This window comes from Flavihumibacter solisilvae, assembly GCF_000814475.1.
GTDB classification, from domain to species: Bacteria; Bacteroidota; Bacteroidia; order Chitinophagales; family Chitinophagaceae; genus Flavihumibacter; species Flavihumibacter solisilvae.
Genome location: NZ_JSVC01000009.1, coordinates 230,687 through 288,357, shown reverse-complemented (window position 1 = coordinate 288,357; position 57,671 = coordinate 230,687). Strand labels below are relative to the sequence as shown.

The window sequence follows — 57,671 nt, the reverse complement described above, 5'->3', positions numbered from 1 at the left end:
TTGACCTGATCAATTATCGGCTTATCGTAGTAAGTCCCGATATTCCTAATTCCATCAACTCAAAACTCTCGTATGCCTACCATATTAGACAAATTGAAATCGCATTCCACCACAGATTTCCTTCCCCTCGAAGGAACAGATTATGTTGAATTCTACGTCGGCAATGCAAAACAGGCCGCATATTTTTATAAATCAGCATTTGGTTTCCAGAGTCTTGCTTACGCAGGACCGGAAACGGGCATGAAGGATATGGCAAGCTACGCAGTGCGCCAGAACAAGCTGACCTTCGTCTTCACCACGCCGCTCCGGAAAGGCAACCCGATCGCAGATCATGTGTATAAACACGGTGATGGTGTGAAGGTGCTGGCATTGCGGGTCGATGACGCGCGCTATGCTTGGGAGCAGACAACCCAGCGCGGTGCACAGAGTTTCATGGAGCCAAAAGCCCTCACCGACGAATCGGGCGAGGTAGTGATGAGCGGAATCCACACCTATGGCGATACCGTGCATCTTTTCATTGAAAGAAAAAATTACTCAGGGGCTTTCATGCCCGGTTACCGCAAGTGGGAGAGTAAATTCAATCCGCCTGATACCGGCCTGCAGTATGTCGATCACTGCGTGGGAAATGTGGGCTGGCACCAGATGGATCGCTGGGTGAGTTTCTATGAGAATGTACTTGGCTTCAAGAACATCCTGAGCTTCGACGACAAGGATATTTCAACAGAATATTCTGCGCTGATGAGCAAGGTGATGAGCAATGGAAACGGGTTCGTAAAATTCCCGATCAATGAACCCGCCGAAGGCAAGAAGAAAAGCCAGGTGGAAGAATATCTGGAATTCTACGAAGGCGAAGGATGCCAGCACGTTGCCCTCGCAACAAATAATATACTGGAAACCGTGACAGCCCTGCAGGACAGGGGAGTGGAGTTCCTGAAAGTGCCTTCATCTTATTACGATGACCTGCTCGACCGCGTAGGCAAAATCGACGAAGATGTGGAACCGCTTAAGGATCTGGGTATCCTGGTCGATCGTGATGAAGAAGGTTACCTGCTGCAGATCTTCACCAAACCGGTTGAAGACAGGCCCACACTTTTCTTCGAGATCATCCAGCGGAAAGGCGCAAAAAGTTTCGGCAAGGGAAACTTTAAGGCCCTGTTCGAGGCGATTGAGCGTGAACAACAATTACGTGGAAACCTGTAGGTTAGTCACATCGGGGGATATTTAATTGAGCAAAACCGGAGAGTTTGTACTATTTTAGTGCAGTCCCGTTTGTACTATGAAAAGATTTTGTTTCACCTTAAGTCTGTTGACATCGATATTTATTGGGCAGGCCCAGACGGCTTTCCAGCCCGTATTCACTGACTACCAGCGGAACCCGTCGCGTATCAACGACATTCTTCGCAGGAATGAGGACACACTGATGAAACAGTTCAGGGAAAAGGGACTGCAATGGCCGGCGCGCTACCTGTATATCCGATCATTTAAATATGACAGCCAACTTGAGGTTTGGGTGAAGAACGAAAAGAACGAAGCCTACAAACTTTTCAAGACGTATAAGGTCTGCGCAATGGCAGGAACCCTAGGTCCCAAACGGATGGAGGGCGACTACCAGGTGCCGGAAGGATTTTACTACATCAATGAATTCAATCCCCGTAGTGTATATCACCTTTCTCTCGGCCTCAATTACCCGAATGCCTCTGACAGGTACCTGAGTGATGCCATTCAGCCTGGAGGAGATATCTACATTCACGGAAGTTGTGTGACCACGGGTTGTATTCCCATCACCGATTCCCAGATCGAAGAACTGTATGCACTTGCATCGGGTGCAAAGGCGAAAGGACAGGATTTCATTCCGGTTCATATTTTCCCGGTACGGTTTGATGTAAAACGCAGCACGGAATACCTCAACAAGTATGTGCGTGACTTTGCTGACTATGGTCATCTTGCCAACAGCCTGCGCGATGTGTTCTTCTATTTTGAAAAGAATAAAAAGCTGCCGGTGATCATGGTGAATGGCAGGGGAAGTTATGTACTCGATGAAGAGGTGAAGAAATCTCATCCCGGAGCTGAAAAAAAGCAGAACAGTGCTCCTGCTGTGGTAAAAAAACAGCGGACCCTTGTTGCTTTCAACGAAAGGGAAATTCCGAATACGGTTCATAAACTTCCTGAGTATCCTGGTGGTGCAGATGCCTTCAAGGCTTACCTGAAAGAGCTTAACCAGCAATTGTCACCTTACCTGAATGAAGAGCAGCATACCGCATATGTACTGGTTGAATTCATCGTAACGAGCACCGGCAAGGTCCTGAACCCGCGCATCCTCAAAGGTGGTAATGACCAGCTCAACGAGCACCTGCTCGACGCCCTTGAACTGATGCCCGACTGGATCCCCGCTGTCCGCGAAGAACAACAGGTGCCGATGAAGCTCAAGCAAACAATTGTAATTGAGAATAGACCTGCGGCTTAGGCTGGTTTGCGTAGCAAGACCTGTACTGTATCGCTGGTTTGTTGCTTCAGAACAATTTCACTACCCGCAACCAGTTTATCGAGCAACTCGGGCTTGTAATGCCTCACCGTAAGAAGGCTAAGTCCCTTCTCCACATTCACATCAAAAATCCCGGAGGCTTCGAGGGCAAGCTGCTGGATCTTTTCGGGCTTGTCGTCCATACAGCAGAGAAAAGAGATCGCACCATTCTGCGTGAGGTTGGGCTTGATAGAAAGGTGTTCGAAGAGATGATAAAGTTGGCCGACCGGGCGTTCACCAACAAAGGAGAAATCCTTCGACATCAGCTGCATCATTACCTGGTTGTTCTTCACCACGATGATGGGCGGCAGTTCATGCACCGGCTCATTGTGGATCACCGTACCGGGAAGTGATGCATCGAGGAAACACTTCACGTATAATGGAATGCCTTTGTTTTGCAGTGGCTTGATGGTCTTGGGGTGGATCACCTGCGCGCCGTAGTAAGCCATCTCAATTACTTCAGCATAATTGAGTGTAGAGATCAGCTGTGCATCGGGAAATTGTTTCGGATCGGCATTCATCACACCTTCCACATCCTTCCAGATGGTCTGGTCGTCGGCATCTGTCATGTTTGCAAATACCGCAGCGGTATAATCACTTCCTTCCCTGCCAAGCGTGGTGCTTTCATTTTCGTCTGTCGCACCAATAAAGCCCTGGGTAATGACAATATTGTTTTTGTCGAACAACGGTAGTATAACTGACTTTACCCGTTGCCGGGTGAATTGCCAGTCGATATTTGCGTCACGGAAATTATCGTCGGTGCGCAGTACGTCGCGTACATCTATCCAGCTGTTCGCTATTCCCGATTCATTCAGGAACGCGCTTACGATCGCAGTGCTCAGCAATTCGCCTGTGCACACGATCTGGTCGTAATAATAATCGTAGTCGCGAACGGGTTTGTCGTGCAGCAACCACTCCACTTCGGTAAAGAAATTGATCAGTGATTGTTCACAGGCAAGGTAATGTGTAACGAGAAGGTACTTGGCTGTGGTGAGGTGTTGTTGCTTTACCTGGCTGAATAGATTCAGCGCTTCATCTTTGTTGCCTGCAAAAAAACTTTCGGCCACTTTTTCGAGGGCGTTGGTTGTTTTGCCCATTGCTGAAATGACTACCAGCAACTGTTCATCTTTATGATGCCGCAGGATGTTTGCAACCTGGTTTATCCTTTCCACGCTGTTGACGCTTGCGCCGCCAAATTTGAAAACCCTCATGTGAACCACTTTTTTATTGTGGGCAAATATACATTGCCATTGTTGATGGAAGATTCGTTTCTTTGTTGGTCTTCAAAACGATTGCTATGAGTATGGTTAACAGGAAAGTCCTGACCCTGGATGAATTCACCATCCAACAGCTACGCATGTTCCCACAGGCCACAGGTGAATTGAGCAGCCTGCTCCGCGACATTGGCCTCGCTTCCAAAAGAATCAATGTAGAAGTAAATAAAGCCGGTTTGGTTGATATCCTTGGTGATCACGGAAGCGTGAATATCCAGGGCGAAGAAGTGAAAAAGCTCGACATCTTTGCCAACAACCAGATGATGGGAGTATTGCGCCACGGTATCAGTTGCGCAGGCATTGGCAGTGAAGAGCTGGATGATATCGTGATCTTCGATGATGAAGTCAGTAACCAGTCGAAGTATGTGGTGTTGTTCGATCCGCTCGACGGAAGTGGAAACATCGATGTGAATGTATCAATTGGTACCATCTTTTCTGTTTACCGCCGCGTTAGTGAACTCGGCAAGCCATGCACCCGTGAAGATTTCCTTCAACCGGGCATTCAGCAGGTTGCTGCCGGTTATGTGATCTATGGTAGCAGTACCATGCTGGTATATGCCACCCGCCGGGGAGTGAACGGCTTTACACTCGATCCTTCAATCGGCGAATTCTGCTTAAGCCATCCTGATATCAGGTGCCCGGAATTTGGTAAGATCTATTCCGTGAACCATGGGAATTTTTTCCAGTATTCCGAAGGGGTAAAAAAATACATCAATGTCTGCCAGCAGAAAACAACAGAAACCGGCGGACCCTATACCCAGCGTTATATCGGCAGCATGGTAAGCGATGTGCACCGCAACCTCATCAAGGGTGGCATCTTCATGTATCCCGGCACAACGGGCAAGCCTAAGGGAAAACTGCGGCTGCTGTACGAATGCAATCCATTTGCTTTCATCCTGGAAGTTGCAGGCGGCAAAGCCACTGACGGTACCAGGCGCATCCTGGACATCAAGCCCGAAGAACTGCATGAGCGGACGCCATTCTTTGTAGGAAGCAAGGGCATGATGGAAGAATTGGAAGGCTTCCTTGCGAAGTAGGTTTTAGTGGTGCTGGCGGACGAAGATCTTATATCCGAATCCCCATTCTACCCAGTCTGATTGGGCACCATTAAAGGTTTTCAGCCCGATCTGCGCATTGAAGCGTTTGCTGATATCGAAGCGCAGGGCGGGCCTCACGAAAGTTGTTCCCTTTAATTCACGGCCAATGGAACTGAGGTGCACGCCCACCTGCAGTCGGATGCTCAGCCGCCAGAACATAAAATCGTATCCCGCATGAGCACCCGGAAAGAAATTTTCCATTTCGGTTTTATTCGCCGTGTATTCAACGGTGTCCCGTGCACTGGGATCAACAAACGCGTCGAAGCCGACAGTAAGTCCATGTTTGGTATTGAACTTATGCTGGTATTCAAGAACTGTTGATGAAGTAAGGTACCGGTGATCAGTACCTGCATCCCGGATATTCTGGACGGTACCAAAAGCCTGGTACAGGGTAATATTATTTTCTGAGAGCCGGCGTGGTCCTGGCCATTGCGGAGTCACTGGCCTTACCTCGAGAATAGTTGAGGGATGCCTCGACTTATCGACAACCTTCTGCGAAGTATTGAAATTATAAGCAGCACCAACACTAAGGCCGATCATGTTAAGTCCCATGTTTGGGGTATTGATCCTTCCATTGCTGAAGTGGGTAAGGTCTAATCCGTAAAGCAGGTCAATTTCCCTGTTAACCTGGTACCGCCCGCCGGCATGCAGACAAAAATAAACAGCCAGTTTTGCGCCGATTGCGTCGTTGATGCTGTTATTATCCGGGTCATATGGTTTCAGGTTGTACGTGAGTCCCAATGCCGGCTCTAAAAGGAAATTATTTCGCCTGCCCTGGTTCAGGGGGAAGCTGATAAACCCGAACAAAGCATTCGGATTCCCAAAAATCTCAGGGTCGCCGATATATCCGGTGTACCAGCCAATCCCATATGTCGGGTAGCCGTGTTCCTTTTGCCAATCCTGGCTTCCTTTCGATTGCCAGCCATACCGCAGTTCAATTGCGGCATAACCATTTTCCAGCATTTCCGATAATTGTTCACCCGTATAAAGGTGTCCGCCGGCGTGTAGCTTAAACCCAAAACTCCTGAATTTATCCGGCACAGTCTTCACCTGCGCGACCAGGTCGCTATATATGATCATTCCCAATGCAAGGCAAAATAGCTTCAGGCTCAAGGCGAATTCTTAAAGCCCAAAATTGCAACAGGGACTTATTAAAAACGAACCTGTTTAACGGTAAAAGGTACTCTGGCCATTATATCTCATTTAAATCCCATGTGTGTTCCCTGGCATTTCTCTTTGGCCTAAATCTTGCAAATTTGCCAAAAATTCAACTCATGAAACTAGTGATTGCGGTACTGTTGATCTCTATCGCCGTGTTTTCCTGCAAAAGCAAGCCGCCGGCTACCGCAAAACCTGCTGTGAAGGAGAAAACATCCTCCATGTCTACACTGGAGTCGGGAATCCTGGCCGAGGTGAACAAATACCGGAAATCTAAGGGCCTGGGCCCGCTTGCAGCCAACAGTGTAATTGAAACCGAAGCAGCCATGCACAGCCAGGCAATGGCCAGCAAACGCATTGCTTTCGGGCACGACGGTTACAACACCAGGATCTCGCGGATCAGCAACAGGCTCGGTGGTGTTTCTGCCTCAGCCGAAAATGTGGCTTATGGTAATATGACCGCCAAAGAAGTGGTACAGAGCTGGCTGAAAAGCGCCCCCCACCGGAAAAATATTGAAGGTCGCTATAACCTTACCGGTATCGGTGTTTCCCGCGATAACAGGGGAGTCGTGTTTTATACCCAGCTCTTTGCGCTGAAATCCTGATCACCTGCCTTATCTTGTGTTCCTATGGCAGGCAGACCAATCATTACAGTCAGGAATCTTGTAAAACGTTATGGGAATTTTGAAGCGGTGAAGGGGCTCAACTTCGATGTGTATGAAGGTGAGATCTTCGGCCTGCTTGGTCCAAACGGCGCCGGTAAATCAACTACTCTTGAGATCATTGAAACGCTCCGCGATAAAACGCAGGGGGAAGTTATTGTTGATGGATATAACCTTGATAAAGATCCCGGTGAGATCAAGAAGATCATTGGTGTGCAGTTGCAGGCAGCAGGTTACTATCCAGGTCTTAAACTTACTGAACTGATTGATTTATTCGCGGGACTGTATAACCGAAAAACAGACCCGCTTGCATTGCTTGATATGGTAAACCTGCGCGATAAAGCGAAGGCAAAATACAAGGAACTGAGCGGTGGACAAAAACAACGGTTTTCAGTGGCCACCACGCTGATCAATGATCCCAGGATCATTTTCCTGGATGAGCCTACTACCGGACTCGATCCGCAGGCCCGCCGTAATTTATGGGACCTGATCACCGACATCCGGAAAAAAGGAACTACCGTAATTCTTACGACTCACTATATGGACGAAGCAGAAGTGCTCTGCGATCGGGTGGCCATTCTCGATAGTGGCAGCATCATTGCTCTCGACCATCCCGACAAACTGATTGACCAGCTCGTGGCCACCGGATTTGAAAGGCCTCGTGAAGTAAAGAAAGCCAACCTCGAAGATGTATTCATCCAGCTGACGGGACATAAGCTTCGTGACGGTGTATAAGCTCAGCGGAAACAATTAAATTGCAGCCATCAATTCTTCATCAACCAAAAACCGGGGAAATGAGCACAGTAGAAAGAGACCTTCGCTATCCGATCGGGAAATACGAACCAAAGGAATTTTCAGAACTGCAATTGAAGTCATGGCTGAATGACATCCGCTTTCTTCCGCAGCTTCTCGAGAATTCTATCCTCAACCTGGATGAGCAGCAGTTGCTGACTCCTTACCGCGATGGCGGCTGGACTGTGAAACAGCTTGTCCATCACGTTGCGGACAGTCACAGCAACGCGCTGATCCGTTTCAAACTTGGCCTCACAGAAGATAACCCGACCATTAAACCGTATGATGAAAAGGCCTGGGCAGAACTGAACGATGTTCATGAACTGCCGATCAATATTTCACTTACAATGCTTCATACCATTCATGCGCGCATGCACAGCTGTATCAAAAACCTGTCGGCAGCAGAGTGGCAAAGAACCCTCGTACATCCTGAACATAACATGCAGATGACCCTGTATTATCTGCTCGGCATGTATTCATGGCATGGGCGACATCATACCGCACACATCACTGCCCTCAGAGAAAGAATGGGCTGGTAATTACAACAAATTATGCACTGGAAAACGCTGTCATCGGAATACATCAGCAACCACATTTATTTTACTGCAAGGCGGGATCGCTGCCAGCGGGACGACGGGGCCATCATTGATCCGTATTTTGTCGTGGAGTTGCCTACTTCGGCAACAGCACTGGCATTGACCGCCGACAACAAAGTACTGATGGTAAGGCAGTACCGGCATCCAATTGGTGAAGTGATCCTGGAAACCCCGGGTGGATTCATTGATCCGGGTGAGGACTTCGCCACAGGAATGAAACGCGAGCTTAAGGAAGAAACGGGATATGCATTTGAGAACATTGAATTTGTGGGAAGGGTTGCCGCAAATCCCGGGGTACTGAATAACTATACGGAACTGTACCTGGCTACCGGCGGCATAAAACAGGACAGCCAGCAGCTGGATCACAACGAAGAAATTGAAGTGGTAGAGATCTCACTGGATGAACTTACAGCCATGCTCATGCGACAGGAAATAAAGCAGTCACTGCATGTGAACTGTATTTTCTTCGCCCTGATTAAAATGGGAAAACTGCAGTTTACGGGTTGACTTCTCCCACAACGAATACACTTCCGCAAACGAGCACCAGGTCTTTGTCGTCTGCCGCATCTTTCGCAGCCCGGAAAGCACTGTTTACGTCAGGGTAGGTATTTCCTTTGAGCCCGGCCGCATTTCCAATTGCGGCAAGCTGTTCGGCTGCCATAGCACGCGGAATATTTGCTGCAGTAAAGTAGTAAGTAGCATGTGCCGGAAGCTGGCTGATCGCCCGGGAAACGTCTTTGTCCTTTACCATTCCCACTACGATATGCAGCCGGGTATAGGCCATCAGTTCCAGTTGTTCCCTGATCGCTTTGATGCCGTCTTCATTGTGGCCCACATCAAGGATCACCAGCGGATCTTTCCCTACCTGTTCCCACCTGCCGTGAAGGCCGGTCAGTTTTTTCGTATGGGCGAGACCATTATGGATTGCGCTTTCGGGAATGCTCCAGCCTTTTTGCTGTAATACCCTTATTGCCTGGATTACGGTGAGTACATTTTTCAGCTGGTAAACCCCAGGCAGGTCGAGCAGGTAGTGATGCCCGTCTACCCGGCAATCTTCTTTTATCGTCACGGAAAGTTTAACTCCGCCATTTTCCCATTGCACAACCTGCTGCTGCTGGTCTGCCAGGTAGATGGCCGCATTTTTATCGCGTGCCACCTGTTCAAACACCGGCTGGGTTTCAGGCAGCATTTCGCCTATCACAACCGGGATCCCTTCTTTTATTATGCCCGCTTTTTCAAATGCGATCTTTTCAAGGCTGTCGCCAAGTATATTCATATGATCCCAGCCGATATTCGTGATCACCGCGATTTCCGGCGTCACTATATTGGTGCTGTCGAGCCGGCCGCCCAGTCCAACTTCCACAATGGCGACATCCACTTTCTCCGCTGCAAACCACGTGAATGCCATTGAAACGGTAAGCTCAAAAAAAGATGGTTCAACTGCGGCGATCGGCTCCTGCATCCTTTCGGTGAAATCAACCACATAATTCTCAGGAATCATTTCGCCATTGATGCGAATCCGTTCGCGGAAATCTTTCAGGTGTGGGGAAGTATAGAGCCCGGTCTTATAACCTGCCTGTTGCAGTATGGCTGCAAGCATGTGGCTGGTTGAACCCTTGCCATTTGTTCCGGCAACATGAATGGATCTGAACTTCGTGTGCGGGTTATCGTTAACCGCTTCAAGCTCGCGGATATTATGCAGGTCTTTCTTATATGCATCTGCACCCAGTTTGCTGAACATGGGCAAACGTCCGAATAGGAAGTCGATGGTCTCCTGGTAATTCATCACTGCAAAACTAAATGAAGCTGTAGTAATTACAGGAAATTATCAGCTCTTAAGCCTGAAGTTGAAAATGATAGTCCCTATCTGCTCTTCGCTGCCCGCGGTAAACTTAAGCTGCATGGCTTTACGGACTGCAATTGCTTTCAGGTTGCTGTTGGAAGTTGTGGAACCGCGGGGCTGGTACACAGCGGAGATCACTTTACCACCTTCATCGATCCGGATATCAAGCGCGACCTTGGCGTTCTCATTGAAGTCATCTTCAAATGAAGGTACGCTGGCGATCTTGCGACCGGTTAGTCCACGCGAAATACTCACGCCTGACTTGCCGCTTCCACCAGAACCTTCATAGTTGGTTGAATTCGGATCACCACCGGGTTTGCCCTGGTCACCGGAACCACCGGCTATTCCCTGGTTTCCGCCCTTTTTATATGTGTCCGCTTCATTGCCACCTGTACCTGTTCCTGAAACACCTTTAAAAACAGCCTTAGGCTTTGGCGGTGCGGGAACAGGATTGGTAACCGGGGTGGTTGGCTTCTTTACCGCAGGCTTTTGGGTTACTTCCTTCTCAGGAATTTTCGTAGCCTCGGGCTTTTTCACATCTGGTTTTTTCACTACCGGTGCGTCTTCTTCAGTATCATCTGTATCCACGTCACGAACATCTTCGGCAGCAACGGCTGCTACTTTCGGTGGAGTATATTGAGGCTGTTTGGCAGGTGCCGGGCTTTCGGGTGACATGGGCTGGTCGTCACCAAACCCTTCATCGCTGTTACCCAGGTTCACTTCTATGCCTTCTTCGTATGGAGGCGGTGGCACTACGGGGAGCGTCCAACGGATAAAAAACAGGACCAGCAATAATGTTCCTATTACGGCTGCTGTGTAGCCACCGGCACGGAGGTTCTTCTGTGTTTCAAATTCAGCGGTCATCAATTGTGTATTGGCTCCTTAAAAATAGTATTGTTAGTTTAAACGCGAAAAATTTGCTCTGAAGTTTGGGAAGCTGTTAGGAAATTTCCCATTCGCTTATTCACCTATTCACCTTCAGCGTGCTGATATTGGCAATCACCAGGCCCGTGATAACCAAAATGCCACTGATGATGTGGATATAGGTGATCTTCTCCTGCAGGATCAGCAGGGCTTCGAGACTGCTGAAAATCGGGATAAGATTGCCAAACAGGGCAGTGCGTGCGGCACCCAACCGGGCAATGGCAGCGTTCCAGCATAAAAATGAAATTACGGAAGTGCCGAGACCGAGGTAGAGGATCACTCCTAAGAGATAACCATCCCATACTACCGGCGGTGCGGCGGCAGATTCAACGAGGTAAGCGGGCAGCAGCAATAGTGTGCCCATCCAGAAAACTGTAAGCAGGAAACTACTGGCCCCAATGGTTGGTGGCTTTTTCCTGACGAGGATATTATAAACGGCAAAGGCGAAAGCACCAAGTAAAACCCAGGCGTCTCCTTTACCGAACTGAAGTGTGATCAGTCGCTGCAGGCTTCCCTGCGAGAGAAGGTAAAGTATACCGGCAATGCACAGGGTAAGTCCTGCCACGCGCATTGCGGTAACCTTTTCTCCCAGGAAAATCCGCGCAAGCAGGATGGAGATAATGGGCGAGGAAGTAGTCCCGATCAATGCCAGGTTAATTGCCGGTGAGTAGTGCCCGGCAACATACACAAACGTATTGAAGAGAGTTACTCCTGTGAGTGCCGTATAAAAAAAATACGGCATGTTTTTTTTGATCTCCGGGAAGTCTTTCCGCAACTGCTTCCAGCCGATCGGGATCATGATCAGCGATGCCGTAAGCCAACGGAAGAATGCAAGGGCAACAGGCGGGATCTCGTGGATCACTTTCCTGGCGATAATGAAATTACCGCTCCAGATAATGGTTGCCAGTACTGCCAATGCAGCACCGGTCAACAGGCTTTTATTTATTCTTTGATCAGTGGGCAAAGTCCAGTTCAAAATTTCCTTTTATTCTTTCCATCGGTGGATTGTAATAACCGAATTTAAGATGCGGAAATTCCTCCCTGATCAATTCCATCAACTGCTTCACGCCCATACATTCGCCAGTATCGGTCACACCGATTTTCCCGAGATACCAGTCGGGATCGATATTGAAATTACGCCACTGGATCATGCACAGGTCCGTTTCCCTGATCAGCTTCCTCAGTGCTTCATATTCTTCAACACTGTCGGTCATCCCCGGGAAAACGAAATAGTTGATGGAGGTCCACCCACCATAACTGCGCATTATTTTCAGGCTTTCAATGATATCCTCGAAGTCGTAGTTATTAGGTCTGTAATAAGGCATGTATACTTCCCGGCGTGCCGAGTTCGTACTCACGCGGATACTGTTCAGTCCCGCTTCACAAAGCGCTTTCACAGCATCGGGTTTTGACCCGTTCGTATTCACATTGATGCTTCCCTTGTCAGTATGTTTCCTGATCTCGAGAATGGCATCGCGCATGGTTTCCCAAACAAGCAATGGCTCACCTTCACATCCCTGGCCGAAGCTGACGATCGGGTAGGGCGCTGATTCCAGGTGCGGTACCGTGTATTCAACGATCTCTTCCGGCGATGGCCTGAAGGTCAGCCTGTCCTGTGTCGAAACGATCGGCTCTTCATCCGGCTGCAGGGATATGCATCCCACGCAGTTCGCATTACATGCGGGTGATGCGGGGATCGGGCATTCCCATCGTCCCATAAAGTAGTTACGGGCAGCAGGACAATGATAAGTATTGCAACAATTATCTGCGAGGTGTTTCACAAGCCGGTTATGCGGGAATGATTCCAGCATTTTTGAAACGCCTGTCTCAATGATGCGGTCGTCATAACCAACGCATTCCTGCCTGATGTCCGATTCGATCCGGACAGCGGGGACAACGAATTTGCCCTCGACCCAGCCGGCAGCGGTATAACAGAACAAGGGGAGCGTAGGAGCATCCGGGGCAGTTTCATAAGCCGCCAGGAACAGCCCGGTGTGGGCAGGCGGGATAAATGCTGCCACAGCCCAGCCCTTTTCGCAGAGCCGCATTTCACCGGTCTTTACGTCGATCCCGATGCCGCGGCGGCCTGGTAACTCGTAAAGGTTTCCGCCCTTCGGCAGTTCGATCCAGTCTTCCTCCGGAACGGGGTAAACATCCCAGCCGCTACGCCCGGTGGCGAACAGGGTATTGTCTTCAAATATGTTTCCTTTCCCATCTGAATAAAGGAGAAAAGGGCTCTGAGTAAAATTCAAAATGAAATATTAAAAAGTAAAAAACTGCGAGAGCAAAGATACTACGATTGTGCGAGGGTGGGGGTCAGGCGCTGACAGATTTAAGTTTTTCTGCGCAATACCGGTTGAATTCGTCCTCGTCTGCATCCCCTTCTTCATCAATGGTTTCGCGCTGGAAAAGGCGGTTGTCATTAAAATCGAGGGTCAGGAGGTTATCGCGCAGCACGATATTATCGAAATCTTCCCAGGCGTATTGTTTCCGCGGAAAGCTGTTGAAAACGATCCTGTCGCTGCTGAAGCCGATCTCCAGGTTTTTCTTGGCCTGGCGTTCAACCAGTCCCAGGATCAGAAACGGGATGCTCAGCCAGGGATAAAAAGGCATGCTGGCCCAGACCAATGCAGTTATGAATAACAGATAATTATAATGCACAGGCTTTTTCAACTTTACCGAACGATAAAGGTTAGCTACCAGCAGCAGGGCGATCAGGGCTACGCCGATAATGTGAACCAGCCGCTTTTCTGTGGACCTGATGTATTCAAGCAGGAACATCAGCATGGAGGCGCCGCACAACAGCACACTGAACCTGTCCACCTGCCTGGCGATCCGGTTCTGCAGGGTTACCACGTATTCATACACCATGTCAGAGATTATTCGCTGTTAACAGGCTACAAAGTTTGAAAAGCACCCGCGCACCTACGTTCGCGTTCCAGTCAGTACTTCCCACACCTACTTCGTTAAGGTCGAAGGCGATGATCTTCCGGCCGCTTTCATGAACTTTTTTGAAGAGGTAGTAAACCTGCTCCACTTCAAATCCGCCAGGCACTGGAGTACCAGTATCACCACAGAGTTTTGGATCCAGCCCGTCGATGTCAAAACTGATATAGACCTTCTGCGGTAATTGAGCGATGATATCATCAACGATATTTCTCCAGGTATCGCCTTCGTATTGCCTTTCGCGGATCTGCTGGTCGAAGAAGGTCACAACCCGGTCATTATTTGCACGGATGTATTCGACCTCTTCATCGCAGTAGTCGCGGATTCCCACCTGCACCAGCTTTTCAACGCCGGGAAGTTCTTCCAGCACATTGTACATGATACTGGCATGTGAGTATTTGAAATCTTCATAGGCTTTCCGTAAATCGCAGTGTGCGTCGATCTGCAGGATACCGAAAGAGCCATGCTTTTCAGTCAGGGCTTTGATGAAACCAAAGGGTGTGCTATGGTCGCCGCCAAGCAGGGCAACCAGTTTGCCCTTGTCGAGCAGCTCACGGGTTTGCGTATGCACCCAGTTGTTGAGGAAAAGACTGCCTTCATTGATCTCTTTCAGGGAGCGGCACATGAAATTGTTCTTTTCAACCTGCTCTCCCGAGGAGATATAGTCGATGTACAATTCCGCTTCCTTGCGGAGGTAATCACTTTTTAACAAAATCTTTTTATCTACCTCCCGCATGTAAAAGCCGCTGCGCCAGAGGTTATGGTAGTCGGAATCATAAAGGTCAACCTGGCGGCTGGCTTTCAGGATATTTTCTGCTGCCCGGGCGGTTCCGGCGCTATAGCTTACTGTTACTTCCCAGGGCACGGGAACGATTACCAGCCGGGCTTCCGATTCAGTTGTGGGTAAACCGAAAAGATTGTAGTTCGGGTTACCCAGGCTGTTTGCATCATATTGGGAAAGATCCATAGTTTCTGATTTGAAAACGGGCGCAAGTTAGGTTAGCCATCCTTAGATGCAAAATAAATACAAACCGTTGTCAGGTTAAAATCGTAGCCCCGCCGGAAACATTTGAAAGGGGGATAGTAAATTGGCCTAACTTTGCGGCGGTAGACCCCAGCATTATGAAAAAGACCCACATTATCATCCTCATTTTCATCGCACTGGCGATTGCAGTCCTGATCAGTTTCATGGGCGATCTAACGACCTATGATACAGTTGCTTCAGCACGCCAGAAAGAAGGAAAGTTTGTGCACCTGATCGCCAAACTGGACAAGTCGCAACCCGTAAATTACGACCCGATCAAGAACCCCAACTATATGCAGTTTACTGCAGTCGATACGCTCGGACATTCGACACTGGTCATTTATCACAATGCAAAACCTACCGATTTTGAAAAGAGCGAAAGACTGGTGCTGAAAGGCAGCATGAAAGATGGAAAGTTCGAATGCAAGGAAATGCTGATGAAATGCCCATCCAAATACAAGGATGACGTGAATGCTAACAGGAACAATCTGAGTGCTAATTAATTTAACCCACCCATGAACTATATCGGTGAACATTTGTTGCCCGGGCAACTGGGACATTTTTTTATAGTGCTTGCCTTCGTATCCTCCCTCGTTGCAACCTTCGCATTCAGCAAGGCTGCCAACAGTGTTGATCCGGCTGATGAAAAAAGATGGAAACGACTCGCCCGAATTTCATTTGGCATCGACTTCCTGTCTGTGTTCTTCGTTTTCGGTACACTCTATTACATTATTTCTGCCCACTATTTTGAATACTTCTATGCGTGGAACCACAGTAACCGTTCCCTCGATACCAGCTACCTGCTGAGTTGTATCTGGGAAGGACAGGAGGGTAGCTTCCTGTTGTGGACCATGTGGCATGGCGTGATCGGGATGCTGATCATGGCCCGCGGAAGCAAATGGGAAGCGCCGGTAATGGCGGTGATCTCCTTTGCCCAGATCTGCCTCGCAACCATGATCATCGGCCTCTATTTCGGTGACGTGTTTATAGGCAGTAACCCCTTCCTGCTGGTTCGTGAAAAGTTCGCCGACGCCCCGGTTTTTGCACGCCCTGATTACCTGAGCCTGGCCCAGATGCAGGACGGGCAGGGACTGAACCAACTTCTCCAGAATTACTGGATGGTGATTCACCCGCCAATATTGTTTCTTGGTTTCGCTTCTACGATCGTGCCTTTTGCTTTTGCGATTGCAGGGCTCTGGAAAAAGGATTTTGGTGGCTGGACAAGGCAGGCGCTTCCCTGGAGCCTGTTCTCTGCCGGCATCCTCGGCCTCGGGATCATGATGGGTGCCGCCTGGGCATACGAATCCCTGACCTTCGGTGGCTACTGGGCCTGGGACCCGGTTGAGAACGCCTCGCTTGTCCCGTGGCTGGTTCTTGTTGCCGGCATCCACACACAGCTGATCTTCAACGCAACCGGTCATTCGCTCCGGGCTACCTACGTATTTTTCATTCTTGGTTTTTCACTGGTACTATATTCTACCTTCCTTACCAGAAGTGGGGTGCTGGGCGACAGCTCCGTACACGCGTTCACCGACCTGGGCATGAATACGCAGTTGCTGATCTTCATGCTGATCTTCGTTCTGCCGGCATTCGCGCTTTATGCGTCCCGCTTTAAATTCATTCCGCATATCAAGAAGGAAGAGGAAACCTCATCGCGCGAGTTCTGGATGTTTATCGGCGCGCTGGTCCTGTTCCTCAGTGCTGCAGTGATTACCTGGCAGACTTCCTTCAACCCGATTTATAACAAGATCACCGGGCAGTCGACCGCAGCACCGGAAGATGTGGAGTTTTCTTTCAACAAGATCCAGGTCTTTGTGGCAATAGTAATTGCCCTGCTTACTGCGGTTACCCAATACCTCAAGTATAAAAAATCAACAAAGGAACAGTGGATCAAAAAGATCCTGGTTCCAACAGTTATCACTGCCGCAATAACCGTTACATTCTTCGTGGTAAGCGGACTGGAATACGATAAAAAAGGCCCGGGCTTCCAGGCTGCCATTTACCTGGCATTCTTTGCGAGTGTGTATGCCGTTGTAGCAAACGCTGCCTATATCTGGGCCGGGCTGCAGGGCAAGCTGAAGGCTGCAGGTGCCTCAATCGCTCACGTTGGTTTCGGCTTATCGCTGGTGGGAATTCTCATCTCGGCATCCAACAGGAAAGTGCTCTCCCATAATACCACGGGCATCAACTTGAAGTTCGATGAAAGGTCAAAAGAAAAGCCGCTGGAGAACCTGACGCTGATCAAGGGACTGGCAACCGATATGGGCGCGTACTGGGCAACTTACCAGAACAGCGATTCCACCAGCAAAAGTGGAACCATCAGCTACTATCGCGTTGATATGATGAAGAAGGACAGCAGTGAAAGTTTTACACTCTATCCCAACCTCATCCGCAATACGAAAGGGCAGGAAGGATTTTCCAATAACCCCGATTCGCGTCACTACTGGAACCGTGATATTTTCAGCTATATTACTTACGCTGATAATATGGACAATCGCGAGGATACCACGCAGTTTGTGAACCATAGCCTGAAGGTGAATGATACCGTGTACTATTCAAACGGATTCTTTATCCTTAATAAAGTGGTGCCTAACCCATCGAACGATAAATACCAGTTCAGTCCGACCGATACAGCCCTGATGGCAGATATCACCGTCTTTTCAAAAGAAGGAACCCAATATGCTGCCCGTCCTGTATTTTATGTGAAGGACAATGAAGCCAGGTATATGCTGGATACGGTTTTTGCGCAGAACATTGCCCTCGGGTTCAGCCGGGTGCTTGAGAACCAGCAGATAGAACTGCAGGTGAAGGAAAGCAGCAGGATGGTGCCTTTTATTTCATTGAAAGTGTATGAATTCCCGCACATCAATATACTCTGGATCGGAATTATCCTGATGACCGTTGGCTTCGGCATGAGTGTGGTTTACCGGAGCAGGCAGGGCAGGCTGAAAGCTATTAATAAACAGAAACAGGCCGCATAAAATTTAGGAATCCACTAACAGCTTTTTGGGTTACAAACATGTCTTAAGATGCATTAAGTACTGGGAGCTGACACATGCAAGAAAAGAACATATCATTTTTCCGGCTGATTTTCATTGTCGGGCTGCTGATTGCAGGCGCGACCGCCATGGCGCAGACTCCTGCGCCGGTGATCCCAAAGGCTCCCCAGGATCCCAGGTTCGGACCTTATGATACCATTCTTGTTCCCATCCATGTATTTCGTGGCGATACCCTGCCTTCAGGCACCCTGGATTACTTTTTCGTAAGTGCGCCAATGTCCCCGGCAATGCGCAAGCGGTACGAAAAATGGACCCGGCTTCGCAACGCGGTTTATGTTACCTATCCATACGCACGGAAAGCCGGTGTCATCATTAATGATATTAATTCAAGGGTCGTCTCCATGTCGTCGAAGGACCGCAAGAAATATATCAATAGTCGCGAGAAGGACCTGAAAAAAGAATTCACGGAACCGCTCACCAAACTTTCCGTTTACCAGGGTCGCGTGCTCATGAAGCTGATCAACCGGCAAACCGGCAACAACTGCTACGAGCTGGTAAAAGAATATAAGGGAGGAATCTCCGCCAGGTTCTGGCAGACTGTCGCCTTCTTCTTTGGCAGCAGCCTCAAACAACCCTACGATGCGGCTAACGAAGACCGGGAGATAGAACTTATTGTCAAGGAAGTTGAGAAAATGTATCGATAGGGAAATGAATGTGGGTCGTACTGGTATATTATTTGCACCAGCAGTTCTACTTTTTAATTTTCCATTTTGAGTCGACCAGCTGTACTGCTTTGCTTATTAATTTTCGCTACCGGTGTTTCGGGACAGAGTATTTATACAACGCTTCATTTAAATGAGGAGCGCGACCTTCATTCGGGCTCAGCTTACAAGATCATCAAAAAGACAGTTCATTATGGTTCACCTGGAAAGCAGGCGACAAAGGAGGTAACGGAGTATGATAGGCATGGACTGCCGTCTGCAACCTGGTTCTACAATGTGCCGGGAAAAGTTTCTTCCATTTACCGGTTTAGTTATGATACGGTGAAGCGGGTGCTGCTTGAAACGCGCATCGCAGAATACGAACCGAAGTTTCCCGTCAAAAAAGTAAGAACAGAATACCATTACGACAATTCCCGCAGCCCCGTGCTGATCTGCTATTACGATTCTTCGAATGTGCCCTTGTCGGAAGTAAGGCTTTCGAATAACAACCTTGGTTTGCCTGAAGAACTTCGTTTATTCGAACCCGTTGGAAGTATGATGGGATTGGAAAAAGCTACCTATCTCCCGGAAGAAAATAAAGCTGTGGTATTCGTTCATAATGCAGCGGGAACTATGATGTCAAAGGACACCCTGAAGATCAGTTTCCGGGATGCCCACCGGTTTCACGACCCCGCATTCCGGTATAACAGTAAAGGCGATATCATTTATGCAGCCGCAACCTGGCCCGACGGCTCACTGCACGAAAAAGAGTTTCATTACACCTACGATAAGAACGGGAACTGGACGGAACAGAAGATCTATGATGCAACCTATTCGGCAGCCGGCAAAAAGAACAAACGCTTACGCAGTATTTCCCGACGGGAGATTTATTACCGCAGTCCATCGCCGCGCTGATTTTACTTCTTCATCGACTGCATCCGTGCCACGATAGATGTGGTAGAAAAACCTTCCACGATCTGGTTGATCACCACGCGTCCACCGTTCTCCATTACCTCCCGGTGACCCACTACCTGCTCAACCCGGTAGTCGCCACCTTTCACAATTACGTCGGGAAGAATTGCCGTGATGACCTGGAATGGCGTATCCTCATCAAAGATGATTACGGCATCAACCATGATCAGCGATGCCAGTACCAGTGCCCTGCTGTTCTGGTCATTGATGGGGCGTTCGGGACCCTTGCCCAGCCGCCTCACCGAAGCATCGGAATTGACGCCAACGATCAGGATATCACCTTCTTCGGCAGCCTGCGACAATGAATAGATATGACCCTGGTGAAGAATGTCGAAAACTCCGTTGGTGAAAGAGATTTTCTTACCCAGGAATTTCCAGACTTCCACTGCATGGATAAGTTCGTTCAACTTATAGATCTTCTTCGGGATGATAGCAGGATTTCTCATCTTGTCGCATTTGGTACGAAGGTCGGATAAAACAATTATGCCATGTGCGGCGACTCTTTCTTTTTCCTGTTCAGGAGGGGAAACAGGAAAAATGCTGCGCCACCTGCGACGATAACCAGGAAGAATTGGGCGAGCCAGAGGATCCAGCCGAAAGCTTTCGCGATGATCTCATTCAGCCCGTAAAGCATCATAGTTTCCTGCACTAAAATCGGGTAGGCACCTACACCGCCCTGGGTAACGATCATGCCTACACTGCCCAGGCTCAGCACCGAGAAAGCTGGCAGCCAACCATAAAAACTTGTTTCTGTCAGGGCAAGAAATCCGAGCCTTATGCTGGCCAGGTAAAGAAACCAGATCAATGCAGTGTGAAAGAAGAACCAACCTTTGTTCTTTACGTATCTCACACTGGTAAGTCCTTCCCAGATTCCCTTCCCGATTACGCGGAGTTTATTAATGAACCCGATGTGGCTGAATTTCTGCAGGGCGTACCAGCTGCCTGTTCCGATCACCAGCACAATTGCTGCAAAGATCAGCAGTCGGTTATAGTTGAACTCACCGGTACCGCCGGTAAACAGTTTGTTCAGCATCTCCATCGCAAATTCGCCGATGATATCGATCTGGGAAACGATCGTGATCGCAAATACAATGATGAGGCAGATGAGGTCGAAGGCGCGTTCCGCAACAATGGTTCCGATCAGTTTGTCGGCAGGAACCTTTTCATACCGGGCCAGCAGGGTACACTTCAGCACTTCACCCAGCCTGGGCACCAGCAGGTTGGCCAGGTAGCCGATAAGAACAGCGAGGTAAGTATTGGTAAGTGATGGTTTGTAACCAAGGGGCTCCATCAGGATCTTCCACCTTACTGCCCTGCTGAAATGACTGACGAGGAGCGCAAGGGTAACGGGAACCATGGGCCAATAGTCGGCGCCTTTCAGCGCAGCCTTCATTTGTTCCCACTGATCCGATTCGATTTTTCCCAGGCTCCACCAAACCAAAAAGATCCCCAACCCGAGGAAAAACAAATATTGCAACAGGCTGGCGATCCTTTTATTCATAGACTAGCTTATAAAGTGTTTCCTTCCTTTGGAAATACTACCCATGGCTGAAAGGACTTTGCTTGTTCAAAATCCATCCGGGCATAAGAAATAATGATAACGATATCCCCGGCAGCGCCAAGGCGGGCGGCCGGTCCATTTAAACAGCAAACGCCGGACCCGCGTTTTCCTTTGATCAGGTAGGTTTCAATACGTGAACCGGTGTTGACATTCACCACCTGGATCTTTTCATATTCAATCATGTTCGCCGCTTCCATCAGGTTCTCGTCGAGGGTAAGACTTCCAATGTAATGCAGGTTGGCTTCCGTGATCACGGCACGGTGTACCTTTGACTTTAAGATTTCAATATCCATAAGATTGAATTGATCTTTTTTTAGAACGGTTCGCAAGGTAGGACTTTCTACCATAAATACTAAGGGATTAACATATTATCGATCAGCCTCACTTCATTCAGGTACACGGCTGCCAGTGTAACCAGCGGACGACTGCCATCCCATTCATCCGGCAACTCCAGGCTGTCGGCATCGGCAACGGCTACATAGTCTACCTTAAAACCATTTTCCTTCAGCGCTTGTTCGGCTGCCGAAACAATTGGTTCAAGCGGACCCGGCTGTACCGTTTTCCGGATCCTGTCCAGCACACCGGACACGATCACTGCTTTCTGCCTTTCTTCCGCATTCAGCCTGCGGTTCCTGCTGCTCATGGCCAGTCCGTCCGTTTCCCGCAGGGTTATGCATGTATGTAAGTTTACTTTAATACCCGTAAGCTGGATCAGTTTTTTGACAACCATACATTGCTGGTAATCTTTCTGACCCATGTAAAGGTTATCCGGCTTTACCAGTTGCATGAGCCGGTCCATCACCTGGCATACGCCCTGGAAATGACCCGGCCGGTATTTTCCTTCCAGCACTGTCTCCAGGTACCCGAGGTCGTAGGAGGGAAGCTGTCCCGTACCGTTAGGATAGATCTCCGTTACTGAAGGCAGGAACAACACGTGTACACCCGCTTTCTCCAGCAATTCAATATCTGCCTCTATAGTGATGGGGTATTTTTCAAAGTCTTTCGGGTCATTGAACTGTGTCGGGTTGACGAAAATACTACATACGACGATGGCATTTTCTTTCTTTGCTCCTTCAATAAGCGAGAGATGCCCTTCGTGAAGGGCGCCCATAGTAGGCACGAATCCTACCCGGGAACTGTTAGTGGTTTCCTCGTCAAGGTATGTCCTTAGTAGTGAGGCACGTTTGATAACGATCATTAAATGCGTGTTTTAGCAGGCTTTACTGCGGTAAATCCGGTTTTTCGCGGAAATAATACTACCTTTGCACACCTATTGACTGAAAATTCAGGCTCATTTTCACCAATTGTAACCGATAAAATGTCAACAAAGAAAAGAATTTTATTCATTGCGAACGAAATGTCGCCCTACCTGGAACTGACAGAGTTCTCTGAAATTGTAAACAGGCTGGCGATCAAATCGAATGACAATGGTTTTGAAGTGCGTTGCATTATGCCTCGTTTTGGGACTATCAATGAACGCCGTCACCGTTTACATGAAGTGGTTCGGTTATCCGGGATCAATGTGTCAGTAGACAATGATGATTTCCCGTTGCAGATCAAAGTGGCATCATTACCTAATGCAAGGCTCCAGGTTTATTTCCTCGACAATGAAGACCTCTTCAAAAGGAAATTTGTTTTCCATGACGACAAGGAAGAATGGTTTGATGACAACAGCCTGCGCACCATTTTCTTTTGCAAGGGCGCACTGGAAACAGTAAAGAAATTTGGCTGGCCTCCTGACATCATTCATTGCAGCGGATGGATGACAAGCCTGATTCCCCTTTACCTGAAGACTGCCTATAAGAAGGAACCTGTCTTTGGTCATAGTAAGGTTGTTTACACTATCGGCCAGAATACCTTCAAGGAAAAGCTTGGTACCGATTTCCTGAAGCAGGCAATCATCCATGCAAACATCAAGGAGAAAGACCTGGAACCATTCAAGGATATTAATAATACCGCAATGTTCCGCGGCGGCGCTACCTATGCCGATGCAGTTACATTCGGCGCGGATAAGGTTGACAAGAAACTGGCAGAGGAGTTCGCAAAAGTGAAAGGGAAAAAAGTGCTGGCTTTTAATGCAGAGTCTGATTTAACAGACTATTTACAACTGTATGCCGACCTTGCCAAGTAGTTTTTCGGCTCATAACATTTTAGACTAATTAACCGGTTTGTTTGTGAAGAAACTTCTTTATAGCCTTTCCATTGCTATTATCCTTTACATTTCTTCCTGTACCAAAATCAGAACTACCGAGATCGGTAATGAACTGATCCCGTCTGTTGATAACGTTACCGTTTTTGACACTACCCTGGAAGTAACTTCAGAATTTTATTCCCTTCCCGACAGCACGCGGATGACGTATAACGTTGACCATGTGCTTGGTCTAATGGAAGATCCCACCTTCGGCAAAACTACCGGTGAGATCTATGTGCGGATGAATCCACAGTCAAAAGGCTATCCTTTCGGGAAACTGCCTGACAGTATTGTAGGGCTGGACTCCGTTATTCTCGCACTGCGTTATTCCGCTGTGTATGGCGATACCAATTCTGTTCAGTCGCTCAAAGTTTTTGAAGTTGATCCCGGAACTGAATTCAGGGACTCCTCGCTCGGTTATCTCATCAGTCACCAGCCCTTTGCTGCCAACACCCTGATCGGGGAAAAGAATAATATCTTATTCACTACACTTAATGACAGCCTCACCTACATCAGGGTAAAGGATACGGTGAAAACGGTAAATGAACTCCGGGTGCCCATTTCAAACAGTTATGGCCTGAAGCTCATGAATATGGATACGGCACGGTACCGGAATGATACCACGTACCGCGAGAACGTGACCGGTTTCGCTATCCGGATGGATGCTTCCTCACCCGTAAGGCGTGCACTGTCGTATTTCAACCTGGCAGACGCCGGCACAAAGCTTACTTTCCATTACCGCAGGATCTTTAACGGCAAGGTGGATACAGTGGTAACTGACTTTGTTTTCCGTACCTATGCCAACGCGAACCTGGTTAGCCGCGATCCGACTGGTACACCTTATGGCAACCAGCTGGTTAATGGTACAACGAACCAGGAGCAACTGTACCTGCAGACCTCACCGGGTTCTTATGCCCTGCTGAAGATCCCCGGACTGTCAGGACTCGCGAACGGACTGATATATAAGGCTGTACTGACGACTGACCGCCTTGAAGGAACTGATGATAAATTGTTTACTGAACCGTCGCTGCTGTTTCTTGATGCGGTCGACAGTGCAGCAAACAAATACCTCACCATCCCGAATTCATTTCCGTTCAACCAGAATGCTGCGCCATTATATTATACCCCCGCGCAGTTCGGCGGTTTCCTGGCAAACGGCAGATACGAGTTCGATCTTTCCCGCTACGTGCAGGGAATCGTGACTAGAAAAGAGAAAAATTATGCGCTCAGGCTGTATGCACCATACAGAACTACACCATACCTGTCTTATTCAACAAGTACGGCAGTGCCAATGACCATCAACAGCCCGCTGACAAAAGGACGCGTGATTGTAGCAGGCGGAGCCAACCCTGTTAAAAAGCTGCGGTTGTATATTATTTATTCTAAAATTTAACCGGCAGGCATATATTTGCCCCGAATTTTAAAATCAGAACTTCATGCCTTATTTGTTTACATCAGAAAGTGTTTCTGAAGGACATCCGGATAAAGTGGCCGACCAGATTTCAGACGCGCTGATTGATAACTTTCTTGCTTTCGATCCCAATTCAAAAGTTGCCTGTGAAACATTGGTTACTACCGGCCAGGTGGTACTCGCAGGTGAAGTGAAATCAAAGGCTTACCTCGACGTTCAGGAAATTGCCCGCGGAGTGATCAGGAAGATTGGTTACACCAAGAGTGAATATATGTTTGAAGCAAATTCATGTGGTGTGTTTTCTGCCATCCATGAACAGAGCGCTGACATTAACCAGGGCGTGGATAAGAAGAAGAAAGAAGACCAGGGTGCTGGTGACCAGGGAATGATGTTTGGTTACGCTACCAACGAAACGGAAGATTATATGCCTTTGGCACTGGATCTCGCCCATAAGCTGCTGCAGGAACTTGCTGCACTCAGAAGGGAGAACAAGCAGATCAAGTACCTGCGTCCTGATGCCAAGAGCCAGGTAACGCTCGAGTATGACGATAATAACAATCCTGTTCGTATAGACGCGATCGTTATCTCTACCCAGCACGATGATTTTGACACAGAACCAAAAATGCTGGCGAAGATCAAGAAGGACGTTATCGAGATCCTGATCCCGCGCATCAAGTCAAAGTATAAGAAGTACGCGAAACTGTTCAACGACAAGATAAAATACCATATCAACCCGACAGGTAAATTCGTGATCGGTGGTCCGCACGGTGACACCGGGCTTACAGGCCGCAAGATCATCGTGGATACTTACGGTGGTAAAGGTGCTCACGGTGGTGGTGCATTCAGCGGAAAAGATCCTTCCAAGGTTGACCGTTCTGCGGCATACGCTACGCGTCACATTGCCAAGAACCTGGTTGCTGCAGGTGTTTGTGATGAAGTGCTGGTACAGGTTTCTTATGCCATCGGTGTTGCTCAGCCAATGGGCATCTACATTAACACGCATGGCACGGCAAAAGTGGATAAGTCTGACGGTCAGATCGCAAAGATCGTAGAAGGTATCTTCGACATGCGTCCTTATTTCATCGAGCAGCGCCTGAAGCTTCGCAGCCCCATCTATTCTGAAACAGCTGCTTACGGTCACATGGGCCGCAAGTCTGAAACTGTTGAGAAAGAATTCAGGTCCCCCGATGGTAAAGTCATCAAAAAGAAGGTGGAACTCTTCACCTGGGAAAAACTGGATTATGTTCCGAAAGTGAAAAAAGCTTTCAATATCAAATAACAAAGTGCCACCTTTTAGGTGGCATTTTTTTTTGTCGCTATTTTTGCACGATGAAATCGTTCCGTCAGCAGCCGCAGTCAAGGCCCAAAAAAAGTTCGCTCGTTATAGGCCGTCAGAAAGTTATTTCAGCACTTAAAGAAGGTAAGCAGCTGGAAAGGATCTACCTCGTTCAAACGGTACATGGACCGGAGATCGAGGAAGTAAAGAAGCTGGCTGCCCTTCACCAGGTGCCCATCAACAAAGTGCCTGTTGAGAAACTGAACGGTTTCAACATCACCGATCATGAAGGCTGTGTTGCCCTGGTTGCAAAGATCCAGTACCAGGACCTCCAGGATGTGTTGTCGCACGTTGTGGAGAAAGGTGAAAGTCCATTGCTACTGATCCTCGATGGCGTCACAGACATCCGGAATATCGGCGCTATTGCCCGCACCGCCTACTGCTGCGGGGTTCACGCGATCCTGATCCCCGATAAAGGCGTAGGCGCCCTCAATGAGGACGCCATACTTACCTCTGCCGGTGCACTGGAAAAGATTGCCGTCTGCCGCGTTAACAGCCTGATGAAAGCTGTCGACACCCTCCATCTTAACGGCATCAGGGTCTTTGCCAGCGAGATGACCGCCGAAACCAGCATATTTGATTGTGACTTCAGAGATCCTGCCGCCATCATCATGGGAAGCGAGGAAAAAGGCATTTATCCTGCGCTGATGAAAACAGCAGATACGGTTTTCCGGATACCGATGGCCGGGAAATTTGAATCGCTTAATGTTTCCGTTGCAGCCGGCATGATCCTTTACGAATCCATGAAACAGCGGATGCAGTCATAGTACGCCAAGTGCAAGACTGACATAATAGATTCCCCCGATCTCAGGACTTCCATACGCATTACGGTAATAATGATTGGTGAGATTGTTTGCACCAAGTTTGACCAGTCCTTTGAGTCCGGGTAATTTATATGATACCAATGCATCCAGTGTGGTAAATGACCTGATCGGGCCGCTCGCCATTTCTCCTTCAAAGAAGAACGCATCCTGCCAGTGAATGTTGACACCGAAACCAAACCTTGCGGAACGACCAATGCCGTTGTTGTTGTAACCTGCGTTGAGCCTGTATTTCGGCGTATTGAAAAACGCGATGAATCCACTGTCGACACTGCTCAGCCTGTCTGAATAGGCATTCAGGAAGAAGCTGTTTCTCTTGTCGGGCCGGTACTGCAGGCCAATACCATAGCCGGATGTGTTCACTTTGTTGACGCTGTTTACCACTACGGAATAAACCTGTGCGCTGGATGGCTGGTACAATACATTCCTTCCCAGGAAGTTTTCATACTTTGCCCAGTAGGCATATGCATCTACCAGCAGCTTTGAACGGATCAGCGCCTTGTATCCCACTTCAAATGACTTGCAGTTCTCAGGCTTCAGGTTGGTGAAAGTATATGGTTGTGAAGACACTGAACTTCCTTTCATTTCATACACCGGGCTTTCCTTTACATTCATGAATTGCTGCACCCAGGGTAGTCCGCCCAGCAGTGTATATGCGCCCACATCAAGACGGATATACTTCTGTTGGGTTGAAGGGAACCGGTACGCAGTCTGGTAAGACAGTCGCAGGTTGTTGTCCTTTGCCACCCGTACCAGCGCCGTAAACCTTGGAGTGAACTTCGGATCGAAATCTTCATTCTTATCATAGCGGCCGGATGCTGACAGGTTAAGCCGCTTGTTCAGGATGTCTTTGGAGACCTGCGCATAGGCACCGAATTCATTGATGGTAATGGCATTCGCTGTATCTATGAAGAGTGTGCCGCTGCTGTTCAGGATATACCGTTTCCAGTTGCCACCAATAATGATGTCGGCAAACTTTACGAGGCGGGAGAAATTGTACTGGCCTTCGGTCATCCATAGTTGTGATTTCTCTTTGAATAGTCCGCCCTGCGGAATGGGTGTATTCCTTACCTGGCCGAAGATCTTCCCGAATTCCTCGCTGCCGGGAAGCGGCATTTCACGATCGGCATAAGCTCTTGCGGCACGGTGTGCGTCTGCGACACCTGCCCCTGAATTCAGCGCTGTCAGGAATGCCCCTGTGTACTGCGGGTACCAGCTTCCTCCTATATCTGCCGGGTTGAAACTTGGCTTCCAGGCTTCGTTCATATATTGCGCAGTCACATTGGCGGAATATGCTTCACCTGCATTTTCCTGTGTCGTAAAGCTGCGCAGGAACCAGTCGTTGTGCTTCAGTTCAACTTTGTATTGCGCGATATTGATTCCTTTCAAAGCATAGCGGTTATTGCTGGAATAAACCGTGTTACCCTTCGACCAGTTGGCCAGCATAATCGCTTCCAGCTTCGGCGTGAGGCGATAATGTACGGCTCCTGACAACCTGAGATTTTTTGTTGTCGGATCAATGAGGTCACGCTCTTCATAACCGGTGCGGGATACCATCATTGGATTCTGAAGCAGGGGATGGCCCGGAGGAAGTACGGATGCCATGAATAAGCGCAGGTCAACGGAGGTTTCATCGCCATAAACGTTTACGCCATTATAATTGGGATCAGACTGGCGGTTACCGGCGATCAGTTTACCTGTGGCACCCGCACCCTGGTAGTTGGAACTGTCAGTTGCCAGCCAGTCGGTTCCGGAGATGTACTGGCCGCTTAAACGGATGCCCCATTTGTTCCGCCACGATTTTGCCCAACGCATACTGTAGTCGTACAGGCTGGCCGCTTTATCGCGCTGGCGTTTATCCACGTGCATCAATCCCTGCCGAACCTGTACACTCAGTCCGGGGTATTGAAACGGGTCCTTGCTGGTGATCAGGATGGTCCCATTCATGCCACCCGGTCCGTACAAGGCAGAAGATGCCCCCGGCAGGATCTCTACATTGTCAATATCGAGATCGGTTGGACCGGCAAAGCTGCCGACAAAGAAGTTCAGGGCAGGTGCCTGGTTGTCCATTCCATCAACGAGCTGGTTCACGCGTGGACTGCCACTCGCGTTGAATCCGCGGGTACTGATGGTTTTGAATGTGAGGCTGGAGGTAGTGATGTCAACACCTTTCTGCCAGCCGGCAATATCATAGTAGGAAGAAGCGGGTGACCTGTGGATCTGTGAGTTGCCAAAACGCTCAATGGAAACAGCACTTTCCATCATGCGGGAGGGAGTGCGGTTAGCAGAAACGATCACCTCCGCACCAAGTGCATGCTGCGGTATAAGGGCAATATCGACCGGGCTGGAGTCGCTGATGGTCATGATCACCTGTACATAGCCGACCATACTCACCACGATGGTTACGGGCAGCTTATCGGCGACCAGGCTGAACTCCCCGTCGATATTGGTAACGGTACCTTTGTTGGAGCCGCTGACAACTATAGACACATTAGTCAGCTTTTCGAGGTTCTCACTGTTGAGTACGCGTCCGCGGATGGCCTGTGACCAGGCCGGGGAGAAGCTGGTGATGGACAGTACCATCACCAGGCAAATGAAGTGGAAATACTTTTTCATACATGTAGGTTTAATGGTTCAGGTATTGATTAACGGGTCATGGCTCTCTGGGCGATGTCGTTATAGTGCACCCGGTAATTTTCTTTCTTCCCTTTGATGATGAACTTTTTGCTGGCAGCAACGCCAACGATTGTACCGACAACTGCCCCTGCGCCACCGAGACCTAACCCATAAGCGGCAACTTTTTCGCCGGTACTCATTCCGAGGTAAAATTCATCAAGAGGATCGTCGCCTTCGGACAGGGCCACTATAACCCCGGTAATCATCCCGACGGCTGTTCCTATCAGAATGCTCTTGCCCATAACCCCCTTGCGTCGGAGGGTGAGTTTTTCAAGTTGTTCAGGACTAAGCTGGTAGAAACTGTTAGATGGCATGTTGTTCAGGGTAACATAGAGGGAGTCAGGGGTAGCCCTGCCAAGGATGCCCCGAAGGGTCTTTCCGCTGGTTTCTTTGATAGTGATGTTGAACGGGCGGGGTTTAACGCTTTTGGTTGCGCCTTCCTGTGAGTAGCCAATGAATTGGGTAGCCAGGATAATGACGGTGATGAGTAGCCTTTTCATAACGGTTAATTTTTGGGTGAGGAGGATGATTTCGGAGTAAAGCTAGAAACGGATAAAGCCGGTTAAAAACGGGTTTCCGGGCGGGTTTGCGGCGGTCAGGCGATAATCAGTTAATCGTGGTGTGCGGGTGTTTTTTGCTTATTGATTCCTGCAAAAAAAGAAGGTATATTTAGATAGTGGTTGCAGAATCCGCCAAATCCCCCGGGCGGAACCGGTAATAAACGCCTAAACTTCTTGCATGGACAACGGTAACATCCAGGTTGCATTCTTTCAGCACCTTAAAGCGCAGCTGCCCTCACATATTTCTATCGTGGAAGAATTAGCCGACCTGCTGAATATCAGTACCGACAGTGCTTATCGAAGACTAAGAGGAGAGAAGCCGATCTCGTTCGACGAGTTGCAGGTGATCTGCCTCAAATACCGGATCTCGCTCGACCAGATGTTCCTGCTTCAATCTGATTCGCTGGTGTTCACAGGAAAGTCGGCAGGGAATAAGAACTTTGATTTCCTGGCCTACCTGCAGAGCGTGGCCGGGCAACTGCAGTTCATGAACAGTTTCGACAAGCGGGAAATGTATTTTCTCAATAAAGACATCCCGCTGTTTTACCATTTCAATTACCCGCACCTGAGCGCATTCAAATGTTACTTCTGGATGCGCACCATCCTGAACGACCCGCAATTCAACAACCGGCCGTTTTCGTTTGACCAGATCAGTGACGAGATCATCGCGGCGGGAAAGAAAATTTTTGAAGCGTACTCACAGTTGCCTTCCACCGAAGTCTGGAATATTGAAAGCGTAAACAGCAGCATCCGCCAGATCGAATATTATAAGGACTCAAAACTGTTCCGTTCGGCAGACGATATTGCGATCGTGTATGATGAACTGCAGGACTGCATCGGCCTGATAGAATCGCAGGCTGAACTGGGTTATAAGACCAGCGCAGACGGGAAAGTTCATTACCGCCACATCCCATATCGCATATATGTGAACGAATTTGTCCTGGGTGATAATACCATTCTCGCCAGGCTGGGAGATATCAGTGTGACCTTCCTCGTTCATTCCGTTTTCAATTACCTGCACACGCGGGATAAAGAGTTCAACGAGCTTACCTACCGGCACTTCCAGAACATCATCAGGAAGTCAACGCTGATCAGTGATTCCGGCGAAAAGGATCGCCGCCGTTTCTTTAACCTGATCCGTGAAAAGATTAATGCCAGAAAAAATGCAATTTTGTAGATCGTAAAAGGATCAACAATGCAGGAAGCCGTTAAACTGGTGGAATGCCCTCGCGACGCAATGCAGGGCTGGCCACACCAGATCTCCACTGATAATAAGGTACGTTACATCAATGCCCTGCTTAATGTCGGCTTCGATACCATCGACTTCGGCAGTTTCGTTTCCCCCAAAGCCATTCCGCAGATGGCAGATACAAAAGACGTACTGGCTGCGCTTGACCTTGCAGGAAGTCGTTCTGCACTGCTTGCAATCATTGCCAACAAACGCGGTGCTGAAGACGCGGTTGCGTATGACGCGGTCCGTTACCTTGGCTTCCCTTTCTCAGTATCCGAAACATTCCAGCAACGCAATACAAACAGTTCTATTGAAGATTCGCTTCAGACAGTAGAACAGGTTCGCTCACTTTGCTCGACAAGGGGAAAGGAACTGGTGGTGTACCTGTCGATGGGATTCGGCAATCCTTATGGTGATCCCTGGTCAGAAGAGATCGTGTTCCGGTGGGCAGAAAAACTGGCTTCTATGGGCATTGGGATCCTGTCGCTGGCAGATACGGTCGGACTTGCAACCGCGGACCAGGTTTCGCGCATGACCTCCTTTCTCGTGAAAAGCCTTCCCAAAGTGGAAATTGGCGTTCACCTGCACGCACCACCGCAAGGCTGGCAGGAAAAAGCTGATGCAGCCTATAATGCCGGCTGCCGTCGCTTCGATGGCGCCATCAAAGGAATTGGTGGCTGCCCCATGGCTGGAAACGAATTGGTGGGCAACCTCGATACGGAAAGACTGAACGATTACCTGCAACAAAAGGGCATAGAAACTGGTTTAAACAGGGAGGCGCTTGCCGGATGCGCCTTAATAGCAAACGAAATATTCATCTGAACAGCATTGGTATGAAGTTGATGGCAGACATAACGATCAAGGGACCCGATCAGCCTATTGAATACAAGGAGCCGATCATGCTGGTAGGCTCATGTTTTACGGAGCATATTGGGAACAAACTGCAGGACCTGAAATTCAGCGTGATGCAGAACCCCAACGGCATTCTCTTTGATCCCATCAGTGTGTGCAACAGTATTACCGGTTATGTTGACAAAAAGATCTACCAGCCCGGCGACCTGTTCTATCATAATGAACTCTGGCAAAGCTGGGCACATCATTCCCGCTTCTCCGGGATTTCGGACGAACAGGTGCTGGACCAGATCAACCGGTCACAGGAAGCAGCACATGAGTTCCTGTCCAAGGCAGGATGGCTGGTCATTACGCTCGGGTCGTCTTTCTCTTACCGGCTGGTTGAATCAGAGAAGCCGGTTGCGAACTGCCACCGCGCACCCGCCCAGTGGTTCCGTAAACACCTCTGCACAATCGATGAAACAATTGCGGCTCTCGACAATATGATGCACCGTTTATTCTTCTTCAACCCGGGATTGCGGATCATCTTCACTGTGAGTCCCGTACGTCACCTGCGCGACGGAGTGGTGGAAAACAACCGCAGCAAAGCCCGCCTGCTGGAAGCGGTGCACCACCTCGTGAACAAGTTCAATAAACTCTATTACTTCCCTGCGTATGAACTGGTGATAGACGTTTTGCGCGATTACCGGTTTTATGATATCGACCTTGCCCACCCGAATTACCAGGCAACTGAATTTGTGCTGGAAAAATTCAGGCAGTTTTATATTTCAGTTCCTGCACAGCAGCTCATGGAACAGGTACAGCAGATCGCGATTGCCAGGAAACACAGGCCTTTCCAGCCACAGACAATGGCGCATAAAATGTTCCTGAAAGGATTTGCAGACAAAAGCCGGAAACTGATGGAACAATATGCATTCCTGGACCTGAACGAAGAGATCAGCTACTTCGAGCAACAGGAACAGTCGATTCACATTGTTTAAGGAAGAGCCTCCAGTTTTTCCAGCAGGATCAACTGGTTGAATGCGCGGTACAGGTTATGATCAGGTGAATTTGTTTTGTAATAAATATCATTATTGAGATAGTCAGCCGTATAACGCAGCGCCTGCATATAGGTAACGAGAATCCCGGCTATTTTTAAGTGCGTCATCTCTGCAGGAGTGAGCCGTCCTTCCATCGCCGATACATAACCGTTCACAATCGCATCGTATAACATCGGGTTGATATCGATACTTTCCCAGTTGCGGCTTTCTTCATCTTCCGTACAAGCCATGGTGCGGATCATATCACCAAGATCCGAAAAGTATTTGCCGGGCATTACGGTGTCAAGGTCTACCACGGCAACAACATTGTCGCTGTCGGAATCAAAGAGGATATTATTCAGTTTGCAATCGTGGTGCAGGAATCTTGTCGGGTAATTCTCTTCGTCCTTACTGACCTGTTCAAACCACTCCACGTATTGGTATTTTTCGCGAAGCGTGGCAATGATGTGCGTCGCTTTCATCAGCCTGAACAACCTGGCTTCATGGGTGGATTGTTCAAACTGGCGGTAACGTAATGAAAGGTCATGAAAACCTGCTATAACCTGGTTCCAGCCGGATGGATCCAGTCCCTCGAGTGAACAGGTAAATCGCGCATAAGCACCGGCGGCAGTTGCTGCAAGCCCGGGAGAGCTTAAAGTGGAAACCGAGTAACAGTTCTCCACATATGCAGTGGCGCGCCAGAAGCGGACTGTTTCATCTTCCATATTCTCATCCCTGAAGAAATATTGTCCATCGTGCGTGGGCACCATTGCCGGGATATTGATCGCCGCAGGACTTTCAGCGAGGTACCCGGTCATTTTGCGGTAATTGAGAATGATGTTCTCCGGCTGTGCAAAACTGTGCTGGTTGATGCATTGCAGGATGATGGCGGGTGAGTTGCTGTACCTGACGATATAGGTGTCGTGGATCAGCCCGACGTGGACCGGTTGTATGGACAAGATATTTGTCCCGAATCGTGCTGCGGCTTTGGAGACTGAATTCAAGATGAAAATTGAAAAGTCAAAATTGAAAATTCAAAAATGGGGCCTAGTGAATCCGGTCACCACGCGGGGTGATGCGTTGCATGATTCCCACTTCGGCCTCGAGCCACTCTTTCCAGCGGGCGCGCACTTTTTCTTTATCAATATAATGTTCTGCCAGCTCAATGAACAGTCTGTAATGTCCTGCTTCACTCTCCATGAACCGGCGGTAAAATTTGCGCAGGTATTCATCGGGCAGGCCTTCACTGAGGCGCTTGAACCGCTCACAGCTTCTAGCTTCAATCATGGCCATGGTCAGCATTCGGTCAAGCAGCCTGTCGTCCGGATGGCCATCCTTTTTCTGGAAGGCCAGCAATTCGTTCACGTATTCATCCCGGCGTTGTTTCCCCAATTGTAATCCCCGCTTGTGCAACTCCTGCAACACCAGCCTGAAATGACCCCACTCTTCGGTTACGATGGGTGCCAGTTCCTTTACCAGTAATTCTTTATCGCTGTACTTCTGGATGAGCGAAATGCAGGTGGTGGCAGCTTTCTGCTCACAGTAGGCGTGGTCCGTCAGGATGTCTTCCAGCGAAATCGCGGCGAGGTCAACCCACCTGGGATCTGTAGGCAATTGAAGGCCAAGGATATTTTTTACGTCGCTGTTTTCATTCAATTCGGTCATGTGGAGTTAATTTGCCGCCGGTAATGCAGGTACCGGCAAATGTATGAAACATGAAAGAATCATTTCTTGAGGAGAAACTGGCGGAACGACGCGCAGCGGGTGCCATGCGGCAGCTGCGACCGGCAAGCGGGTTGACCGATTATTATTCAAATGATTACCTGGGCATCGCCTGCTCAGGTATCGGCAATATGCCCGCGGGACCTTATGCCCATGGAAGCACCGGGTCCAGGTTGCTGTCTGGAAATTCTTCAGCTGCAGAAGAACTTGAGGAAATAATTGCCGCTTTCCACAAAGCAGAAGCGGCTTTGCTTTTTAATTCGGGTTATGATGCGAACCTGGGACTGCTAAGCTCCGTGCCACAGCGTGGGGACCACGTGTTTTATGACCGGCTCTCGCATGCTTCTATCCGGGATGGCGTACGGCTGTCGCAGGCGCAGCATTATTCATTCGAACATAACGACCCGGAAGCACTGGAGAAAAAACTCAGCCGGGCAATGTCGGGGCAGAAATTCGTCGTTACGGAATCTGTTTTTTCGATGGATGGCGATAAAGCCAGGCTTCCCGAAATCGCGGCTATATGTAACCGGTATGGTGCTCATTTGATAGTAGATGAAGCGCATGGCTTCGGGGTGATCGGGAACAAGGGGGAAGGACTTGTGCAGGACCAGTCGTTGCAGGATGCCTGTTTTGCCCGGGTTTATACTTATGGAAAAGCTGCAGGCGCCCACGGTGCTGTAGTGGCAGGAAGCAGGTTGTTGAAGGACTACCTCGTAAATTTTTCCCGCTCCTTTATTTACACTACCGCGCTGCCGTTGACTGCGGTTGCTGCGATTCGCCATGCGTACGACATAATTCCCACGATGAGCGCGGAGCGTGGCAGGATCAGCACGCTGGTTGACCTGTTCCGGGAATCGCCAATGCGTTACCAGGTGCTTGACTCGGACACCCCGATCCAGGGCGTATTAACCGGCGGTAACGAAGAAGCGAGGTCTGTTTCCGCCAGGCTCGCGGAAGAAGGATTTGATGTACGGCCAATCCTGTATCCAACAGTTCCAAAAGGGTCGGAGCGACTGCGGATCATCCTGCATGCATTCAATACGGTAGCGGATACCCAAAAACTCATCAGTTGCCTGCAATGAACATCATCACTTGATCATGCTCAGGGCAAGCAGAACAATGAACAGAAATCCCAATACGAATTTTCTCCTTGCTGTTGATTTCATTACTTCACTATACATATTCCTTTTCTTTTATCGTTAATAATGCATATTTGACGCCAGATATGATGAATGGTTATACCATGACCTGTTAAAGAGAAATTAATATTACTTTAGCCCCAAGCAAATGATCGCTTTATGAGATTTGTTTCCCTGGCCGTAGCAGCCCTTGTTACCATTGGCCTGATTTTTTTATTCAATACCCGGCAGGTGTTGCCTGCACCGTTAGGCAGGCTGCTTAGTCCCCAGCACGGGATCTGGCAGAATGCAGAACCTGCGGATCAATCCTTCAGCGAGGAGCTGAAATTTGCATCGCTCAAGGGAAAGGTCGAAGTATACATCGATGAGAAGTTAGTCCCCCACGTATTTGCTGAGAATGATGAAGACCTGTATTTCGTACAGGGTTTTCTCCATGCCAAATTCCGGCTCTGGCAGATGGAATTCCAGACGCATGCTGCGGCAGGACGGTTAAGCGAAATCCTGGGTGAAGGTCCGGGTGGAAGGATCCTCGAATACGACCGCAATATGCGCCGCCTCGGGATGGTCTACGCCGCCGAACGTTCATTGAATGAAATGGAGAAGACCCCGGCTTCAAAACTTATTTACGATGCTTATGCCGAAGGGGTGAATGCCTATATTTCACAATTGACGGAAAGCCAGCTGCCTATTGAATACAAATTACTTGGTTACTATCCTGAGAAATGGACGCCGTTTAAAACCGCCCTCTTCCTTAAATACATGAGCTTCGACCTCGCTGGTCGTGAAGATGATCTCGAGTTCACGAATGCCCGTGACAATTTCTCGAAGAGCGATTTCGAAAAGCTGTTTTATTACCTGGCCGATTCCCTGAAGCCGATCGTGCCCAACACCCCGGAGTCTCCTTACCCGGCAATGGCATCAATTGATCTGAATCCGCCCTTAACAGCAGATTCGCTGTATTTCTCATATAAGAAAGGTGACAGTCTCACTTACGCTGATACCAATAAGCCCAACCGCGAAAACGGCAGCAACAACTGGGCGGTAGCAGGTTCACGCACTAAAAGCGGCAGGCCGATCCTGTGTAATGATCCGCACCTCGGTCTTAACCTGCCTTCGCTCTGGTTCGAAATGCAACTGAGTACTCCGGAGTTCAGCAGCTATGGCGCAAGCTTCCCCGGTTCACCTAATATCATCATTGGCTTCAATGAAAATATTGCCTGGGGTGTTACGAATGCCGGTCGTGACGTGAAAGATTATTTTGATATTGAATTCCAGGACGAACAGAAAACTGCATACAAATACAACGGCCAATGGATGCCCACGGAAAAGCGTGTGGAGATCCTAAAAGTAAAAGGACAGCCCGACAGGCTTGATACGGTAGTATATACCAACTATGGCCCGGTGATGTTCGACGATGCGTTCCGCGCAAAGGAACGAGATACCCGCCATCTTTCTGTAAGATGGAAAGCACATGATCCGAGTAATGAAGGACTCACCTTTTACGGGCTTAACCGGGCAAAGGGATATGAAGATTACCTAGCAGCGATAAAACATTTTACCTGTCCCGGTCAGAATTTCGTGTTTGCCTCCCGTACGGGCGACATCGCGATCTGGCAGCAGGGACAATTCCCCGCCAAGTGGAAGCGCCAGGGTGATTTCATTATGCCGGGCATAGACAGCAGCTTCGAATGGAAAGGGATGATCGCACAGGAAGAAAACCCGCACCAGCTGAATCCCGCCAGGGGATATGTCAGCAGTGCAAACCAGCTTTCCGCCGATGGATCATATCCCTATTATACCGGTAATGTGTTTCCCGTTTACCGTGGTTATATGATCAACAGGATGCTCGACAGCGCCGGCCCGGTTGGACCGGAAGAAATGATGAAGATGCAATGCGACAACTATAATATCCGTGCGGAATTATCACGTGATATCCTGATGTCGACAAAGGATTCTTTGCTGGATGATGCTTCACGTAAATATTTTGAGATCTACCGGAAGTGGGACAACCGGAATGACGTGGGATCTGAAGGCGCTACCGTTTACCATCTCTGGTGGGGAGCACTGGAAAAGGCAGTGTGGGAAGACGAATACGACAAAATTGGTCTGCCACTGCCATGGCCAACCGAGAACGTGCTGGTGGAATCCCTTCACCGTGACTCGGCCTATTCCTTCCTCGACAACGTGAATACACCCGGGGTGGAAACGCTGGAACAGTTGCTGGCATCATCACTGCGCACAGCTACTGATTCACTGGAGAAATTATCAGCTGCGGGTAAACTGTCATGGGAGAAAGCCAAGGATACACATATCAATCACCTCTTAAGGGTTATTGAACCATTCAGCAGGCTGCACCTGCCTGTCGGTGGTGGCAAAGGCATCATCAATGCAACAGGACCAGATCATGGTCCAAGCTGGCGGATGGTGGTGCATATGACCGACGGTATAGAAGCCTATGGTATTTACCCGGGTGGACAAAGCGGGAACCCCGGCAGCAGGTACTACGACAACTTTGTAGACGACTGGGCAGCCGGTAAATACAACCAGCTCTGGCTGATGAAGAAAGAAGAGAAGGGTGATGCCCGCGTTAAATGGACAATGACTTTTGCGAACACAAAATAAAACGGCAATGAAATTATTTATCTCTATAGTGCTGACAGCTTTCCTCGGTTTCGCCTTATGTTTATTCCTGCCCTGGTGGGCAATAGCGATTGCTGCATTTACTGTTGCAGTGGCTATTGTGCAGGCTCCATGGAAATCATTTGTTACAGGTTTTGTCGCACTGTTTCTTTTGTGGGCTGTAATGGCCTGGTGGATCAGCTTCACCAATAACAACCTGCTGGCAGATAAAGTGTCTGTCATGATCCTGAAGCAGCAGAGTGCATTTATGCTGGTGCTGGTGACAGGATTGATAGGTGGGTTAGTTGCCGGCTTCGCTGCCCTCACCGGTAGTCTTGTTAGAAAGTTATAGGGTGCTCCCTTTTTTATTTTTTAATTTTAACTTTTTACTTCGCCTCGCGCGTCTATTTTCGAAGTACCAAACCTCACATGCGCCTTCGAATCATCGTTATCCTGTTATTCTTCTGCAGCGGCGTTTCTGCTGCTGTCATCAAAGGTTATGTAAAAGATGCCAATGGTAAGCCGCTAGCCTACGCCTCGGTATATGTAAAGAACGGCAGGCAGGGAACTACTGCGGGCGTCAATGGCTATTACCAGTTATCACTTACACCTGGACGTTATACCATTATTGCCCAGCACGTGGGCTATGCCAAAATGGAAAGGGAAGTGGAAGTTGGCGACCAGGAATTGTCGGTGGATTTTACTTTGACGATACAGCAGGTCAGTCTCAATGAAGTAGTTGTCAGGGCAGGAGCGGAAGATCCCGCTTACGCGATTATCCGCAATGCCATTAAGAAACGAAAGGAGCACCTGGAAGAGCTGTCCCATTTCAGTTGCGAAGTATATACAAAAGAGCAGTTCCAATTGCGCGATTACCCGAAAAAGTTCATGGGACAGAAGGTTGACTTCGAAGATGGTGATACCAGCAAGCGCAAAATGCTTTATCTCTCCGAGACCGTCGCCCGTTATTCCGTTAAGCCGCCCGACAAATCAAAGGTGGAAGTGCTGAGTACCCGCGTCAGCGGTAATGCAAATGCATTCGGACTCACCCTGCCGAAAATCGTTAATTTTTACGAGAACTATATTGTTGCGGAAGGATTGAATCCACGCGGATTTATTTCTCCCATTGCTGCCAATGCACTGAACTATTACCGCTACAAGTTTGAAGGCAGCTTCATGGAAGACAGTGTGGAAGTGAACAGGATCAAAGTAATCCCGAAACGGAAATATGAACCCCTGTTTTCCGGTTATATCATGATCACCGAAAACAGCTGGCGCATCCACAGCCTGCAGCTGGAGCTTTATAAAACTTCGCAGATGGAGATCCTCGATACCCTGCGGATGGAGCAGCTGTATGCACCGCTTAACGGCCATGCCTGGGTGATCCGCAACCAGGTGCTGTATCCAACAGTGAGGCTGTTCGGCTTTGATGCTTTCGGTAGTTCGGTTACTGTTTACAGCAAGTTTGACCTTGAGGCCGATTTCACTCCGAAATATTTCAACAACACCCTCATGAAGTATAATGAGGGTTCCAATAAAAAGCCTTCAGACTACTGGGATTCTATTCGTCCGTTGCCGTTGCAGCCGGAAGAAATTAGCGACTACCACAAAAAAGACAGCCTGGAACAGGTGCGAAAAGATCCGAAGTATCTCGATTCGCTCGACAGGGTAAGGAACAAGATAGGCATAGGCGGAATATTGTTTACCGGTGAAACCATTTCGAAGCAGAAACGCCGGAGTGTGTATAATATCGATCCGCTGATCCGGTCGGTAAGTTTCAATACGGTTGAAGGCTGGGTGGCCAACCTGTCCGGTTCATGGGTCAAGCGTTTCGATAGTACCAATTTCCAGAAGCAGTTTGTGCTCCGGCCTAATGTGCGGTATGGCTTCAGCAATGGTCATTTGAATGGCAGGCTGCAGGCTCATTACCAGTCCGGCGGAAGGCACCAGGAGTCGATTGGGTTGTCCGGCGGCAAATATGTTTTCCAGTATAATAATGCGAACCCTGTCGGCAGTTTCATGAACAGCTTTTCGACCCTGCTTCGCGAGCTCAATCATATGAAGTTGTATGAAGCCTGGTATGCAAGAGCGGACTATTCACGGCAACTTGGGTCAGGACTTGACTTTACTGCGGCTATTCAATACCAGGACAGGCGCCCGCTATCGAACAGTTCTGACCTGGTGTGGCGGAATGTAAAGGAGCGCACATACACACCCAACTATCCTACTGATATAATGTCTGCACCAATGGACCCGCACCAGGCCCTGTTGGTCAGCGCAGGCCTGAGCTGGCAGCCGGGCATGAAGTACATCGAGTTTCCCGATCGCAGGATGAGCCTGGGTTCGAAGTACCCGGTTGTAAGTGCAAGGTTGACCAAGGGAGTAAAGGACTTGTTTTCGAGTGATGTCGATTACCTCAAGTGGGAGATGGGAGTGAAGGACGACCTGCAACTACGCCTTGCCGGTATGCTGCAGTACAGTTTCTCCGCGGGAGGATTCCTGCAAAGTGACGCAGTACAGGTTCCCGATTACAAACATTTTATGGGTAACCGGCTGATCCTCGCCAATGGCTATTCGAACAGCTTCCAGGCACTGCACTATTACCGTTACAGCAATACCGAAAAGATCTGGGCTGAAGGCCATCTTGAACATCATTTCAACGGCGTGTTCACCAACAAGATTCCCGGCTTCCGCAAGCTGAACTGGTACCTCGTAGGCGGCGCAAATGCGCTCTGGCTCGACGGTAATAAACACTATTCCGAACTCTACCTTGGCCTTGAAAATATTTTCAAACTGCTGCGAACAGATATAGTGTGGTCTTTTGACCAGGGCTCGTTCAGCGGGGCGTATTTCCGTTTTTCCATCAGGGGAATCACAGGCGGCGGCGACTAATACCCTATTTTCGTGGACATTTAATGGAAGCGAAAATGAAGCAAAAGGTACTCCTGGTGTTGGTTCTGACTATTAATGGCCTGACCCTTTTTTCTCAAACAAAATATAAGTATAAAAATCCCGCTTTGAGCGCGGAAGTACGTACATGGGACCTAGTCAGTCACATGACCCTGGAAGAAAAAGTGGGCCAGTTGGTTTGCCCGCTTGGCTGGGAGATGTACGACAAACAGGGAGATAAGGTCCAGGCTTCCGAAAAATACAAGGCCGAACTGAAGAGTAAATACACAGGGATGTTCTGGGCTGTTTACCGGGCGGATCCCTGGACCAAAAAAACGCTTGCAACTGGCCTGACTCCGAAGCTCGCAGCTGAAGCAGGCAATGCGATGCAACGTTATGCTATTGAAAACACCAGGCTGGGAATTCCTGTTTTTATTGCTGAAGAAGCACCGCACGGTCACATGGCGATAGGAACTACTTCCTTTCCCACAGGTATAGGCTTGTCGGCGACATGGAATCCAGGCCTTTTAACTAAAATAGGCGGAGTTATTTCAAAAGAGATCAGGCTGCAGGGAGCGCATATCAGTTATGGTCCCGTGCTGGATTTGTCCCGTGAGCCACGCTGGTCGCGCGTTGAAGAAAGCTTTGGCGAAGACCCTGTATTAACCGCAAAGATGGCTGTTGCCATGGTGAAGGGAAACGGCGGCGGCGATGTATCAAAACCATACAGCACCATTTCCACCCTCAAACATTTTATTGCTTACGGAATCCCGGAAGGTGGCCATAATGGCAATACTGCGTTTATTGGTGAACGTGAACTGCATGAAAATTTCCTGTATCCTTTTAAGGAAGCTGTGGCTGCCGGAACGCTTTCGGTAATGACGGCCTACAATTCCATTGATGGCGTTCCATGTACGGCAAATGGCTATCTGCTGAATGATGTGTTGCGGAAAGACTGGGGATTCAAAGGATTCGTAGTGTCCGACCTCTATAGTATTGATGGGATCAGGTCCAGTCACCGCGTAGCCCAAAGCCTGGAAGAAGCAGGAACCATGGCGTTAAAAGCTGGTGTAGACGTTGACCTGGGAGCGAACGCTTTTATGAAACTGATAGATGCCGTGAAAGGCGGCAGGCTTAAAGTAGCTGAACTTGATACAGCTGTATACCGGGTTTTGAAGCTGAAGTTTGACATGGGGCTGTTTGAGCATCCATATGTAGACCCAAAGCTCGCTGCATCAACTGTACGCAGCAATGAACATATTGAAGTTGCAAGGCAGGCAGCGAGGGAGTCAGTGGTGTTACTGGAAAATAAAAACAGGATTCTCCCTTTAAGTAAGGATGTAAAGAAGATTGCGGTTATCGGCCCTAATGCGGATAATATCTACAACCAGCTGGGCGACTACACAGCACCGCAGGAAGAGGCGAATATCGTTACCGTCCTGGAAGGAATTACCGGGAAAGTAGGCGCGTCGAAAGTGGAATACGTGAAGGGTTGTGCGATTCGCGATACTACGGAAGTAGAGATCGCCAAAGCGGTGATGGCGGCTTCAAACGCAGATGTGGCCATCGTTGTGGTGGGTGGTTCAAGCGCGAGGGATTTCAAAACGAGTTACCTGGAAACAGGAGCGGCAGTTGCTTCTTCGAAAACTGTTAGTGATATGGAATCCGGCGAGGGCTTCGACCGCGCTTCCCTGGATTTGATGGGAAAGCAGCTTGATTTATTGAAAGCCATTAAAGCAACAGGTAAGCCTGTGATTGTGGTTTATATCGAAGGTCGTCCGCTGGATAAGACCTGGGCTGCGGAGCATGCCGATGCCCTGCTTACTGCATTTTATCCCGGCCAGGAAGGTGGGAATGGAATTGCCGATGTGTTGTTTGGAGATTATAACCCGTCGGGCCGCTTGCCTATTTCTGTTCCGCGGAATGTAGGGCAGATTCCGGTTTACTATAACAGGAAGAATCCCCGGGGCCACGACTATGTAGAGATGCCTGCCAAACCATTGTATGCATTCGGTTATGGACTCAGCTATACGCAGTTTGATTATAGCGGGCTGAGCATTGTGAAAAAGGCCGCTGATAATTTCGAAGTTTCGTTTGTTTTGGCAAATACCGGCGCTTACGATGGCGAAGAAGTGGCACAGCTCTATGTCCGGGATGAATACGCATCGGTAGTGCAACCGGCCATGCAGTTAAAACAATTTGAAAAAGTCTTTTTGAAGAAAGGCGATAAAAAACGCGTTTCGTTTATGCTCACTGCGAATGACCTTTCAGTCGTGAATAAGGAAATGAAAAGGGTGGTTGAGCCGGGGGATTTTACTGTGATGATCGGTGGAGCTTCGGACCAGCTAAAGCTGAAGGAGAAGATTATGGTTGCAGATCAGATTAGAACTTCTATGTCGTTAATTCGGCAAGACTGAAAAAGCCAATCCCAAACTGATTCATTGCCTGCCTGTTTTTCATTTCTCCTGCAAATTAGGCAATAAAATTGCCAATTTTTCAGTCCCCCTGGCACTGGCATTTTTTCTGTATTTGAGCCTGAAAAAAAGGAGGTTTGTATGACAACTTCAATAGTAAAAAGACAAAATGGTAATTCACCGGTTTCTTTTGGAAGCGTGGTTGACAACATCTTCCAAAACAGTTTGCGTCAGTTTATGAACGACAGCTTTTGGGAACCAGGCAACCGATTATCAACCGGATCTGCACCTGTGAACGTGCGCGAGGCAGATCATCAATACGAACTGGATGTTATTGCGCCGGGATGCAGAAGGGAAGATTTTACCATCAACGTCGAAAACAATACCCTTGTAATTTCCCTGAATCACAAAGAGGAAAGAAAAGAACAAAACGAAAAGAGGGGATGGGTAAGAAATGAATATATCCAACAGTCCTTTACCCGGAAATTTACAATGGATGATACCGTTGACGTTGTTAAAATCAGTGCGAACTACAGGGATGGGATACTGCACGTGGTATTGCCTAAAAATGAAAAAGCACAACAGACGGTGAAGAATATTGAGATCAAATAATGTTCGCTTAGAGTGATTACCATTTTGCAAACCAGAGGCGGAGCTGGTGGCTCCGCCTTTGACTGTAACTCCTTTAAATTCAAATAGTTTCTCAATCGAAACCATATGCACGACATATTGCTGGCCGTAAGCATTATGTGCCTGGTAATATTATTGCTGATTTTCCTGTTGCGGCGTTTCAATCAACCTTACCTTATTGCGTATATTATTGCAGGGATTATCCTGGGGCCACACGTCACCGTTGTGTTTTCCTCAGCAACGGACACCGCTGCCCTTGGTGAGATCGGTATCGTGTTGCTTATGTTCTTTCTCGGTATCGAGATCAATGTTCCGGATAAGCGGCATGACCTCCGGGTGCCGGTCATCGCCCAGGTTATAAAGACATTACTCGCATTTTCTGTTGCCTTACTTGTCGGTATGTCTTTTGGGTGGGGTTCAGCCAACATCTTACTGTTAACTATACTGGTGGTTTTCAACAGCACTGCAGTAGTGAGTGAGTTTCTGAGAAGGAACCGTGAATTATATACGTCGACTGGTAAAACAATTTTGAATATTCTCGTACTGCAGGACATTATGATAGGACCGGTGTTAACTGTCTTTCAGTTTATGGGCGAAAAGCAACTTGATATCTGGCGGATCCTTGCGGCAATCGCCGGGTGCGTTGTTATTTTCCTGTTGTTAAGAGCGGTACGAAACAGGAACCTGGTTCAGCTCTTGTCCCATATCGGCCAGGATCATGAGTTACAGGTCTTTGCCGGGGCGTTTATTTGTCTTGGTTTTGCGGGACTGGCCCATGCTTCCGGGCTCACCCCGGGGATTGGAAGTTTTGTGGCAGGGGTATATATCAGCCGGACGCACGCTTTTCATTGGCTGGAAAGAACCCTGCATCCATTTAAGGTGTTTTTCGTCGCGCTTTTCTTTGTATCGGTTGGACTTTCACTTGACCTGTCGCATATCAGGAGCAATTACCAGGCTATCCTGCTGATAACGGTTTTGGTCATCGTTATGAACAGCCTGCTGTCGGCATTAGTGTTTAAAGTTCTTGATTTTACATGGGCTGAGAGCCTCCACATGGGCGCACTGTTATCACAAACAGGTGAGTTCGGGATAATCGCCTGCTCACTTGCATACCAGTTAAATCTCATCGACTATAACTTATATAAAGGTGCCCTGGCTGTCACCGGGCTGACATTGCTATGCTCTACCGTCTGGATGGCTGTAGTGAAAAGATTTATTAACAGGAGAACTGTTGTCACCAAAAATGTAGCACAATGAAACCGATATTTTCAATTGATGTTTCCTGTATGACTTCGCAGGGGATCGAAAGTTTCGCCAACTTTGTTATTGGCTCTGACCGGCAGCAGGCTATTGACATTTTCCGGCAGTTAAAGGGAAAGGCAGAAACGAACAAGACGGATATGCTTTTCATGACTTTCATTGAATCCCATGATGGACTCCCGGTAAATCTCGAGATCATTGGTTGTACCCTTGATCAGTTGGCCGAAAATTGCAAAATCATTTCCCGGGAAATATTTAAGCTGAAAAATATCGACATCATTTACTAAGGAAAAGTAAAAACTGCGAGACTTCTCACCAATTCTCAAATAGGAACAAGACAACTCTTTTCATCAGTGCTCGGACTAGGCCTTGCATCCTGCAATCTCTTGTCGCTTGTAAGTGCATCCGTGCTATCCAAAGTGAACTGGAATTGGCTACTATTTAAAAGGCGCAGCTGGATGCAACTGTTGAACTTTACCATAGGGGGAGGACTGAAAAAGTGTTGGAAAGCAACCTGATCGGGCATGTGCACGGTACCGTTTGCGGTGCCTGGTAGAGCGGCCCGTTTTGTAGTGATGGTACGCCCAATGGCTATGCAGTTTACGAAGTAAATGGAAGCGAGATCAGCGGGAATTATAAATCCACCGGCAAAGACCGCCTCCACCAGTTGCGGATCTATCCACGCGGCAGCATGAAAGCCTTTCCGGGCCATGCATGTGGAGTGGCTGGAAGATGGTGTCGCGCGGAAAGATGGAACAGCGGGTTGACCTCGATCCCTGGGCAGCTGAATTATACAGCGGTAACCAGCTTCCCCGCAAGCACAAGTGGATTGCGCCCACCCTGACGGACCACCTTTTCTTCGCTTACCCCGCGCCTGGAACGAAGGAGGTGACGGTTAAAGCTACGGACCGGTTCGGAAACAGGTATGAAGAAAAGATAGTGCTGGGTTAAGCAGCACCCTTTTATTTCCACCAATAGAATTTTGTCCAGGCACCTGCTTCAAATCCTTCAGGATTGAATTCTTTTCCGATAGGATTTTCACTTTGTGACAGAATAAGTGTATAAGGGCAATCGTCTTTCATCGGCCGCAAAATCGCAATGCCAACTTCAGGAATTAATATTAAAGAACTGTAGTGCAGTGATTTTGCGGCTTCAAACATTCCAGTGGCTGGAACCTCGAATTTTAGTTCAGTCCTTTCGTCTTCCGAAAAGATATCCTGGGTGTAACTTTTTACCACTTCCTTTGAACCGGTGCCTGTTGTATTTTTCAGGACACCTATAATTGTTTCGACCGGGATCACTTCCTCATTGATAACCGGCCACTCAAGATCCTTTTCGTCGAGGTAATCCTTTAGCTCACGATACAGTGAAGATTTATGGTCAGTCATTGCGCTGGCCAGGACCTGGATGTTCCTGAAGCCCATTTCTGCCGCCACCTGTTTCCATGAAACCGTCTCCCACAATGGGAATGTCAGCTCGAGACGATCGATGGGATCATATTTATCCGTAAATACTTTTTTATTGAACGGGTTCAAAGCGACGAATGCCGATGAGTACTCCTTTGAAAATGCTTCAAGGATGGTTTTTGAGGTATCAAACTTTTGAAACAGGGAGTTAGGCGCCACGCTTTTTTTATAAAGATGATTTACATTTCTCATTCTAAAAAGCGATAGTGCCGGGAGAGTGCCGGGAGAGAGCCGGGAGAGCCAGAGAAAAGCGCAATAAACATGCTGAAAAGTGCTGCTCACACCGAACAAATGCTATACGAATTACGGAGGAAAGTCATAGCCCGAGCGGAGAAAATGGCATGAATTACATTGCCTAGGTGGCACGAGTGACAGGTTTTGACCACATTTCCGTCTTGAATGAAAGGATTTTGGCCCTGGGTGGCATTGAGGGCATCGGGCCTGCTCACTGAAATCTCTAACAATTATACAACAGGAACCATCATATGTCAATTGACACCGGCATAACGGGATGGTAGCTTTGTTCTATCGTAATCGATAAAACAACCTGCAAATTCTATCAACTATACAGGGCTGGTAAAATGCCTGCCCTTGTGCCCGATTATATGCTTTTTGGGGCACCAACATTAATTTTCTAAATATGAAAAAGTTTATTCAGAAAGTGACTACCGTGTCATTGGAGGGCAATGCTATACACTATGGATTGCTTGTGTTCAGGATCTTATTGTCACTTGAATTGATAGTAGTGCATGGGCTTAAGAAGGTAGGCTTGTGCGGATGTGAAAAAGAGCAGATTCCCAATCCGCTTCATTTTCCCGAAGCCTTCAACAACCTTTTTGCTATAGCTGCCAACCTGGTGTTTCCTCTGTTTGTGATCGCCGGATTATTTACCCGGCTAACCATACTGCCGGTACTGGCAGTAACCCTCACCGGATATTTTGTCTTACATTGGAGCGATCCTTTGATCATCAGGGATATGCCGTATATGTACAGCCTTTCTTTTTTGTTATTGTTAGTTTCGGGGCCTGGAAAGTATTCAATTGACAACCTGATTAATAAAAAACTTCTTCAATGAAATGGGAGCAGATCTTTCCGTTGACTTCAGGAGTGCTTGCAATGTTGAATGTGCATGCACAGTAACTGACCTATCGCAGAGAAATACGTGACAGGCTTTTACCTGACCCTCATAATAAACCCGCCTCGCATTCTGCAGAACAAAGTGTCTGATTTATCGCACGCACTTACTCAGTTGCTTCTATTGATTCTTTTACTTTGGGGGGTGTAGCCTTTGCTGTTGTTCTCTTATTAGCCCTGGCAGCTGGTTTTTCCTTTATTTTATTATTAGTGGGTTTGGCCAGCTTAATCCCAGTCAGGATGATCTTGCTGGCTTTGCGGATATTCCTGTTGAACTTTTTATCGCTCAACTGGTCTTTAAATTCACTGAAGGTTTTTTGTAAGGTGAGTGCAACTTCAGCCTGTAGTTGTTTTTTAGTTTGTTTCTTGGCCATAAAAAGTAACATATAGATAATCACAAGTTAACAATTAGGTAATACCTTCAATGTTAATTCTTTTGACCCTTACTGGAAATGGTCCTTTAAAGAAACAGAATAAAGACGCATTTTTTGAAGATGTTGATTTTTGAATTTTAAAGAGGTGGAAGGTCTCTTCAAGATTGCCTTCCGGAATTACCTCGACCTGTTACCGTCGCAGATCTCCATGCAAATGAGAAGTTCTTTTTTGGAAGTTTTGATAGGGTTGATAATGGTTTCATGATCAGTTAATCCAATATTTTGCAATGAAGAAAAATGCCTGTAATAATCGAAAGGCAATTTCGAGCTTGCCTGCTTTCCTTACAAATATTAGCTCGAAGCGCAACCGGTATCGGAATATCCGCAATATAAGATTATAGGTTTTCATCACTTTACATTTTAAGCCCTCTTAAGTGTTTCGTCAGTTTGAATAACAGGGTAGGCTTTCTTAAAATCGGAAAAGTTCATCCCCGACACTTCCTTGAAAAAACGACTAAAATGCGCAGTGTCCTGGAAGCCTAGACTGTAAGCTATTTCCTTCATGCTTGAAGTGGAGTACCTTGCCATTCGTTTAGCTTCAAGAACAACACGCTGCCGGATATGGTGGCCGGCAGAATACGTGGTGTTCTTTTTTACGATCCTGTTGAGGTGATTGGGCGTGATCAGTAGCTTGCCTGCATAATCGGAGACCAGCTTTTTTTCTTTATAGTACCTGTCAACAGTCTCCAGGAACTGCTTGACCAGTTCAGCTTCCCTTCCATAACTCATTTGCCGGGTGGAGTTCTCCAACTGCCTAGTAAGGTATATCAGGAAGATTCTGAAGTATCGCTTTAACATCTGGATCCTGAATGGAAACTCATTTTCAATTTCCTTTTCCATTTTGAGAAAGATTTCCTCGAGGTCTGTTTCCATTTCCTTCGGAATGCTGATCGCATGGTGTTCAAAGAAAAATTGGCTGAGTGTGGCCTGGCAATTCCAGTCAAATTCATATTCCCCCATATTGAAAAAGGCGTCGGTGAATGAAAGTATATAACCTCGCATGCCTTTTTCCGCCTGGAGTTTATGTGCCTGGTCTGGTTTAAGAAAGACGATCATGTTATCACTTACCGGATGTTCAACCAGGTCAACATAAAGGGTGCCTTTTCCATTGATCACCCAGATCATTTCGTAATAGTTGTGATAATGCGGATCCTCGGTGTTCTCATCCTGTACTTCCATTAGTTGCCGGATCGTCTGCAAGCGGAATGGCAGATCGGATTGTTCCATCTTGTGCAGCGGGATGATTGTTGAGACTTTCATACAAGTTGCTTTAGTAATTAATATTTCAATTGAGCGACTATTTATGCAGTGTCAGGCTTTTAATGAATCATAGGGTGATTCTGTGGGAGGATATTGAAGCCTTACGTCGGGTCTCATTTGCATATACAAAGTAATAATAACCAGCAGTCAAAAGCATTCACATATGTGAAGAAAGCAGAATGTGCGGCTTGGTTCACTTTGTTTCTACCGACAGAAAATAGAACTGCGGATACACAAATGCCTGGTAGCAGCAGTGTTATCCGCAGGTTTAAAAACAGATGGCTATTGCAAATGCTGCTGTTGTAGAAAGGTGTAAGGATTAAGTGAAAAGTAGGGCTCCAGGTCTTTCCTGGTCACACTGTATTCAAGGTTAATGAAATACTGTGCCTGGAGCACTTTCCACAATGAAAGGAATTTGTTGCTTAAGATATCAGCGAATAGTTGAAGGACATTTGCATGGAAGATGCCGTTCCAGTACACTTCATTGGAACGTTTGCTTTGCTTTGCATCGATCAGTTTCGTTGCTGACCTGAAGTCAGTATGTATCAGAATTTCAAGTTGCCTGGGTTTCATAATTTATAGTTTATATTTTGAATGATATTTAAAGTTATGCCTGGACACACCCATGTGTCAATATCAGTACTGTGCATTTCACTGCCTTAATGAAGTGACCATCAAACAGCTTTATTTATTCACATATGTGAATGGATTTGGGGTCCTGCATGTCGTTAATTTGTATATACAACAAGGCTGATGAACTAAAACCAGGGCGACATGAAAGCTGCACAAACAATAATGCTGGCGAGTGGAATTTTCGCCTTTTCAATGGTTTCCGATGGCCAGGATACTGCAAAGGTTTTGACAATTGAAAATGCTTTTGCGCTGGCAAACAGGAACAACACAGAATTGAAGATCACTGATAAAGCGATTGATATTGCCCGCCAAAAAACAGAAGTTGCGAAGCTGGGCCAGCTTCCCACCATATCAACAGCACTGAACTACGGTTATATCAGTAACTCCCAGGTATGGGAACCGTCATTTTCTAAACATGCCACTGCTCCGATCCCGCACAACCTTACGCAGTTTTCCCTGCAGGCGTCAGAAGTGATCTTCAAAGGAGGCGAGATTTCGAACAACATACGCAAGGCCCGGCTTGATGAGCAGGTGGCTGTATTAAGTTACGATAAAAATGAGCAGGGTATAAGATTCCTGGTCGTAGCCAGGTACCTGGATATTTACCGCCAGGTCATCCAGCGCGTAGTATATGTAAACAACACCCGGCTCTCCAGGGAAAGGCTCAAAAACATCATCATTCTGCAAAAACAGGGTATAGTAACAAATAACGATGTATTGCGTTCCAAGCTGATCCTTTCAGATCTTGAACTGGCGATCCGGAAAACAGATGACAATATTGCAATCCTGAACAACCAGCTGAATACAGTATTGGGTCTTCCTGATAACCAAAGACTAGTGCCTGACACAACATTGCTGCAAACCGGGAGAGAGTCCTGGGAAATCGCAGAACTTCTGAGAATAGCACATAAGGAAAACCAGGATTTAAAGATTGCCGCAAAAGAAACGTCAATCGCGCGCACCAACCTGAAAATTACAGAGGCTGACGAACTTCCCGAAGTAAGCCTGTTTGCCGGAAGCAACCTGCAACGTCCTTATACCAATTCAGCACCCGCGAGAGACGTCTATTTCAATATCTGGGTAGCCGGGGTGAGTGTCAGGTACAATATTGCTTCCATTTACCAGTCACCCCGGAAGAAAAAAACTGCCGAACTGCAGGTGGAACAATCGCACCAGAAAGAAACGCATCAGAAAGAACAGGTTGAACTGGCGGTTAAAACAGCAATGATAAAATACAACGAGGCTTACGATGAACTCGACACTTACAGGAATGATCTGCAGTCGGCCGAAGAAAACTACCGCATTGTGGAGAAGAAATATTTCAACCAGCTGGCACTGCTGACCGACCTGATCGACGCTACCAATACGAAGGTGGAAGCAGAACTAAAGGTAGCCAATGCACAGATTAATGTTGTTTATTCCCGTTACCAGGTACTGAAAGCAACCGGATCATTATAATAACCTGAAAATGTATTGAGATGAAACTTCTAAATGGAAAAAGCAGAGCACTGTTACTGGTTAACACGCTGATCTTTATTGCAGCCGGGACTGTCATTACCTGGGGTGTATACAAATGGTCTGACCTTTGGGGAAGATTGTATACCAACGATGCCCAGGTGGAAGAATATATCAATCCCGTTAATACCAGGATCCCCGGGTATATAAAAGAGGTTCGCTTTACGGAGCACCAGCAGATAAAAAAGGGGGACACACTGGTATTGATCGACGACAGGGAATATAAGATCCAGGTAGAGCAGGCCGAAGCCGCATACCTGGCTGCACAGGCATCGAGGACGGTAACGGCGTCAGCCGTCAACACGGTGGAAAGCGGCCTTGCTGTTACGGATGCAAATATCAGCGCGGCCCGTGCACGTTTGTGGAATGCGGAGGAAAACCTCCGCCGTTACACCAACCTGCTTGCAGAGGGCGCAGCCACGCAACAACAGTTTGACCAGGTAAAAACAGAATATGATGTAGCATCATCACAATCCAGTGCATTGTTTCGGCAGCGTAACGCTACCAGCCTCTCGGCTGTAGAAACAGGTAAAAAGGTCAGTGTCAATGATGCAGAGATCAAACGTACCCATGCGGCATTGGACCTGGCAAAACTGAATTTATCGTATACGGTGATTACGGCGCCCTATGATGGCGTGACTGGCCGCCGCAATATCCAGGAGGGTCAGTTGCTGCAAGCCGGCCAGAACCTGCTGTCATATGTGCGAAAGGACAGTAAATGGGTAGTGGCCAATTATAAGGAAACACAGATTGCGAAACTGAGGGTAGGACAGCGGATGAAGCTGAAGATTGATGGAATACCAGGAAAAGAATTCAGCGGCACTATATCCGCAATTTCGCAAGCTACCGGTTCGCGATTTGCCGCAATCCCAACCGACAATTCTGCCGGTAATTTTATTAAGGTACAACAGCGGATCCCTGTAAAAATAGAATTCAACGATTATCAGTCGCTGGTCCTTGACCATGTCATGGCAGGAATGAACGTTGAAGTAAGTATAGCAGATTAAATATTTTACAATGCCACCACTAACCGAGCTTTTATACCCATGGGTACCGAAGTTTTTGCGTTATACTATATTAACGATGTTGTTGTTTATTGTCCTTTGTGCGAATGGTGCATACGCCGGAATAACAGGTGATATTTTTAACGACCTGGGCGTATACCAGGAGCCTTATACCATGGCATTAAATGCAGTGTATATTGGTATGGCAGCGGGTTTCATCATTCACCTGCGAATGGCTGCCCGGTTTACAAATAAGACGCTCGTTCTTGCCGGGTTATTTATAGTGCTCCTTATGAATATCATTTGTGCGCTGACCAATAGCCCGGTAGTCTTTGTAGCAGCAGTACTGGTCCTCGGTTTCGGGAAGATCCTGATGTTGGGTGAAGTTTACCTTGCCTGGTTACGGATCTGGAGCAGGAAATTTGAAACAGCCCGATTTTACCCGATGCTCTATCTTACTGCTCTTGGGGGACTGTATTTCATGTCATGGGTTACGGCAAGTTTCAGCAAAGCATTTTCCTGGCGTTACTCCTACATTTTGATTGTCATTCTGATCGCGATCAACATCATCCTGGTATTGATCTTCGCTGAAAAACACCAACTTAAAAGAAAGGTACCCCTATACCAGCTCGACCTTTTCGGCATGGGCTTGTTTGTGCTGGCATTGATGCTGGTAAACTATGTGGTTGTATATGGAAAAGTTGAAAACTGGTTTGCATCAACGTCGATCAGCGCAGCCTTTGCGGGGGCTGTCATTGCGTTGCTGTTTTTTGTGCGACGGGAAATAACAGTTAAACGCCCGTTTCTCAGCCTGGCAATTTTCAAAAAGCAGAACCTGGGTTTCGGTATACTATTGTTCATGCTGTCCGGTGTTTTTCTCCCGACAACCCTCCAGGCAAATTTTACCGGGGCAATACTTGGTTTCGAGTCAATACGCAATGCGGAAACAAATCTTTACCTGCTGCCAGGATTTTTTGCTGCATCTGTGCTTACATATTTCTGGTACAAAAACAATTACAATGGCCATTTGCTGATCATTGCCGGGTTTGCCCTACTGGTGTTGTACTATGTTTTGATGTATGGCCGCTTTGTAAATGACCTTAACATAAACGAATTCTGGCTGCCTTCTGTGATAAAAGGATTTGGACAGTGTCTGCTGTACGTATCCATCGGGTTATACGCTTCTGCAGGGTTCGCCTTCCCGGACTCGCTGAAGGTAGTGGGCACGCTGGTAATGGTCCGTTCTTTCCTGGCTCCCGGATTGTTTTCGGGACTTTACAACTATTACATCTATGCCGGGCGCACCAGGCACCTGAGCCTGCTCGCATCAGGCATCGATGTCAATGAGCCACAGGTGCTGCAACATTATGATATCAAAGGTTTTTACAGGGGTATACAGACCGAGGCCGGTATTGGCGCGCTTAAAGAAATCTCGGGAACTATTATTATTTTTGGATTGTTGGTCATCATCGTCCTGATCATTATTTATGTATACCGGAAGATATATGACTTCAATCGAAGCATGCGAACCCTTCTTTAATTACATGCGCAGGTTCGGGGAGCTGGACTCCGAGTCAGGCGAATTGATTGCATCCAGGTTTACCGAAGTAAATTTGCCAAGGAAACATGTGATTCTTCGTGAAGGGGAGTGCAGTGATAAGATCTATTTCCTCGTCACCGGACTGGGAAGATCATATTATACCGACTATACGGGCAAGACCATCACCTGGTCATTCCATTTCAATAATGAGGCAAGTGTAGGCCGGAATGTTTTCATGGTTGATTACCGGGCTTTTCTAGATGATAAAGCATCAGTCGTAACCATAGAAATGCTTACTGATGTAAAGGCATTGATGATTTCGAAGGAAGGGGTGCACTATTTGATTGAGAACTGCCCCGCCTTTGAAATCTGGACACGTAAGCAAAACGGAAGTGCTTATATCTTTATGTATGACAGGGCTTTTACACTGCTTACCTTATCGGCAACTGAACGCTACTGTAAACTGGTAAAAGAAGAACCGCATTTGTTACAGTTGTTTTCAAGTTATTATATCGCTTCCTATCTCGGCATCGCGCCGCAGTCGCTCAGCAGGATCAGGGCACAGGCTCATTAGTGCGGCCATAAATGGCTATTTTTTTCCGCTGGCAGCTTCCATAATTACTTTAGCAACGGCATCCGGTTGGGAAATGAATATTACGTGGCTGCCTTTTACTTCTGAAATCTTTGTTCCTGAACGCTTGTACATATTCCGTTGAATGTCTGGAACGATGGCTTTGTCTTCTGTTGCTACAATGCCAAAACTTGGCTTTGTTTTCCACGCTGCTTCCTTTATGGGTGCAGTAAAGCAAACTGCCATGATCGGACCCTGGGATGCATACATGAATTCGGCCAGTTCTTTTGGTACATCACCTGCAAACCCTGCATGGAACTTAGCCTTGTCGAAATAAACAATCCCGTTTTTGTCCGGTGGCAGAATGCCGTTTTCGGGCGCTGGCGGTAATGAAGATGCCCACTGGGCTGTAGTTTCTCCCTTATCCGGTTGGAATGCAGCTATATAAACCAAAGCTGCTACGTTCGGATGCATGCCTGCTTCCGTAATAACGGTCCCGCCCCAGGAATGTCCTGCAAGGATTGCCGGGCCATCCTGTTTGTCCAGGGCACGAAGCGTGGCGTTCACATCATCTTCCAGAGATGTCAAAGGATTCTGAACCACGGTTACCTTGTAGCCTGCCTTTGTCAGGATGCGATATACATCCTTAAAGCCTGAGCCATCGGCAAATGCACCATGAACAATGACCACGTTGTTCACCTTGTTTGCAGACTGGCCCTTTGTAGTACTGATAATCAGCAGTAGGCTTCCTGAAAACAGGAAAAGATACAGGCTTAACCTGGGTAGCAGTTTTTTCATGTTCTTGATTTTTAGTTATTCGAAGAATCCGGCCGGGTTCCGGGAAGGCATATAGTACGAATGGGGAGGGATAGTAAGTTACGAAAAAAGGGAACGCCTGGATTTATTTACATATGTGCGTGTTTTTGCCCTTGACGCGAAAGAACTTTGTCCTGGTATTAAAGCTTTTGATATGACTAAGAGCGAAAAAACAAGGAACTTCATAATTGAAAAGACAATTCCCATTTTTATAAGTAAGGGTTACGAAGGCACCTCCCTGTCTGATATTGAAGGAGCAACAAGCCTGTCTAAAGGCAGTATTTATGGCAATTTTGCCAATAAGGAAGAGGTTATCCTCGCTGTATTAGATCATATTTTGCTTGAAGTGAATGCAACTATTGACAGGGAGGTGAAGATGAATATTTCGTCAGCAGAAAAAATTCTTGTTTTTGGAAAGCTGTTTAACAAGTGCGCAGACCTGATCCAACCTGCGATCCATAATGCTTCGCTTGATCCAGGTGATATTCACACCAGGCTGAGACAGAAAGCAGTTACTGCACTTAATGGATGGAAACTGCAATTGGCTGATATAATAAAAAACGGGATCGAAAGCGGGGAATTCCGGGATGACGTGGACGCGGAAGAGGCCGCATTTACATTGATGGCATTAATTGAAGGTGGAAATATGATTTCCCGGCTGGCTGGCAAAACATTATGTAAATCCGTTTTTATGAAATCTATCGGTGACTACATTGATAGTATGTTGTTCTCCCATAATTGATCCGTCCATCAATCGCTAATCAAACTCTCTTTATGGTAATTCATCGTCAAAGCCGGAGAAAATTCCTGGATACGGTGATGCAGGTAGGTAATGTAACAGGACTGGTATGACAGGTACGAAAAGAAAACTGGCAGAAGGCCAGGTGATTTCAGTACCCTCCATTAGCCTCGAAAGTGACGCCAATGGTGCCCTCCATCCAGATTAGGCTGATATTCAACCCCCTCTTTTAATTAACAGTTTGTTTGACTGATTTATTTTGGAATATAAGTTCCAAAATAGAACTTTGATTTAGGAATGAAGATTCCAGAATAATTAAAACAACAAACATGAACAGATTATCGAAGAGAACGGCCCTTATTACTGGAGGTAACAGTGGCATAGGCCTGGCGACGGCACGTGAGTTTATTGCTGAAGGTGCCAGTGTGATTATTACGGGAAGAAACAAAGCGGCGCTTGACAAGGCAGTGCTTGAGTTGGGACCGCAGGCACATGGGATTGTTTCGGATACTTCCAATATGAAGGATATCCTGAAATTAAGGGACGAGGTGGTAAAAATATTTCCCCGCCTTGATGTCCTGTTTATTAATGCGGGTGTTGCCATATTTACACCCATCACAGAGGTTACTGAAGAGGAGTTTGATCAGCAATTCAATATCAATGTAAAGGGTGCGTATTTCACCATTCAGCAATTGCTTCCAATCTTCAATGAAGGTGGT

The 57,671-nt window shown here is 47.8% G+C and carries 57 protein-coding genes (1 of these 57 cut by a window edge); 35 read left to right on the top strand and 22 right to left on the bottom strand.

Going from position 1 to position 57,671, the window contains the following annotated elements:
* Window positions 1-72 precede the first annotated feature (72 nt).
* Window positions 73-1,200 (top strand): 4-hydroxyphenylpyruvate dioxygenase, encoded by a 1,128-nt coding sequence (hppD, locus tag OI18_RS09285; RefSeq protein WP_039139230.1) that lies wholly within the window; start codon window positions 73-75, stop codon window positions 1,198-1,200.
* Between the two features lie 106 nt (window positions 1,201-1,306).
* Entirely contained in the window at window positions 1,307-2,464 is a 1,158-nt protein-coding gene (locus tag OI18_RS24190) for a L,D-transpeptidase family protein (protein ID WP_240312743.1), read from the top strand.
* On the opposite strand, the gene OI18_RS09275 is transcribed toward OI18_RS24190, so the two are convergent.
* Window positions 2,461-3,732 carry an aspartate kinase gene (locus tag OI18_RS09275; protein WP_039139226.1) on the bottom strand — a complete coding sequence of 424 codons (1,272 nt, stop codon included), beginning with the start codon at window positions 3,730-3,732 and terminating at the stop codon, window positions 2,461-2,463. The two genes, OI18_RS24190 and OI18_RS09275, sit on opposite strands and share 4 nt — an antisense overlap.
* A gap of 86 nt (window positions 3,733-3,818) precedes the next feature.
* Here OI18_RS09275 and fbp point away from each other — a divergent pair, with 86 nt between their 5' ends.
* A complete protein-coding gene (gene fbp, locus OI18_RS09270) occupies window positions 3,819-4,832 on the top strand; it encodes a class 1 fructose-bisphosphatase (RefSeq protein WP_082037903.1) in 1,014 nt (337 codons plus the stop codon).
* A gap of 3 nt (window positions 4,833-4,835) precedes the next feature.
* On the opposite strand, the gene OI18_RS09265 is transcribed toward fbp, so the two are convergent.
* Window positions 4,836-6,005, bottom strand: coding sequence for an acyloxyacyl hydrolase (locus tag OI18_RS09265; protein ID WP_152616771.1), 1,170 nt, complete (start codon window positions 6,003-6,005; stop codon window positions 4,836-4,838).
* 161 nt (window positions 6,006-6,166) lie between these two features.
* Between OI18_RS09265 and OI18_RS09260 the strand changes: the two genes are divergently transcribed.
* Genes OI18_RS09260 through OI18_RS09245 form a run of 4 tightly spaced genes read left to right on the top strand, consistent with a single transcriptional unit; the run spans window position 6,167 to window position 8,607 of the window.
* Window positions 6,167-6,655 carry a CAP domain-containing protein gene (locus OI18_RS09260; protein ID WP_039139224.1) on the top strand — a complete coding sequence of 163 codons (489 nt, stop codon included), beginning with the start codon at window positions 6,167-6,169 and terminating at the stop codon, window positions 6,653-6,655.
* A 24-nt stretch (window positions 6,656-6,679) separates the two neighbouring features.
* Entirely contained in the window at window positions 6,680-7,447 is a 768-nt protein-coding gene (locus OI18_RS09255) for an ABC transporter ATP-binding protein (RefSeq protein WP_039139223.1), read from the top strand.
* Window positions 7,448-7,506: 59 nt separating this feature from the next.
* Complete coding sequence (locus OI18_RS09250; protein ID WP_039139221.1) at window positions 7,507-8,043, top strand: YfiT family bacillithiol transferase; 537 nt, start codon at window positions 7,507-7,509, stop codon at window positions 8,041-8,043.
* 12 nt (window positions 8,044-8,055) lie between these two features.
* On the top strand, window positions 8,056-8,607 hold the full coding sequence (locus tag OI18_RS09245) for an NUDIX hydrolase (RefSeq protein ID WP_039139220.1): 552 nt from the start codon (window positions 8,056-8,058) through the stop codon (window positions 8,605-8,607).
* Here the strand turns inward: OI18_RS09245 and OI18_RS09240 are convergent.
* The 6 genes from OI18_RS09240 to OI18_RS09215 all read right to left on the bottom strand — a co-directional run bounded on the left by OI18_RS09240 (window position 8,597) and on the right by OI18_RS09215 (window position 14,780).
* Window positions 8,597-9,886, bottom strand: coding sequence for a bifunctional folylpolyglutamate synthase/dihydrofolate synthase (locus tag OI18_RS09240; protein WP_039139218.1), 1,290 nt, complete (start codon window positions 9,884-9,886; stop codon window positions 8,597-8,599). The genes OI18_RS09245 and OI18_RS09240 overlap by 11 nt on opposite strands.
* Before the next feature lie 42 nt (window positions 9,887-9,928).
* Complete coding sequence (locus tag OI18_RS09235) at window positions 9,929-10,807, bottom strand: hypothetical protein (protein WP_039139215.1); 879 nt, start codon at window positions 10,805-10,807, stop codon at window positions 9,929-9,931.
* A 100-nt stretch (window positions 10,808-10,907) separates the two neighbouring features.
* Window positions 10,908-11,843, bottom strand: a complete 936-nt coding sequence (locus OI18_RS09230; RefSeq protein WP_082037902.1) for a DMT family transporter — start codon at window positions 11,841-11,843, stop codon at window positions 10,908-10,910.
* Window positions 11,821-13,119, bottom strand: coding sequence for a radical SAM family protein (locus OI18_RS09225; RefSeq protein WP_052273021.1), 1,299 nt, complete (start codon window positions 13,117-13,119; stop codon window positions 11,821-11,823). The genes OI18_RS09230 and OI18_RS09225 overlap by 23 nt, the downstream gene beginning before the upstream one ends.
* Before the next feature lie 64 nt (window positions 13,120-13,183).
* Complete coding sequence (locus tag OI18_RS09220) at window positions 13,184-13,738, bottom strand: hypothetical protein (protein WP_039139210.1); 555 nt, start codon at window positions 13,736-13,738, stop codon at window positions 13,184-13,186.
* Between the two features lies 1 nt (window position 13,739).
* Complete coding sequence (locus tag OI18_RS09215; protein ID WP_039139209.1) at window positions 13,740-14,780, bottom strand: agmatinase family protein; 1,041 nt, start codon at window positions 14,778-14,780, stop codon at window positions 13,740-13,742.
* 155 nt (window positions 14,781-14,935) lie between these two features.
* Between OI18_RS09215 and OI18_RS09210 the strand changes: the two genes are divergently transcribed.
* The 4 genes from OI18_RS09210 to OI18_RS09195 all read left to right on the top strand — a co-directional run bounded on the left by OI18_RS09210 (window position 14,936) and on the right by OI18_RS09195 (window position 19,452).
* Complete coding sequence (locus OI18_RS09210; protein WP_039139207.1) at window positions 14,936-15,340, top strand: cytochrome c maturation protein CcmE domain-containing protein; 405 nt, start codon at window positions 14,936-14,938, stop codon at window positions 15,338-15,340.
* Between the two features lie 12 nt (window positions 15,341-15,352).
* Entirely contained in the window at window positions 15,353-17,818 is a 2,466-nt protein-coding gene (ccsA, locus tag OI18_RS09205) for a cytochrome c biogenesis protein CcsA (RefSeq protein WP_039139205.1), read from the top strand.
* 74 nt (window positions 17,819-17,892) lie between these two features.
* Window positions 17,893-18,540 (top strand): DUF4294 domain-containing protein, encoded by a 648-nt coding sequence (locus tag OI18_RS09200; protein ID WP_039139203.1) that lies wholly within the window; start codon window positions 17,893-17,895, stop codon window positions 18,538-18,540.
* Window positions 18,541-18,606: 66 nt separating this feature from the next.
* Window positions 18,607-19,452 carry a hypothetical protein gene (locus OI18_RS09195; RefSeq protein ID WP_039139201.1) on the top strand — a complete coding sequence of 282 codons (846 nt, stop codon included), beginning with the start codon at window positions 18,607-18,609 and terminating at the stop codon, window positions 19,450-19,452.
* Between the two features lie 2 nt (window positions 19,453-19,454).
* Here OI18_RS09195 and rfaE2 read toward each other — a convergent pair whose 3' ends face one another.
* From rfaE2 to panC, 4 genes are read right to left on the bottom strand one after another with little or no spacing between them, the layout of a single operon-like run.
* Window positions 19,455-19,955, bottom strand: a complete 501-nt coding sequence (rfaE2, locus tag OI18_RS09190) for a D-glycero-beta-D-manno-heptose 1-phosphate adenylyltransferase (RefSeq protein ID WP_039139199.1) — start codon at window positions 19,953-19,955, stop codon at window positions 19,455-19,457.
* A 35-nt stretch (window positions 19,956-19,990) separates the two neighbouring features.
* Window positions 19,991-21,010, bottom strand: a complete 1,020-nt coding sequence (locus OI18_RS09185) for a lysylphosphatidylglycerol synthase transmembrane domain-containing protein (protein ID WP_052273020.1) — start codon at window positions 21,008-21,010, stop codon at window positions 19,991-19,993.
* Window positions 21,011-21,018: 8 nt separating this feature from the next.
* On the bottom strand, window positions 21,019-21,363 hold the full coding sequence (panD, locus tag OI18_RS09180; protein ID WP_039139306.1) for an aspartate 1-decarboxylase: 345 nt from the start codon (window positions 21,361-21,363) through the stop codon (window positions 21,019-21,021).
* 59 nt (window positions 21,364-21,422) lie between these two features.
* The gene (gene panC / locus OI18_RS09175) at window positions 21,423-22,268 is read right to left on the bottom strand and encodes a pantoate--beta-alanine ligase (RefSeq protein WP_039139196.1); all 846 of its coding nucleotides are present in this window, start codon (window positions 22,266-22,268) and stop codon (window positions 21,423-21,425) included.
* Between the two features lie 120 nt (window positions 22,269-22,388).
* Between panC and OI18_RS09170 the strand changes: the two genes are divergently transcribed.
* Genes OI18_RS09170 through rlmB form a run of 4 tightly spaced genes read left to right on the top strand, consistent with a single transcriptional unit; the run spans window position 22,389 to window position 26,775 of the window.
* The gene (locus tag OI18_RS09170) at window positions 22,389-23,201 is read left to right on the top strand and encodes a glycogen/starch synthase (protein WP_039139304.1); all 813 of its coding nucleotides are present in this window, start codon (window positions 22,389-22,391) and stop codon (window positions 23,199-23,201) included.
* A 43-nt stretch (window positions 23,202-23,244) separates the two neighbouring features.
* The gene (locus OI18_RS09165; RefSeq protein WP_160290211.1) at window positions 23,245-24,654 is read left to right on the top strand and encodes a DUF4270 family protein; all 1,410 of its coding nucleotides are present in this window, start codon (window positions 23,245-23,247) and stop codon (window positions 24,652-24,654) included.
* 43 nt (window positions 24,655-24,697) lie between these two features.
* Entirely contained in the window at window positions 24,698-25,951 is a 1,254-nt protein-coding gene (gene metK / locus OI18_RS09160; protein WP_039139191.1) for a methionine adenosyltransferase, read from the top strand.
* Between the two features lie 50 nt (window positions 25,952-26,001).
* Window positions 26,002-26,775, top strand: coding sequence for a 23S rRNA (guanosine(2251)-2'-O)-methyltransferase RlmB (gene rlmB, locus OI18_RS09155; RefSeq protein WP_039139188.1), 774 nt, complete (start codon window positions 26,002-26,004; stop codon window positions 26,773-26,775).
* Here rlmB and OI18_RS09150 read toward each other — a convergent pair.
* Window positions 26,770-29,445, bottom strand: coding sequence for a TonB-dependent receptor (locus tag OI18_RS09150; RefSeq protein ID WP_039139180.1), 2,676 nt, complete (start codon window positions 29,443-29,445; stop codon window positions 26,770-26,772). The two genes, rlmB and OI18_RS09150, sit on opposite strands and share 6 nt — an antisense overlap.
* Before the next feature lie 29 nt (window positions 29,446-29,474).
* Window positions 29,475-30,005, bottom strand: coding sequence for a hypothetical protein (locus tag OI18_RS09145; protein WP_039139178.1), 531 nt, complete (start codon window positions 30,003-30,005; stop codon window positions 29,475-29,477).
* A 238-nt stretch (window positions 30,006-30,243) separates the two neighbouring features.
* Here OI18_RS09145 and OI18_RS09140 point away from each other — a divergent pair, with 238 nt between their 5' ends.
* Genes OI18_RS09140 through OI18_RS09130 form a run of 3 tightly spaced genes read left to right on the top strand, consistent with a single transcriptional unit; the run spans window position 30,244 to window position 33,128 of the window.
* A complete protein-coding gene (locus OI18_RS09140) occupies window positions 30,244-31,242 on the top strand; it encodes a helix-turn-helix domain-containing protein (protein ID WP_039139177.1) in 999 nt (332 codons plus the stop codon).
* Window positions 31,243-31,260: 18 nt separating this feature from the next.
* The gene (locus OI18_RS09135) at window positions 31,261-32,118 is read left to right on the top strand and encodes a hydroxymethylglutaryl-CoA lyase (RefSeq protein WP_039139175.1); all 858 of its coding nucleotides are present in this window, start codon (window positions 31,261-31,263) and stop codon (window positions 32,116-32,118) included.
* Between the two features lie 11 nt (window positions 32,119-32,129).
* Window positions 32,130-33,128, top strand: coding sequence for a GSCFA domain-containing protein (locus tag OI18_RS09130; protein WP_039139171.1), 999 nt, complete (start codon window positions 32,130-32,132; stop codon window positions 33,126-33,128).
* Here the strand turns inward: OI18_RS09130 and OI18_RS09125 are convergent.
* Window positions 33,125-34,171 (bottom strand): phosphotransferase enzyme family protein, encoded by a 1,047-nt coding sequence (locus OI18_RS09125; RefSeq protein ID WP_039139168.1) that lies wholly within the window; start codon window positions 34,169-34,171, stop codon window positions 33,125-33,127. The genes OI18_RS09130 and OI18_RS09125 overlap by 4 nt on opposite strands.
* 43 nt (window positions 34,172-34,214) lie before the next feature.
* Window positions 34,215-34,832 (bottom strand): MiaE family protein, encoded by a 618-nt coding sequence (locus OI18_RS09120; protein WP_039139165.1) that lies wholly within the window; start codon window positions 34,830-34,832, stop codon window positions 34,215-34,217.
* Window positions 34,833-34,882: 50 nt separating this feature from the next.
* On the opposite strand from OI18_RS09120, the gene OI18_RS09115 reads away from it, so the two are divergent.
* The 8 genes from OI18_RS09115 (at window position 34,883) to OI18_RS09080 (ending at window position 46,127) form a co-directional block, all read left to right on the top strand.
* Window positions 34,883-35,971, top strand: a complete 1,089-nt coding sequence (locus OI18_RS09115) for an aminotransferase class I/II-fold pyridoxal phosphate-dependent enzyme (RefSeq protein ID WP_039139163.1) — start codon at window positions 34,883-34,885, stop codon at window positions 35,969-35,971.
* A 216-nt stretch (window positions 35,972-36,187) separates the two neighbouring features.
* A complete protein-coding gene (locus tag OI18_RS09110) occupies window positions 36,188-38,650 on the top strand; it encodes a penicillin acylase family protein (protein ID WP_039139162.1) in 2,463 nt (820 codons plus the stop codon).
* 7 nt (window positions 38,651-38,657) lie between these two features.
* Entirely contained in the window at window positions 38,658-38,999 is a 342-nt protein-coding gene (locus OI18_RS09105; RefSeq protein ID WP_039139160.1) for a hypothetical protein, read from the top strand.
* Between the two features lie 77 nt (window positions 39,000-39,076).
* Window positions 39,077-41,539 (top strand): DUF5686 and carboxypeptidase regulatory-like domain-containing protein, encoded by a 2,463-nt coding sequence (locus OI18_RS09100; RefSeq protein ID WP_039139158.1) that lies wholly within the window; start codon window positions 39,077-39,079, stop codon window positions 41,537-41,539.
* 35 nt (window positions 41,540-41,574) lie between these two features.
* A complete protein-coding gene (locus OI18_RS09095) occupies window positions 41,575-43,953 on the top strand; it encodes a glycoside hydrolase family 3 N-terminal domain-containing protein (protein WP_052273033.1) in 2,379 nt (792 codons plus the stop codon).
* A 138-nt stretch (window positions 43,954-44,091) separates the two neighbouring features.
* Window positions 44,092-44,562, top strand: a complete 471-nt coding sequence (locus tag OI18_RS09090; protein ID WP_039139156.1) for an Hsp20/alpha crystallin family protein — start codon at window positions 44,092-44,094, stop codon at window positions 44,560-44,562.
* 105 nt (window positions 44,563-44,667) lie between these two features.
* A complete protein-coding gene (locus tag OI18_RS09085) occupies window positions 44,668-45,837 on the top strand; it encodes a cation:proton antiporter (protein ID WP_039139155.1) in 1,170 nt (389 codons plus the stop codon).
* Window positions 45,834-46,127, top strand: a complete 294-nt coding sequence (locus OI18_RS09080) for a hypothetical protein (RefSeq protein WP_039139154.1) — start codon at window positions 45,834-45,836, stop codon at window positions 46,125-46,127. The genes OI18_RS09085 and OI18_RS09080 overlap by 4 nt, the downstream gene beginning before the upstream one ends.
* Window positions 46,128-46,162: 35 nt before the next feature.
* Here OI18_RS09080 and OI18_RS24855 read toward each other — a convergent pair whose 3' ends face one another.
* On the bottom strand, window positions 46,163-46,552 hold the full coding sequence (locus tag OI18_RS24855; protein ID WP_039139153.1) for a hypothetical protein: 390 nt from the start codon (window positions 46,550-46,552) through the stop codon (window positions 46,163-46,165).
* Between OI18_RS24855 and OI18_RS25215 the strand changes: the two genes are divergently transcribed.
* Both OI18_RS25215 and OI18_RS09070 read left to right on the top strand, forming a co-directional pair.
* Window positions 46,463-46,684, top strand: coding sequence for a hypothetical protein (locus OI18_RS25215; protein WP_420806194.1), 222 nt, complete (start codon window positions 46,463-46,465; stop codon window positions 46,682-46,684). The genes OI18_RS24855 and OI18_RS25215 overlap by 90 nt on opposite strands.
* The gene (locus OI18_RS09070) at window positions 46,591-46,791 is read left to right on the top strand and encodes a calcineurin-like phosphoesterase C-terminal domain-containing protein (RefSeq protein ID WP_072038982.1); all 201 of its coding nucleotides are present in this window, start codon (window positions 46,591-46,593) and stop codon (window positions 46,789-46,791) included. The genes OI18_RS25215 and OI18_RS09070 overlap by 94 nt, the downstream gene beginning before the upstream one ends.
* Before the next feature lie 11 nt (window positions 46,792-46,802).
* Here OI18_RS09070 and OI18_RS09065 read toward each other — a convergent pair whose 3' ends face one another.
* Window positions 46,803-47,498: a hypothetical protein gene (locus OI18_RS09065; protein ID WP_039139151.1), complete on the bottom strand. Its 696-nt coding sequence runs from the start codon at window positions 47,496-47,498 to the stop codon at window positions 46,803-46,805.
* 448 nt (window positions 47,499-47,946) lie between these two features.
* On the opposite strand from OI18_RS09065, the gene OI18_RS09060 reads away from it, so the two are divergent.
* Window positions 47,947-48,381, top strand: a complete 435-nt coding sequence (locus OI18_RS09060) for a DoxX family protein (protein ID WP_039139149.1) — start codon at window positions 47,947-47,949, stop codon at window positions 48,379-48,381.
* A gap of 166 nt (window positions 48,382-48,547) precedes the next feature.
* Here the strand turns inward: OI18_RS09060 and OI18_RS09055 are convergent, their stop codons facing one another.
* From OI18_RS09055 to OI18_RS09045, 3 genes are all read right to left on the bottom strand, one after another.
* Window positions 48,548-48,814 (bottom strand): hypothetical protein, encoded by a 267-nt coding sequence (locus OI18_RS09055; RefSeq protein ID WP_152616770.1) that lies wholly within the window; start codon window positions 48,812-48,814, stop codon window positions 48,548-48,550.
* A gap of 420 nt (window positions 48,815-49,234) precedes the next feature.
* Entirely contained in the window at window positions 49,235-50,134 is a 900-nt protein-coding gene (locus OI18_RS09050; protein WP_039139146.1) for an AraC family transcriptional regulator, read from the bottom strand.
* Between the two features lie 282 nt (window positions 50,135-50,416).
* Window positions 50,417-50,707 carry a hypothetical protein gene (locus OI18_RS09045; RefSeq protein WP_039139145.1) on the bottom strand — a complete coding sequence of 97 codons (291 nt, stop codon included), beginning with the start codon at window positions 50,705-50,707 and terminating at the stop codon, window positions 50,417-50,419.
* A 201-nt stretch (window positions 50,708-50,908) separates the two neighbouring features.
* Here OI18_RS09045 and OI18_RS09040 point away from each other — a divergent pair, with 201 nt between their 5' ends.
* The 4 genes from OI18_RS09040 to OI18_RS09025 are packed head-to-tail and all read left to right on the top strand — an operon-like array spanning window position 50,909 to window position 55,400.
* The gene (locus OI18_RS09040; protein ID WP_082037898.1) at window positions 50,909-52,225 is read left to right on the top strand and encodes a TolC family protein; all 1,317 of its coding nucleotides are present in this window, start codon (window positions 50,909-50,911) and stop codon (window positions 52,223-52,225) included.
* 20 nt (window positions 52,226-52,245) lie between these two features.
* Window positions 52,246-53,289, top strand: a complete 1,044-nt coding sequence (locus OI18_RS09035; protein ID WP_039139140.1) for an HlyD family secretion protein — start codon at window positions 52,246-52,248, stop codon at window positions 53,287-53,289.
* A 10-nt stretch (window positions 53,290-53,299) separates the two neighbouring features.
* On the top strand, window positions 53,300-54,826 hold the full coding sequence (locus OI18_RS09030; RefSeq protein WP_152616769.1) for an MFS transporter: 1,527 nt from the start codon (window positions 53,300-53,302) through the stop codon (window positions 54,824-54,826).
* Window positions 54,792-55,400: a Crp/Fnr family transcriptional regulator gene (locus OI18_RS09025; RefSeq protein ID WP_052273018.1), complete on the top strand. Its 609-nt coding sequence runs from the start codon at window positions 54,792-54,794 to the stop codon at window positions 55,398-55,400. The genes OI18_RS09030 and OI18_RS09025 overlap by 35 nt, the downstream gene beginning before the upstream one ends.
* Window positions 55,401-55,415: 15 nt before the next feature.
* Here the strand turns inward: OI18_RS09025 and OI18_RS09020 are convergent, their stop codons facing one another.
* Window positions 55,416-56,195: an alpha/beta hydrolase gene (locus OI18_RS09020; RefSeq protein ID WP_039139135.1), complete on the bottom strand. Its 780-nt coding sequence runs from the start codon at window positions 56,193-56,195 to the stop codon at window positions 55,416-55,418.
* Between the two features lie 172 nt (window positions 56,196-56,367).
* Here OI18_RS09020 and OI18_RS09015 point away from each other — a divergent pair, with 172 nt between their 5' ends.
* Window positions 56,368-56,955, top strand: coding sequence for a TetR/AcrR family transcriptional regulator (locus OI18_RS09015; protein ID WP_039139299.1), 588 nt, complete (start codon window positions 56,368-56,370; stop codon window positions 56,953-56,955).
* A gap of 326 nt (window positions 56,956-57,281) precedes the next feature.
* Window positions 57,282-57,671: the 5' portion of an SDR family oxidoreductase gene (locus OI18_RS09010; protein WP_039139133.1), read on the top strand. The gene runs 360 nt beyond the window's last position; the window shows 390 of its 750 coding nt (coding positions 1-390); the start codon lies at window positions 57,282-57,284; the stop codon falls past the right edge of the window.

Excerpts from the sequence above, each read along its gene's own strand:
- OI18_RS09065 (WP_039139151.1), bottom strand. The coding sequence starts at position 47,498 with ATGAGAAATGTAAATCATCTTTATAAAAAAAGCGTGGCGCCTAACTCC.
- OI18_RS09260 (WP_039139224.1), top strand. The coding sequence starts at position 6,167 with ATGAAACTAGTGATTGCGGTACTGTTGATCTCTATCGCCGTGTTTTCC.
- OI18_RS09150 (WP_039139180.1), bottom strand. The coding sequence starts at position 29,445 with ATGAAAAAGTATTTCCACTTCATTTGCCTGGTGATGGTACTGTCCATC.
- OI18_RS09200 (WP_039139203.1), top strand. The coding sequence starts at position 17,893 with ATGCAAGAAAAGAACATATCATTTTTCCGGCTGATTTTCATTGTCGGG.
- OI18_RS09095 (WP_052273033.1), top strand. The coding sequence starts at position 41,575 with ATGAAGCAAAAGGTACTCCTGGTGTTGGTTCTGACTATTAATGGCCTG.
- OI18_RS09050 (WP_039139146.1), bottom strand. The coding sequence starts at position 50,134 with ATGAAAGTCTCAACAATCATCCCGCTGCACAAGATGGAACAATCCGAT.
- OI18_RS09030 (WP_152616769.1), top strand. The coding sequence starts at position 53,300 with ATGCCACCACTAACCGAGCTTTTATACCCATGGGTACCGAAGTTTTTG.
- OI18_RS09090 (WP_039139156.1), top strand. The coding sequence starts at position 44,092 with ATGACAACTTCAATAGTAAAAAGACAAAATGGTAATTCACCGGTTTCT.
- OI18_RS09045 (WP_039139145.1), bottom strand. The coding sequence starts at position 50,707 with ATGAAACCCAGGCAACTTGAAATTCTGATACATACTGACTTCAGGTCA.
- OI18_RS09070 (WP_072038982.1), top strand. The coding sequence starts at position 46,591 with ATGGAACAGCGGGTTGACCTCGATCCCTGGGCAGCTGAATTATACAGC.
- OI18_RS09130 (WP_039139171.1), top strand. The coding sequence starts at position 32,130 with ATGAAGTTGATGGCAGACATAACGATCAAGGGACCCGATCAGCCTATT.
- OI18_RS09185 (WP_052273020.1), bottom strand. The coding sequence starts at position 21,010 with ATGAATAAAAGGATCGCCAGCCTGTTGCAATATTTGTTTTTCCTCGGG.
- OI18_RS09025 (WP_052273018.1), top strand. The coding sequence starts at position 54,792 with ATGACTTCAATCGAAGCATGCGAACCCTTCTTTAATTACATGCGCAGG.
- OI18_RS09115 (WP_039139163.1), top strand. The coding sequence starts at position 34,883 with ATGAAAGAATCATTTCTTGAGGAGAAACTGGCGGAACGACGCGCAGCG.
- OI18_RS09110 (WP_039139162.1), top strand. The coding sequence starts at position 36,188 with ATGAGATTTGTTTCCCTGGCCGTAGCAGCCCTTGTTACCATTGGCCTG.
- OI18_RS09080 (WP_039139154.1), top strand. The coding sequence starts at position 45,834 with ATGAAACCGATATTTTCAATTGATGTTTCCTGTATGACTTCGCAGGGG.
- OI18_RS09015 (WP_039139299.1), top strand. The coding sequence starts at position 56,368 with ATGACTAAGAGCGAAAAAACAAGGAACTTCATAATTGAAAAGACAATT.
- OI18_RS09020 (WP_039139135.1), bottom strand. The coding sequence starts at position 56,195 with ATGAAAAAACTGCTACCCAGGTTAAGCCTGTATCTTTTCCTGTTTTCA.
- rfaE2 (WP_039139199.1), bottom strand. The coding sequence starts at position 19,955 with ATGAGAAATCCTGCTATCATCCCGAAGAAGATCTATAAGTTGAACGAA.
- OI18_RS09140 (WP_039139177.1), top strand. The coding sequence starts at position 30,244 with ATGGACAACGGTAACATCCAGGTTGCATTCTTTCAGCACCTTAAAGCG.
- rlmB (WP_039139188.1), top strand. The coding sequence starts at position 26,002 with ATGAAATCGTTCCGTCAGCAGCCGCAGTCAAGGCCCAAAAAAAGTTCG.
- OI18_RS09085 (WP_039139155.1), top strand. The coding sequence starts at position 44,668 with ATGCACGACATATTGCTGGCCGTAAGCATTATGTGCCTGGTAATATTA.
- OI18_RS09105 (WP_039139160.1), top strand. The coding sequence starts at position 38,658 with ATGAAATTATTTATCTCTATAGTGCTGACAGCTTTCCTCGGTTTCGCC.
- OI18_RS09060 (WP_039139149.1), top strand. The coding sequence starts at position 47,947 with ATGAAAAAGTTTATTCAGAAAGTGACTACCGTGTCATTGGAGGGCAAT.
- OI18_RS09135 (WP_039139175.1), top strand. The coding sequence starts at position 31,261 with ATGCAGGAAGCCGTTAAACTGGTGGAATGCCCTCGCGACGCAATGCAG.
- hppD (WP_039139230.1), top strand. The coding sequence starts at position 73 with ATGCCTACCATATTAGACAAATTGAAATCGCATTCCACCACAGATTTC.
- OI18_RS09145 (WP_039139178.1), bottom strand. The coding sequence starts at position 30,005 with ATGAAAAGGCTACTCATCACCGTCATTATCCTGGCTACCCAATTCATT.
- OI18_RS09240 (WP_039139218.1), bottom strand. The coding sequence starts at position 9,886 with ATGAATTACCAGGAGACCATCGACTTCCTATTCGGACGTTTGCCCATG.
- OI18_RS09040 (WP_082037898.1), top strand. The coding sequence starts at position 50,909 with ATGAAAGCTGCACAAACAATAATGCTGGCGAGTGGAATTTTCGCCTTT.
- OI18_RS09220 (WP_039139210.1), bottom strand. The coding sequence starts at position 13,738 with ATGGTGTATGAATACGTGGTAACCCTGCAGAACCGGATCGCCAGGCAG.
- OI18_RS09215 (WP_039139209.1), bottom strand. The coding sequence starts at position 14,780 with ATGGATCTTTCCCAATATGATGCAAACAGCCTGGGTAACCCGAACTAC.
- OI18_RS24855 (WP_039139153.1), bottom strand. The coding sequence starts at position 46,552 with ATGGCCCGGAAAGGCTTTCATGCTGCCGCGTGGATAGATCCGCAACTG.
- panD (WP_039139306.1), bottom strand. The coding sequence starts at position 21,363 with ATGGATATTGAAATCTTAAAGTCAAAGGTACACCGTGCCGTGATCACG.
- fbp (WP_082037903.1), top strand. The coding sequence starts at position 3,819 with ATGAGTATGGTTAACAGGAAAGTCCTGACCCTGGATGAATTCACCATC.
- metK (WP_039139191.1), top strand. The coding sequence starts at position 24,698 with ATGCCTTATTTGTTTACATCAGAAAGTGTTTCTGAAGGACATCCGGAT.
- OI18_RS09245 (WP_039139220.1), top strand. The coding sequence starts at position 8,056 with ATGCACTGGAAAACGCTGTCATCGGAATACATCAGCAACCACATTTAT.
- OI18_RS09055 (WP_152616770.1), bottom strand. The coding sequence starts at position 48,814 with ATGGCCAAGAAACAAACTAAAAAACAACTACAGGCTGAAGTTGCACTC.
- OI18_RS09210 (WP_039139207.1), top strand. The coding sequence starts at position 14,936 with ATGAAAAAGACCCACATTATCATCCTCATTTTCATCGCACTGGCGATT.
- ccsA (WP_039139205.1), top strand. The coding sequence starts at position 15,353 with ATGAACTATATCGGTGAACATTTGTTGCCCGGGCAACTGGGACATTTT.
- OI18_RS09035 (WP_039139140.1), top strand. The coding sequence starts at position 52,246 with ATGAAACTTCTAAATGGAAAAAGCAGAGCACTGTTACTGGTTAACACG.
- OI18_RS09235 (WP_039139215.1), bottom strand. The coding sequence starts at position 10,807 with ATGACCGCTGAATTTGAAACACAGAAGAACCTCCGTGCCGGTGGCTAC.
- OI18_RS09275 (WP_039139226.1), bottom strand. The coding sequence starts at position 3,732 with ATGAGGGTTTTCAAATTTGGCGGCGCAAGCGTCAACAGCGTGGAAAGG.
- OI18_RS09120 (WP_039139165.1), bottom strand. The coding sequence starts at position 34,832 with ATGACCGAATTGAATGAAAACAGCGACGTAAAAAATATCCTTGGCCTT.
- panC (WP_039139196.1), bottom strand. The coding sequence starts at position 22,268 with ATGATCGTTATCAAACGTGCCTCACTACTAAGGACATACCTTGACGAG.
- OI18_RS09250 (WP_039139221.1), top strand. The coding sequence starts at position 7,507 with ATGAGCACAGTAGAAAGAGACCTTCGCTATCCGATCGGGAAATACGAA.
- OI18_RS09170 (WP_039139304.1), top strand. The coding sequence starts at position 22,389 with ATGTCAACAAAGAAAAGAATTTTATTCATTGCGAACGAAATGTCGCCC.
- OI18_RS09100 (WP_039139158.1), top strand. The coding sequence starts at position 39,077 with ATGCGCCTTCGAATCATCGTTATCCTGTTATTCTTCTGCAGCGGCGTT.
- OI18_RS09255 (WP_039139223.1), top strand. The coding sequence starts at position 6,680 with ATGGCAGGCAGACCAATCATTACAGTCAGGAATCTTGTAAAACGTTAT.